The 55,118-nt window shown below is 73.1% G+C and carries 55 protein-coding genes and 1 tRNA gene (2 of these 56 running past the window's edge); 27 read left to right on the top strand and 29 right to left on the bottom strand.

Annotated elements, in window-relative coordinates; translation table 11 throughout:
- From VQH23_RS25250 to VQH23_RS25220, 7 genes are all read right to left on the bottom strand, one after another.
- Window positions 1-224, bottom strand: partial view of a sigma-54 dependent transcriptional regulator gene (locus VQH23_RS25250; RefSeq protein ID WP_338663431.1) — the beginning only. It extends 1,156 nt beyond the left edge of the window; the window shows 224 of its 1,380 coding nt (coding positions 1-224); the start codon lies at window positions 222-224; the stop codon falls past the left edge of the window.
- Window positions 221-535 carry a flagellar motor switch protein FliN gene (gene fliN, locus VQH23_RS25245; RefSeq protein WP_338663430.1) on the bottom strand — a complete coding sequence of 105 codons (315 nt, stop codon included), beginning with the start codon at window positions 533-535 and terminating at the stop codon, window positions 221-223. The genes VQH23_RS25250 and fliN overlap by 4 nt, the downstream gene beginning before the upstream one ends.
- Entirely contained in the window at window positions 532-1,161 is a 630-nt protein-coding gene (locus VQH23_RS25240) for a hypothetical protein (RefSeq protein ID WP_338663428.1), read from the bottom strand. Before VQH23_RS25240 ends, fliN begins: the two co-directional genes overlap by 4 nt.
- The gene (gene fliG, locus VQH23_RS25235) at window positions 1,154-2,146 is read right to left on the bottom strand and encodes a flagellar motor switch protein FliG (protein ID WP_338663426.1); all 993 of its coding nucleotides are present in this window, start codon (window positions 2,144-2,146) and stop codon (window positions 1,154-1,156) included. Before fliG ends, VQH23_RS25240 begins: the two co-directional genes overlap by 8 nt.
- Window positions 2,143-3,774, bottom strand: coding sequence for a flagellar basal-body MS-ring/collar protein FliF (fliF, locus tag VQH23_RS25230; protein ID WP_338663424.1), 1,632 nt, complete (start codon window positions 3,772-3,774; stop codon window positions 2,143-2,145). Before fliF ends, fliG begins: the two co-directional genes overlap by 4 nt.
- A gap of 127 nt (window positions 3,775-3,901) precedes the next feature.
- On the bottom strand, window positions 3,902-4,588 hold the full coding sequence (locus VQH23_RS25225; protein ID WP_338663423.1) for a flagellar hook assembly protein FlgD: 687 nt from the start codon (window positions 4,586-4,588) through the stop codon (window positions 3,902-3,904).
- A 13-nt stretch (window positions 4,589-4,601) separates the two neighbouring features.
- Window positions 4,602-6,113: a flagellar hook-length control protein FliK gene (locus VQH23_RS25220; protein ID WP_338663422.1), complete on the bottom strand. Its 1,512-nt coding sequence runs from the start codon at window positions 6,111-6,113 to the stop codon at window positions 4,602-4,604.
- 253 nt (window positions 6,114-6,366) lie between these two features.
- Here VQH23_RS25220 and flgE point away from each other — a divergent pair, with 253 nt between their 5' ends.
- From flgE to VQH23_RS25185, 7 genes are all read left to right on the top strand, one after another.
- Window positions 6,367-7,665: a flagellar hook protein FlgE gene (flgE, locus tag VQH23_RS25215; protein ID WP_338663421.1), complete on the top strand. Its 1,299-nt coding sequence runs from the start codon at window positions 6,367-6,369 to the stop codon at window positions 7,663-7,665.
- A gap of 57 nt (window positions 7,666-7,722) precedes the next feature.
- Window positions 7,723-9,246: a FlgK family flagellar hook-associated protein gene (locus tag VQH23_RS25210; protein ID WP_338663420.1), complete on the top strand. Its 1,524-nt coding sequence runs from the start codon at window positions 7,723-7,725 to the stop codon at window positions 9,244-9,246.
- Window positions 9,246-10,319 carry a flagellin gene (locus tag VQH23_RS25205; RefSeq protein ID WP_338663418.1) on the top strand — a complete coding sequence of 358 codons (1,074 nt, stop codon included), beginning with the start codon at window positions 9,246-9,248 and terminating at the stop codon, window positions 10,317-10,319. Before VQH23_RS25210 ends, VQH23_RS25205 begins: the two co-directional genes overlap by 1 nt.
- Window positions 10,320-10,441: 122 nt before the next feature.
- Window positions 10,442-11,272: a flagellin gene (locus tag VQH23_RS25200; RefSeq protein ID WP_338663417.1), complete on the top strand. Its 831-nt coding sequence runs from the start codon at window positions 10,442-10,444 to the stop codon at window positions 11,270-11,272.
- 143 nt (window positions 11,273-11,415) lie between these two features.
- Window positions 11,416-11,853: a flagellar biosynthesis repressor FlbT gene (locus VQH23_RS25195; RefSeq protein WP_338663415.1), complete on the top strand. Its 438-nt coding sequence runs from the start codon at window positions 11,416-11,418 to the stop codon at window positions 11,851-11,853.
- Window positions 11,850-12,206 carry a flagellar biosynthesis regulator FlaF gene (locus tag VQH23_RS25190; RefSeq protein ID WP_338663413.1) on the top strand — a complete coding sequence of 119 codons (357 nt, stop codon included), beginning with the start codon at window positions 11,850-11,852 and terminating at the stop codon, window positions 12,204-12,206. The genes VQH23_RS25195 and VQH23_RS25190 overlap by 4 nt, the downstream gene beginning before the upstream one ends.
- A gap of 1 nt (window position 12,207) precedes the next feature.
- Window positions 12,208-13,002 (top strand): DUF1217 domain-containing protein, encoded by a 795-nt coding sequence (locus VQH23_RS25185; RefSeq protein WP_338663411.1) that lies wholly within the window; start codon window positions 12,208-12,210, stop codon window positions 13,000-13,002.
- Here the strand turns inward: VQH23_RS25185 and VQH23_RS25180 are convergent, their stop codons facing one another.
- Window positions 13,003-13,977: a hypothetical protein gene (locus VQH23_RS25180; protein WP_338663410.1), complete on the bottom strand. Its 975-nt coding sequence runs from the start codon at window positions 13,975-13,977 to the stop codon at window positions 13,003-13,005. It lies immediately after the preceding gene.
- Between the two features lie 49 nt (window positions 13,978-14,026).
- The gene (locus VQH23_RS25175) at window positions 14,027-14,545 is read right to left on the bottom strand and encodes an adenine phosphoribosyltransferase (RefSeq protein ID WP_338666160.1); all 519 of its coding nucleotides are present in this window, start codon (window positions 14,543-14,545) and stop codon (window positions 14,027-14,029) included.
- Window positions 14,546-14,740: 195 nt separating this feature from the next.
- On the opposite strand from VQH23_RS25175, the gene VQH23_RS25170 reads away from it, so the two are divergent.
- Window positions 14,741-14,926 (top strand): DUF2842 domain-containing protein, encoded by a 186-nt coding sequence (locus VQH23_RS25170; protein WP_338663409.1) that lies wholly within the window; start codon window positions 14,741-14,743, stop codon window positions 14,924-14,926.
- A 34-nt stretch (window positions 14,927-14,960) separates the two neighbouring features.
- Here VQH23_RS25170 and VQH23_RS25165 read toward each other — a convergent pair whose 3' ends face one another.
- Complete coding sequence (locus tag VQH23_RS25165; RefSeq protein ID WP_338663408.1) at window positions 14,961-15,716, bottom strand: TorF family putative porin; 756 nt, start codon at window positions 15,714-15,716, stop codon at window positions 14,961-14,963.
- 211 nt (window positions 15,717-15,927) lie between these two features.
- Window positions 15,928-16,004 (bottom strand) — tRNA-Pro (locus VQH23_RS25160).
- A gap of 188 nt (window positions 16,005-16,192) precedes the next feature.
- Between VQH23_RS25160 and VQH23_RS25155 the strand changes: the two genes are divergently transcribed.
- The 3 genes from VQH23_RS25155 (at window position 16,193) to VQH23_RS25145 (ending at window position 19,122) form a co-directional block, all read left to right on the top strand.
- On the top strand, window positions 16,193-17,500 hold the full coding sequence (locus VQH23_RS25155; RefSeq protein WP_338663407.1) for a LysM peptidoglycan-binding domain-containing protein: 1,308 nt from the start codon (window positions 16,193-16,195) through the stop codon (window positions 17,498-17,500).
- A 72-nt stretch (window positions 17,501-17,572) separates the two neighbouring features.
- The gene (locus VQH23_RS25150; protein WP_338663406.1) at window positions 17,573-18,259 is read left to right on the top strand and encodes a phosphatidylserine decarboxylase; all 687 of its coding nucleotides are present in this window, start codon (window positions 17,573-17,575) and stop codon (window positions 18,257-18,259) included.
- An 8-nt stretch (window positions 18,260-18,267) separates the two neighbouring features.
- Window positions 18,268-19,122: a phosphatidylcholine/phosphatidylserine synthase gene (locus VQH23_RS25145; RefSeq protein ID WP_338663405.1), complete on the top strand. Its 855-nt coding sequence runs from the start codon at window positions 18,268-18,270 to the stop codon at window positions 19,120-19,122.
- Between the two features lie 6 nt (window positions 19,123-19,128).
- Here VQH23_RS25145 and VQH23_RS25140 read toward each other — a convergent pair whose 3' ends face one another.
- From VQH23_RS25140 to VQH23_RS25130, 3 genes are all read right to left on the bottom strand, one after another.
- Window positions 19,129-20,808: a methyl-accepting chemotaxis protein gene (locus tag VQH23_RS25140; RefSeq protein ID WP_338663404.1), complete on the bottom strand. Its 1,680-nt coding sequence runs from the start codon at window positions 20,806-20,808 to the stop codon at window positions 19,129-19,131.
- A gap of 78 nt (window positions 20,809-20,886) precedes the next feature.
- Window positions 20,887-22,137 (bottom strand): CaiB/BaiF CoA-transferase family protein, encoded by a 1,251-nt coding sequence (locus tag VQH23_RS25135; protein ID WP_338663403.1) that lies wholly within the window; start codon window positions 22,135-22,137, stop codon window positions 20,887-20,889.
- Between the two features lie 97 nt (window positions 22,138-22,234).
- On the bottom strand, window positions 22,235-22,612 hold the full coding sequence (locus VQH23_RS25130; RefSeq protein WP_338663402.1) for a helix-turn-helix domain-containing protein: 378 nt from the start codon (window positions 22,610-22,612) through the stop codon (window positions 22,235-22,237).
- 101 nt (window positions 22,613-22,713) lie between these two features.
- Here VQH23_RS25130 and VQH23_RS25125 point away from each other — a divergent pair, with 101 nt between their 5' ends.
- The gene (locus VQH23_RS25125) at window positions 22,714-23,787 is read left to right on the top strand and encodes an SDR family oxidoreductase (protein WP_338663401.1); all 1,074 of its coding nucleotides are present in this window, start codon (window positions 22,714-22,716) and stop codon (window positions 23,785-23,787) included.
- A 16-nt stretch (window positions 23,788-23,803) separates the two neighbouring features.
- Entirely contained in the window at window positions 23,804-24,817 is a 1,014-nt protein-coding gene (locus VQH23_RS25120; RefSeq protein ID WP_338663400.1) for a hypothetical protein, read from the top strand.
- Between the two features lie 21 nt (window positions 24,818-24,838).
- Here the strand turns inward: VQH23_RS25120 and VQH23_RS25115 are convergent, their stop codons facing one another.
- Window positions 24,839-26,311, bottom strand: coding sequence for a heme peroxidase family protein (locus VQH23_RS25115; protein WP_338663399.1), 1,473 nt, complete (start codon window positions 26,309-26,311; stop codon window positions 24,839-24,841).
- Between the two features lie 125 nt (window positions 26,312-26,436).
- On the bottom strand, window positions 26,437-27,597 hold the full coding sequence (locus VQH23_RS25110) for a mandelate racemase/muconate lactonizing enzyme family protein (protein WP_338663398.1): 1,161 nt from the start codon (window positions 27,595-27,597) through the stop codon (window positions 26,437-26,439).
- Between the two features lie 87 nt (window positions 27,598-27,684).
- On the opposite strand from VQH23_RS25110, the gene VQH23_RS25105 reads away from it, so the two are divergent.
- From VQH23_RS25105 to VQH23_RS25095, 3 genes are all read left to right on the top strand, one after another.
- Window positions 27,685-28,602 carry a LysR family transcriptional regulator gene (locus tag VQH23_RS25105; RefSeq protein WP_338663397.1) on the top strand — a complete coding sequence of 306 codons (918 nt, stop codon included), beginning with the start codon at window positions 27,685-27,687 and terminating at the stop codon, window positions 28,600-28,602.
- A 69-nt stretch (window positions 28,603-28,671) separates the two neighbouring features.
- On the top strand, window positions 28,672-29,640 hold the full coding sequence (locus tag VQH23_RS25100; protein ID WP_338663396.1) for a tripartite tricarboxylate transporter substrate binding protein: 969 nt from the start codon (window positions 28,672-28,674) through the stop codon (window positions 29,638-29,640).
- A gap of 15 nt (window positions 29,641-29,655) precedes the next feature.
- Entirely contained in the window at window positions 29,656-30,045 is a 390-nt protein-coding gene (locus tag VQH23_RS25095; RefSeq protein WP_338663395.1) for a RidA family protein, read from the top strand.
- Here the strand turns inward: VQH23_RS25095 and cueR are convergent.
- A complete protein-coding gene (cueR, locus tag VQH23_RS25090; RefSeq protein WP_338663394.1) occupies window positions 30,042-30,434 on the bottom strand; it encodes a Cu(I)-responsive transcriptional regulator in 393 nt (130 codons plus the stop codon). The two genes, VQH23_RS25095 and cueR, sit on opposite strands and share 4 nt — an antisense overlap.
- Window positions 30,431-32,845, bottom strand: coding sequence for a heavy metal translocating P-type ATPase (locus VQH23_RS25085; protein ID WP_338663393.1), 2,415 nt, complete (start codon window positions 32,843-32,845; stop codon window positions 30,431-30,433). The genes cueR and VQH23_RS25085 overlap by 4 nt, the downstream gene beginning before the upstream one ends.
- Before the next feature lie 95 nt (window positions 32,846-32,940).
- Between VQH23_RS25085 and VQH23_RS25080 the strand changes: the two genes are divergently transcribed.
- Window positions 32,941-34,020 carry an alpha-hydroxy acid oxidase gene (locus VQH23_RS25080; RefSeq protein ID WP_338663392.1) on the top strand — a complete coding sequence of 360 codons (1,080 nt, stop codon included), beginning with the start codon at window positions 32,941-32,943 and terminating at the stop codon, window positions 34,018-34,020.
- Here VQH23_RS25080 and VQH23_RS25075 read toward each other — a convergent pair.
- Complete coding sequence (locus VQH23_RS25075) at window positions 34,017-34,628, bottom strand: winged helix-turn-helix transcriptional regulator (protein ID WP_338663391.1); 612 nt, start codon at window positions 34,626-34,628, stop codon at window positions 34,017-34,019. The genes VQH23_RS25080 and VQH23_RS25075 overlap by 4 nt on opposite strands.
- A 137-nt stretch (window positions 34,629-34,765) precedes the next feature.
- Between VQH23_RS25075 and VQH23_RS25070 the strand changes: the two genes are divergently transcribed.
- Genes VQH23_RS25070 through VQH23_RS25060 form a run of 3 tightly spaced genes read left to right on the top strand, consistent with a single transcriptional unit; the run spans window position 34,766 to window position 36,097 of the window.
- Window positions 34,766-35,194, top strand: a complete 429-nt coding sequence (locus VQH23_RS25070) for a VOC family protein (RefSeq protein WP_338663390.1) — start codon at window positions 34,766-34,768, stop codon at window positions 35,192-35,194.
- Complete coding sequence (locus VQH23_RS25065) at window positions 35,194-35,670, top strand: VOC family protein (protein WP_338663389.1); 477 nt, start codon at window positions 35,194-35,196, stop codon at window positions 35,668-35,670. The genes VQH23_RS25070 and VQH23_RS25065 overlap by 1 nt, the downstream gene beginning before the upstream one ends.
- A gap of 4 nt (window positions 35,671-35,674) precedes the next feature.
- Window positions 35,675-36,097: a YciI family protein gene (locus VQH23_RS25060; RefSeq protein WP_338663388.1), complete on the top strand. Its 423-nt coding sequence runs from the start codon at window positions 35,675-35,677 to the stop codon at window positions 36,095-36,097.
- Between the two features lie 106 nt (window positions 36,098-36,203).
- On the opposite strand, the gene VQH23_RS25055 is transcribed toward VQH23_RS25060, so the two are convergent.
- From VQH23_RS25055 to VQH23_RS25040, 4 genes are all read right to left on the bottom strand, one after another.
- A complete protein-coding gene (locus VQH23_RS25055) occupies window positions 36,204-37,466 on the bottom strand; it encodes a hypothetical protein (RefSeq protein ID WP_338663387.1) in 1,263 nt (420 codons plus the stop codon).
- 183 nt (window positions 37,467-37,649) lie between these two features.
- A complete protein-coding gene (locus VQH23_RS25050; protein ID WP_338663386.1) occupies window positions 37,650-39,260 on the bottom strand; it encodes a cisplatin damage response ATP-dependent DNA ligase in 1,611 nt (536 codons plus the stop codon).
- The gene (locus tag VQH23_RS25045; RefSeq protein WP_338663385.1) at window positions 39,257-40,351 is read right to left on the bottom strand and encodes a ligase-associated DNA damage response exonuclease; all 1,095 of its coding nucleotides are present in this window, start codon (window positions 40,349-40,351) and stop codon (window positions 39,257-39,259) included. The genes VQH23_RS25050 and VQH23_RS25045 overlap by 4 nt, the downstream gene beginning before the upstream one ends.
- Before the next feature lie 54 nt (window positions 40,352-40,405).
- Window positions 40,406-41,185, bottom strand: coding sequence for a transglycosylase SLT domain-containing protein (locus VQH23_RS25040; RefSeq protein ID WP_338663384.1), 780 nt, complete (start codon window positions 41,183-41,185; stop codon window positions 40,406-40,408).
- A gap of 844 nt (window positions 41,186-42,029) precedes the next feature.
- Here VQH23_RS25040 and VQH23_RS25035 point away from each other — a divergent pair.
- Window positions 42,030-42,755, top strand: a complete 726-nt coding sequence (locus tag VQH23_RS25035; protein ID WP_338666159.1) for a GntR family transcriptional regulator — start codon at window positions 42,030-42,032, stop codon at window positions 42,753-42,755.
- A gap of 16 nt (window positions 42,756-42,771) precedes the next feature.
- Here the strand turns inward: VQH23_RS25035 and queG are convergent, their stop codons facing one another.
- Genes queG through queA form a run of 4 tightly spaced genes read right to left on the bottom strand, consistent with a single transcriptional unit; the run spans window position 42,772 to window position 46,539 of the window.
- Window positions 42,772-43,836: a tRNA epoxyqueuosine(34) reductase QueG gene (queG, locus tag VQH23_RS25030; RefSeq protein WP_338663383.1), complete on the bottom strand. Its 1,065-nt coding sequence runs from the start codon at window positions 43,834-43,836 to the stop codon at window positions 42,772-42,774.
- Window positions 43,833-44,294: a preQ(1) synthase gene (queF, locus tag VQH23_RS25025; protein WP_338663382.1), complete on the bottom strand. Its 462-nt coding sequence runs from the start codon at window positions 44,292-44,294 to the stop codon at window positions 43,833-43,835. Before queF ends, queG begins: the two co-directional genes overlap by 4 nt.
- Window positions 44,291-45,445, bottom strand: coding sequence for a tRNA guanosine(34) transglycosylase Tgt (tgt, locus tag VQH23_RS25020; protein ID WP_338663381.1), 1,155 nt, complete (start codon window positions 45,443-45,445; stop codon window positions 44,291-44,293). Before tgt ends, queF begins: the two co-directional genes overlap by 4 nt.
- Window positions 45,442-46,539, bottom strand: a complete 1,098-nt coding sequence (queA, locus tag VQH23_RS25015) for a tRNA preQ1(34) S-adenosylmethionine ribosyltransferase-isomerase QueA (protein ID WP_338666158.1) — start codon at window positions 46,537-46,539, stop codon at window positions 45,442-45,444. Before queA ends, tgt begins: the two co-directional genes overlap by 4 nt.
- Before the next feature lie 196 nt (window positions 46,540-46,735).
- On the opposite strand from queA, the gene VQH23_RS25010 reads away from it, so the two are divergent.
- From VQH23_RS25010 to VQH23_RS24995, 4 genes are all read left to right on the top strand, one after another.
- On the top strand, window positions 46,736-48,016 hold the full coding sequence (locus VQH23_RS25010; protein WP_338663380.1) for a hypothetical protein: 1,281 nt from the start codon (window positions 46,736-46,738) through the stop codon (window positions 48,014-48,016).
- 79 nt (window positions 48,017-48,095) lie between these two features.
- On the top strand, window positions 48,096-49,292 hold the full coding sequence (locus VQH23_RS25005) for a Zn-dependent hydrolase (RefSeq protein ID WP_338663379.1): 1,197 nt from the start codon (window positions 48,096-48,098) through the stop codon (window positions 49,290-49,292).
- A gap of 74 nt (window positions 49,293-49,366) precedes the next feature.
- Window positions 49,367-50,155, top strand: coding sequence for an SDR family oxidoreductase (locus tag VQH23_RS25000; protein WP_338663378.1), 789 nt, complete (start codon window positions 49,367-49,369; stop codon window positions 50,153-50,155).
- Between the two features lie 37 nt (window positions 50,156-50,192).
- A complete protein-coding gene (locus tag VQH23_RS24995) occupies window positions 50,193-50,990 on the top strand; it encodes an alpha/beta hydrolase (RefSeq protein WP_338663377.1) in 798 nt (265 codons plus the stop codon).
- 22 nt (window positions 50,991-51,012) lie between these two features.
- On the opposite strand, the gene VQH23_RS24990 is transcribed toward VQH23_RS24995, so the two are convergent.
- Both VQH23_RS24990 and VQH23_RS24985 read right to left on the bottom strand, forming a co-directional pair.
- Complete coding sequence (locus tag VQH23_RS24990; protein WP_338663376.1) at window positions 51,013-51,984, bottom strand: tripartite tricarboxylate transporter substrate binding protein; 972 nt, start codon at window positions 51,982-51,984, stop codon at window positions 51,013-51,015.
- A gap of 95 nt (window positions 51,985-52,079) precedes the next feature.
- Window positions 52,080-53,297 (bottom strand): hypothetical protein, encoded by a 1,218-nt coding sequence (locus VQH23_RS24985; protein WP_338663375.1) that lies wholly within the window; start codon window positions 53,295-53,297, stop codon window positions 52,080-52,082.
- Between the two features lie 107 nt (window positions 53,298-53,404).
- Between VQH23_RS24985 and VQH23_RS24980 the strand changes: the two genes are divergently transcribed.
- A complete protein-coding gene (locus VQH23_RS24980; protein WP_338663374.1) occupies window positions 53,405-53,977 on the top strand; it encodes a DUF2585 family protein in 573 nt (190 codons plus the stop codon).
- A gap of 137 nt (window positions 53,978-54,114) precedes the next feature.
- Window positions 54,115-55,118, top strand: partial view of a PhoX family phosphatase gene (locus VQH23_RS24975; protein WP_338663373.1) — the 5' portion only. It continues 946 nt past the right edge of the window; only the first 1,004 of its 1,950 coding nucleotides appear in the window; the start codon lies at window positions 54,115-54,117; the stop codon falls past the right edge of the window.

Raw genomic sequence — 55,118 nt, 5'->3', positions numbered from 1 at the left:
GCCACCACGGGGCAGGCGATCCGCTCCGCCTCCAGGGAGGTGACGAGCCAAGCCACGTCGTGCAGCACGTCGCAGAGAATGAGGTCGAATCCCTCGCCCCGCGCCAGGGTGATGCCGGATGTCACACCGTCCGCCTGCCGCAGCCGCGCCCCGCGCGAGGTGGCGATGCGCGCCGCCTGGCCCAGCTCCGCCTCCAGGCTGCCGATGATGAGGAGGCGGGTCATCCCGCGCGGTCCGCCTTCACGATCTCCGTCATCGTCACGCCCAGGCGGTTGTCCTCCACCATCACCACCTCGCCGCGCGCGACGAGGCGGTTGTTGACGTAGATGTCCACCGCCTCGCCGAGCTTGCGGTCCAGCTCCACCACCGCGCCGCGGCCGAGTTTCAGCAACTGGCTCACCTGCAGCGTCGCCCGGCCCAGCACGGCGCTGACCTGCACGGGGATGTCGTAGACCGCGTCCAGCCCCTGCACGCCGGGGATGTGGCGGGATTCGGAAGCCTCGTCGGCGCTCACGGGCTCGAAGCCGTTGCTCATGCGTTGTCCTCCATCGGAAGGTGCAGGGCGCCCAGCGCGTCGCGGATCGCGGCGCGACGGCGGGAGAGGTCGAGGTCCAGCCCGCCATGGCGCCAGACGATCCGCGCATCGCCCTCGGGCAGCGCGGGGTCGGCCTCGATCGGCAGGCCGATGCCGCCGAAGCGCGCGCGGGCGTGGTCCAGCAGGGCAGGGGGCACGCGCAGGGTGGCGCCGGGCGGCGCTTCCTCTACCGGGCCCAGGGCGCGGATCAGCGGCTCCAGCAGGGCCGGGGCCTCGCGCGCCGCGGCGCCGGGTAGGGCGGCGTCCACCGCCCCCACCAGCATCTCGGCCAGGGCGGCGGCGTTCTCGTCCGCCGCGTCGCGCGCCGCCTCGCGCGCGCCCTCCAGCTGCAGCAGGGCGATGCGGACCGCCTCCTCCGCCATCGCCTCACGGGAGGCCTCGCCGGCGGCGCGCCCGCGCGCCTCCCCCTCGCGCAGCCCGGCGGCGTGGCCCTCGCGCCGCGCGGCCTCCAGCAGCTCCTCGATCGAGGGGCCGGAGGGCGGCGGGGGCGCCGGCCGGTTCGGGGCGTCCAGATCGGGCAGGGAGAGACCGCGAAGGCCCATGGGCATGGGGAACATCTCAGGCAATCATCTGCTCCTGCCCGTCCTCCAGCTGGATCTGGCCCGTGGCGGCCAAGTCCTTCGCGGTCGCCACCATCATCGCCTGCGCCTCGTCCACGTCGCGCAGCCGCACGGCGCCCAGCGCGGCGATGTCGTCCTTCAGCATCTTCGCCGCGCGCTCCGAGAGATTGCCGAAGAATAGGTCCTTCAACGGCTCGCTCGCGCCCTTCAACGCCAGGGCCAGCTTGTCCTTGTCCACGCTCCGCAGCAGCATCTGCACGCCCTGGCCGTCCAGCCGGCTCAGGTCGTCGAAGGTGAACATCAGCGCGCGGATGCGTTCCGCGCTCTCGTGGTTGCGCTCCTCCAGCGCGGCCATGATGCGGCCCTCGGCGGTGCGGTCCAGGTTGTTGAAGATCTCGGCCATCATCTCGTGGCTGTCCTGGCGGCTGGCGCGGGCCAGGTTGCTCATGAACTCCATCTTCAGGGTGCGCTCCACGCCCTCCAGCGCCTCCTTCTGCACGGTCTCCATGCGCAGCATCCGCATCACCACCTCCATGGCGAAACCCTCCGGCAGCAGCGCCAGCACGCGCGCCGCATGGTCCGGCCGCACCTTGGAGAGCACGACGGCGACGGTCTGCGGGTACTCGTTCTTCAGGTAGTTCGCGAGGACGGCCTCCGAGACGTTGCCGAGCTTGTCCCACATGGTCCGCCCGGCCGGTCCGCGGATCTCCTCCATGATCTGCGCCACGCGGTCGGGCGGCAGGGTCTTCAGCAGCATCCGCTCCGTCGTCTCGAAGGAGCCGATGAGCTTGCCGGTGGCGCCGAGGCTGTCGCTGAACTCCTTGCACAGCTCCTCCACCACTGCCGCGTCGACGGCGCCGAGCGTGGACATCGCCGCGGAGACGTCGCGGATCTCGTCCTCGTGCAGCCGGGCGAAGAGCCGCCGCGCCTGGTCCTCGCCGAGGGTGAGGAGAAGGACGGCAGCCTTCTGCGGGCCTGTCAGCATCGTCATCGCGCCTCCTCCGGGGCCAGCCAGCCGCGCACCACTGCCAGCCCTTCGTCCGGGTGGGCCTCCATCAGCGCGTTCACCTGCGCGACGGAGGAGGCGCGGAGCTGGCCGTGCACGTTCTCCAGGCTCACCATCTCGTCGCCCTCGGGCCCGGCCAGGGCGCCCGCCGCACCGGGCACGCCCGCCAGGGCTGCCGCCATTCCGTTGCCCGGCAGCGCGGCGCCGTCCGGCCCGATGCCGGCCAGGGCGGGCTGCGGCACCAGCGTGGCCGTCAGCCGCTTCGTCATCGGCCGCACCACCAGCAGGATCGCCACCAGCGCAACCAGCGCGTAAAGTCCGGATTCGGCGAGCCGCGCGGCGGTGGCCGGCCCAAGGCCCAGCCCGAGCACGCCGGGATCGGCCGGGCTGTCCCCGCCCTCAGGCGCCGCGAAGCGCATGGAGACCACCTCCACCCGGTCGCCGCGCCGCTCGTCGAAGCCGATCGCGCTGCGAACCAGCGTCGCGATCCGCGCCAGTTCCTCCGCGCCCCGTTCCCGGAAGGCGGGGGGCGTCCCCTCCCACACCCCGTCCACCAGAACGGCGACGGAGAGGCGCTTCGTCACGGGGTGCTCCCGCACGGTGTTCCGCACGGTCTTGCCGATCTCGTAGTTCGTCGTCTCCTCGTTCTTGCTCTCCTGGCTGGCGTTCCCGCCGCCCGCATCCGCCCCCGGCAGCTGGTTGGCAACGGAGACGTTCCCGCCCTCCGCGCCGCGGGACTGCTCCTGGCTGCTCTGCACGCTGCGGGGCACCTGGTTCTCGGGGTCGAAGCGCTCCTCGGTGGTCTGCACGCGGTCGAAGTCCATCTCGACCGTCGCCTCCGCCCGCACCCGGCCGGCGCCGAGGCTGCGCTCCAGCATCTCCTCCAGGCCGCGCGCGATCCGCAGCCCCTCGGCGCGCCGCACCTCCTCCTGCGTGGCCGCCGCCGCCGGGCCGGACAGCGCCTGGCCGCCGCGCGCCAGCAGCTCGCCCCGGCTGTCCACGATGGAGACGCTGCGCGGCAGCAGCCCCGGCACGGCGGTGGCGACGAGGTGCAGCACGGCCTGCACCCCGTCCCGGTCCAGCCGCTGCACGCCCTGCATGGTCAGCACCACGCTCGCCTGTGCCTCGGTCCCCTGGCGGGAGAAGGCCTCCCGCCGCGGTAGCACCAGGTGGACCCGCGCGGCGCGCACGCCGGCCAGGCCGCGGATGGTCCGGGAGAGCTCGCCCTCCATCGCGCGCAGCCGGTTCACGTCCTGTTGGAAAGGGGTGGTGGTCAGGCTCTCGCCGCGGTCGAAGATCTCCCACCCCACATTGCCGCCGGAGGGCAGGCCCTCCCGCGCCAGGGAAAGGCGCAATCTTGGCACCATCTCCTCCGGCACGAGGATGGAGCTGCCGCCCGATCCCAGCCGGAAGGCCACCTTCTGCCGCTCCAGCGAGGCCACCACGGCTCCCGCGTCGCGCGGGTCCAGCTCCGCGTAGAGAAGGGCCATGCCGGGCTGCCCGGCGCGGGTGCCGAGCCAGGCGAGCAGCCCGAGCACGGCGAGAGCGGTGGCTGCCATGGCGCCCAGCCGGGCGGGGCCGAGGGCGCGGAGCTGGGCCAGGAAGGCGGCCATTCAGCGCGCGCCCCCCGCCGCGGACAGTCCAGGCCGCTTCTGCCTCTGCATGGAGCCAACCCCCTCGCACCGGCCTCTTGCCGGCCCGGCAATCCTTGCCGGGTGGGGGTTAACGGGCGGTTACGCGTCAGCCCCCGCCGGCGATGGAGCGCACGGCGTCGAAGCCGTAGCTCGCCGCGCCCATCCGAAGCCGCAGCGCGCCGTTCACCCGCTCCGCCGCCGTGGCCGTACCAACCACGGTGAAGGAGGTGGTGGCGGGGCCGCCATTCGTGTCCGCGCCGGTCACCGCCACCTTGTAGGCCCCGTCCGGCAGCTGCTTGCCGTTGGCGTCCTTCCCGTCCCAGCTCCAGTCCTGCCCCGCCGCGCCGAGCCGCACCTGCGCCTCGCGCAGCACCTTGCCGCTGCCGTCCAGGATCGCCACCCGCGCCGTGCGCGCGGCCCCTGCGGCGGGCAGCCGCACCGTGGCGCGGCCATCCTGCAAGGGCAGCTGATCGCCCTGCACCTCCACCCGCTGCCCGAGCATCGGCGAGGCGGCGGTGAGCTGCGCGGCCTGCTGGAGCGCGACCATCGACTCCAGGTTCCCGTTCATCGCGATCTGCTGCTCCACCGAGGCGAACTGCACGAGCTGCGCCGTCATCTCGTTGGTGTCGAGCGGATCGGTGGGGGACTGGTTCTTCAGCTGCGTCGTCAGCAGCGTGAGGAAGTTGTTGAAGCTGCCCGCCAGCTGCGTGCGGGCGGTGGTGGAGGCGCCGGCGGCCGCGGTGCCGGCGTTTGCGGTGTTGGTGGTCGGTGTCGTCGCGGTGGTGGTGGCCATGTCCCGTCTCCCGTCAGATCGCGATGTCGAGCAGGCCGAGGAGGGCGCGGCGCCCCGGGCCCGCCTCCTCCGCCGCGTTGCGTTCGGCCGCCCAACCCCCGCCGGGGCGGCGGCCCTCTTCCCGCCCGCCACCCCCACCGCAGAAGCCGCCCCCGGACCCCGCGCCGGAATCGGAAAGAAGGGAGAAGCTCAGGCTGCGCCCGCCCTCGCCGATCCCGGCGCCGCCGAGGGCACGATCCAGCGCCGCCCCGTCGCGGGCCAGCAGGGCGAGGGTCTCCGGCCGCTCCGCCGCCACCTGGACGTGCGCGGCGTCGCCTGCCCGCTCCACCACCACCTCCACGCGGCCGAGCTCCACCGGGTCCAGGCTGATGGCGATCCGCCCGTCCGCGCCGCCCAGGGCGACCGCGATGGCGACGGGCGCCACCTGCTCGATGGGGGCGGTGCGCGGCACCAGGCGCGGGGCCTCGGCCGATGCAGCGGGCGGGATGATGGCCATCGGCGGCGGCGCGGGAAGCAGGCCCGGAAGGGCGGGGGCGGCTTGCGCGGCCGGGGAGGCAGAGGAGGCCAAGGCGGGGTCCGCCAGCCCTTTCTGCGCCGGATCATCCGTGAAGATCTCCGGGGGCGGCGCGCCGGAAGCCGCGGCGTCCTCCAGGGCCACCGCCGCCGATGCTGCCGTTGCGAGGGTGTCCCGCCGGGGCTCCTCCGGGCGCGTATCCGCCCCTGAGGCGGTTTCGTTCCGCACGGTCCCGGCAGGGCCGGGCCTCTGCGCCTCCGGTGCTGCGGCGGCACCGGGACCGTGGGGAGCCGCCGCCGCGGCCGGCGGCCCGGCCCGCCCTGCACCGGCGGCCTCCCGGAAATCGAGGTGCTCCTCCGCCGCAACGGCAACCGGCGGCGGTGCCGGCCCGGCCGCGCCCGGAGCGAGGGAATGCACGGGGAGGGCAGGGGGCGCGACAGCCCCCTCCGGTGCCGGCCCGGCATCGGAAGCCGTCGCTTCCCCGTCTTCCGGCCCGGCCGCGTCCCCCTCGCCACCCGGCGGGCCTTCCCGGACAGGATCGGCCGGAAGGGCGGGCTCGGGCGCTGCCGCTTCCTCGCCCTGCCGGGCGGTCGGCCCGGGCGCCGCCCCGGCCCCCGCGTCCGGCGGCACCGCTCCCGGCCCGCCGACTTGAGAGAGGGCGCTTGGAGAGAGGCCGGTCTGAGAGCGGCCGGCCTGCGTCGCCTCCGCCTCCGCCGTGCCCGACAGCGCCGCATCGCTCCTGAACAGGGAGGCGACGGTGCCCGTCGCCGGTGCGGAAGGCTCAGGCGTGACCGCGCCCGCGGCCTGCGATCCGGCTGCCTGCGCCAGCGCGGCCCCGGCCTGCGCACCAGGCGCCCCCGCCGCGCCCGTGGCATCGTGCAGTGCCTGCGCGAAGCCGCCCTCCGGCACCCCGGCCGCGGCATGTCTCGTCACGGCACCTCCCGGGATCGCACCTCTCGGCGCGACGATGCGCGGCGATGCGCCTGCCGGCGGGCTCTCCAGCACGTCCATCACGGTTTCCGCTCCCTGGCCGCCGCGGATCGGGCCGGCCCCGGGCGGGGAAGCCGCAAGCCGCCTGCCAGCCCGCGCCGCGCGCGGCACGGCAAACCCGGCCCGGAAGGCGGCAGGGCTTGCCGCCCTTCGGCAGGCCCCGCCGCCGGGAACCCGCCACGGGGCTGGCACGGGCGTTGCGCCGGGAATGCCGGGCGCCAGGAAAAGCCGGGGCCCGACATCCTACCCCACCGACCATCGCACGGAGCCCGGCATGTCGCTCTACGCCTCGATGAACACGGCCATCAGCGGGCTGACCGCCCAGTCGCGCGCGCTCGGCAATGTCGCAGACAACGTGGCGAACAGCCAAACCACCGGCTTCAAGCGCACGGACACGAACTTCGTCTCCTACGTCACCCGCTCCACCGCGGGGGTGAACCAGCCCGGTTCCGTCGCCGCGCGGCCGGACTACACCGTCTCCGTGCAGGGCACGGTGCAGTCCTCGGACAACCCGCTGGCCATGGCGATCGCGGGGCAGGGCATGTTCGCGGTGTCGAGCGCGACGGGCACGGAGAACGGCGCGACCACCTTCGACGCGCGCACCTACTACACCCGCGCCGGCGACTTCGGCATGAACACGGACGGCTACCTGGTGAACGGCCAGGGCTACTACCTGCAGGGCTGGGCCACGGGCGCGAACGGCGCGCCGGACCGGTCCAACATCGGGCCGCTGCGGGTGGATCAGTCCGTCTACAACCCCGTGGCGACGAGCAACGTGAACCTCTCCGCCAACCTGCCCGCGGATTCCACCACCACCCCGGCGAATGCCAGCATCCAGATCTACGATAGCCTCGGCCGCCTGCACGCGGTGGACATGACCTGGACGAACACGGGCACCAACACTTGGCAGCTCTCCATGAACATCCCGGATGACGGCTCGGGCGTGACCACGCGCACCATCGACGTGAACTTCGGCACCGCCGCCAGCCCCACCACCGCCGCCGGCACGATCGGGTCCTTCGGCACGGGCACGGGGCTGACGGGCAGCGCGGCGGTGCCGGGCGATCCGGCGACCGTGACCTTCTCCGCCGATTTCGGCCAGGGCGCTCAGACCATCCAGCTCAACCTCGGCAGTTTCGGCCAGCCCTCCGGCATGACGCAGTACGCGGGCACGGAGTACACGCTGCGCTACCTCCGGCAGGACGGCGTGCCACAGGGCAGCTTCTCCTCCGTCTCGCTCAGCGACAACGGCGACCTGACCGTGAACTACGACAACGGCGAGAGCCGCAACATCGGCCGCGTGCCCGTCGTGACCTTCGCCGACCCGGACAGGCTGCAGAAGGTGGACGGCCAGGCCTATCTCCGCACGACCGAGAGCGGCGAGGCGCGGGTGAACGACGCGGCCTCGAACGGCGGCGGCAAGATCGTCACCTCCTCGCTGGAGAGCTCCAACGTGGACATCGCCTCGGAGTTCTCGAAACTCATCCTCGCGCAGCGCGCCTACGCCGCGAACACGAAGATCGTCACCGCCTCGGACGAGCTGCTCCAGGACACGATCAACATGCGCCGCTGAGCGCGGTAGCGGCCCCGCGCCGCCCGGCGCTGACCCCGTAACGGAGCAACGGAGCGGATGAGTCTCGACCTCGCCCTGTCCATCGCGCGCAGCGGCCTGTCCCACGTCAACCGGCAGCTCGCCCAATCGGCCGCCAACGTCGCGAACGCCGCCACCCCCGGCTACACCCGCAAGGAGGTGCGGGGCGAGGCGCTGGTCGCCGGCACGCTCTCCTCCGGCGTCCGCAGCGCGGAGGCGACGCGGGCAGTGGATGCGGCGCTGGTGAACAGGATGAACGCGGCGCGCGCCGCCACCGAGGCCGCGGGTGCCCGCGCCACCCTGCTCAAGAGCGTGGAGATGGCGCACGGCGCCACGGGCGAATCCGTCGCGGACCTCACCGCCGCCCTCGGCGACGCCTTCACGGCGCTGCGCGGGAACCCCTCCGACACGCTGCTCCAGTCCCGGACTGTGGGCGCCGCGCGGAACCTGGTGGAGCGCTACGCCGCCGTCTCCTCCGCGATCCAGGAGGCGCGCCAGGGCGCGCAGGACGCGATGGTGGGGGACGTGAAGGCGCTGAACGACGCGCTGCGGAAGATCTCCGACCTCACAGCCCAGATCATTCCCCTGCGCGCGCAGGGGAGGAGCACGGCGGAGCTGGAGGATGGGCGCGACGCGGCCGTCGCCGCCCTCTCCTCCATGATGCAGGTGAAGGCCGTTCCCGGGGCGGATGGCGGCGTCACCCTCATCACCGCCGGCGGGCTGAACCTGCCCCTCCACTCGGAAGGCGGCCCCTTCTCCCTCGCCGATGCCACGCTCGGGCCGGAGACCTATCACGGCAGCGGCGGCACGCTTCCGGGCGTGATGCTCGGCACCACCGACGTCACGGCCCGGCTGGGTGGCGGCACCCTGGCCGCCCACGCCGCCCTGCGCGACACCGAGCTGCCCCTTGCCCAGGCGGAGCTGGACGTCTCCGCCGCAACCCTCGCCGCGCGCTTCGACGCGCAGGGCCTCGCCCTCTTCACCGGCGATGCCGGCGCCGTGCCCGACCCCTCCGCCGCCTACGCCACCGGCGGCTGGATCGGCTTTGCCGGCACGATCCGCGTGAACCCGGCCGTGACGGCAAGCCCCGACAGATTGCGCGACGGCACCCACGCCGTGGCGGCCGGCGCGGGCGGCGCAACGGCCTTCACCCCGAACCCCGCTTCCGGCCCCGCGGCGTTCACCACCCTCATCGACCGGGTCCTGAACAACACCTTCGGCACCCAGGTCTCCAACGGGGTCCCGCAGCCCGGCTTCGCCACCACCGGCCTCGGCCCGGGCGGCAACCTCGCCTCCTCCCTCCGCTCCAACCGAAGCCTCGGCGGCTACGCCTCCTCTCTCGTCTCCGCCCAGACCGCGGCCCGCGCGGAGGCGGAGGAGGCCGCAGAGGGATCGGGCGACCTGCTCGCCGCGCTGGAGAGCCGCTTCTCCGCGGAGTCCGGCGTGGACATGGACAAGGAACTGGCCGCGATGATCGCGCTGCAGACGGCCTACTCGGCCAATGCCCGCCTCGTCTCCACCGTGCAGACGATGTACGACACCCTCTTCCAGGCGGTGCGGTGATGGCGATCGCGGGGATCGCCTCCGGCGCGCTGGCGCGGCTGGTGCAGCAATCCTCCGTCATCAAGGCGCAGCTCACCACCCTGGCCGCGCAGTCGGCGGACGGGCGGCGCGGCACCTGGTACGGGGACTTCGCGGGGGAGGCCGCGCGCGCCATCAGCCTGCGCGGCGAGATCGGCCGGCGCGAGACCCACATCGCCGGCATCGACCGCGCGCTCGGCACCACCGCCGCGGCGCAGGACGCGCTGGCCCAGCTCTCCTCCCTCGCGCAGGGCTTCCTGACCGAGGCCGGCAAGATCACCACCGCCGACAGCACCCGCATCGCCTCGCTCGCGAGCGGCGCGCGGGACGCGGTGTACCAAGTGGCCGCGCTGCTGAACGAGAAGCAGGGAAGCAGCTACCTGTTCGGCGGTGCCGACACGGCGAACCCGCCCATCCCGAGCCCCGCCGGCATCATGGGCACGCCCATGGCCACGGACATCGCGGCGGCCGTCCTCTCCCTGGCACCGGGGAACGGCGCCGCCGTGCTCGCCGGCACGCTGGCGGCGGCGACGGGCACCGCCCCGGGCCAGACGCCCTTCTCCGACTACGCGCTGGACCCGGCGAGGGGCGGCGGGGAGCCCCGCCCCACCACCCTGACGGGGGATGGCGAATCGATCGGCACCGGCCTCTTCGCCAGCCGCAACGCCGCCGCCTCCGGCACGGGCAGCGAGACCGGCAGCTGGTCCCGCGACCTGCTGCGCGGCCTGATGACCCTCGCCAACCTCACCCCGGGCCAGACCGCCGCCGGCCCCGACTTCGACGCGGTGATGACGGGCGTGAAGGCGGGCCTGAAATCCGCCATGACGGGGCTGGGCGAGGAGGCGGGCGCGCTCGGCCTCTCCGAATCGCGCCTGAAGGCGGCGAGGACGCGCCACGAGGACATGGGGCTCGCCCTCAACTCCCAGCTCTCCGACGTGGAGGAGGTCGACCTCGCCGCCACGCTGACCGCGCTGCAGGACACGCAGACGCGCCTCCAGGCCTCCTGGCAGGCGCTCTCGATGCTCTCCGGCCTCTCGCTCACCAAGTTCCTGTGATGAGGGCCGGATTCAAGGGCCGTTAACCGGCCCGGCCCAGGATGGGCCCATACCGCAAGAGGCGGAACGCAACGCGCGCGGGCCGGAGAGGCGGCCTTCGCCGGACAGGAAAGGGGCAAGAGATGGCCCTGAACTCGGTCAACACGAATATCGGCGCGTCCGTCGCGCTGCAGACGCTGAACAAGACCAACGACGCGCTGAACGCGACGCAGAAGCGCATCTCCACGGGCTACCGCGTCTCCGACGCGAAGGACGACGGCGCGGCCTTCGCCGTCGCCCAGGCCGTGCGCGCGGACATCGCGGGCATCACCTCCGCCAACGAACAGATGGGGGGCGTCCAGGGCGTGCTGGACACCACGCTCTCGGGCCTGAACAAGGTTTCCGAGACCATGGGGGACATCAAGGGCGTCCTGGTGAAGCTGGCGGACGGCACCCTCTCGGACAGCCAGCGCTCGCAGTACCAGTCGCAGTACGAATCGCTCCGCACGCAGGTGCAGAACTACGTCTCGGACGCCACCTACAACGGCCGTACCCTGCTCAGCACCTCCACCGGCGCGGGCGGCGGCGACATCGCGACCGTCCGGAACGAGAAGGGGACGACCTACACGCTGGCGGCGGTGGACGGCGAGGACCTCACCGTCGACGCCGCGCCCACCGACGCGGCCTCGGCGGCCTCGATGCTCGCCTCGGGCGGCGACTTCACGACGAAGATGACGGCGGTGAACAGCGCGCTGAACACCTTCGGCAACAACAGCAACTACCTCGGCGAGCAGATCGACTACAACAAGCAGAAGATGGACTCCCTGCAGACAGGCCTGGGGGCGCTGGTCGATGCCGACCTGGCGAAGGAGAGCGCGACCCTCCAGGCGCTTCAGATCAAGCAGCAGCTCGGCACGCAGTCGCTCAGCATCGCCAACCAGGCGCCGCAGAGCCTGATGAGCCTCTTCCGCTGAAGGGCAGGGCGCCGTGAAAGAACCGCGGCGTCCCGTTCCGTCCCCATTCATCGTGCCGGGCGGCAGGGTGCCGCCCGGCGGCGATGCGGCGGCCGCGAGAGGCCCGCGCCGCGCATCGCATGCCACGAAGGAACGCGAAGACCGTGTCCACGCTGGTTCTCGAACTCCGCCAGGGCGACCTGATGGTCGTCAACGGCGCCCCCATTCGATTCCGCAACCGCGCGCGCATCGAGCTGACGGCGAAGGCCCGCTTCCTCTTCGGCAAGCAGATCCTGCCGCCGGAGGCCGCCGACACCCCGGCGCGCCGCATCTACTTCGCCCTGCAGACCGCCTATATCGGCAACGAGGAGGAGAGGGAGCGCGGGCTGGAGGCCGCGCGCCAGCTCATCGCCGAGTTCCAGGCGGCCACCACCTCCAACCTCGCCTCCGCCATGCTCGACCGCGCGCTGACGGCCGCCGAGGAGGATGACTGCTACACCGCGCTGAAGCTCGCCCGCCGCGTGATGCGGCATGAGGAGGCGGTGCTCGGCATCGCCCCGCCCTCGAACACCCGCCTTGTGCCGGAGGAGGTGACCGCATGATGCAGCATCCCAACCCAGCCCTCGCCTACCGCGCGACACGGGCCGCCCTGCCCATCCGCGCCCAGGAGGCGGACGTGTTCCGCCGCGTGAACGGCTCCCTGCGCGCCGCGCAGGGTGGGGGGGCGGAGGCGGGCCTGCGCGCCATCCGCGCGCTGGCGGACAATCGCCGCCTCTGGCTCGCGGTGGAGGGGGTGCTGATCGATCCCACCAACGCCCTGCCGGCCCCGTTGCGTGCCTCCATTGTTTCCGTCGGCCGCACCGTGCTGCGGGAGATGGAGAAGGAGGATCCCGACCTCGCCTTCCTCATCGAGGTGAACGAGAACATGGCCGCCGGCCTGGCGATGAACAACTAGCGTGTCCGGCTCTCTCGCCCTCGCCATCCTCGGCGGCGGCACCGCCGGCGGCAGCACCGCCGATCCCGCTTCGGCACTGCTGGCGCTGCGCCGCGCGAGCGCGAAGGGGGCTGAGGCGAAGGGTGTGACGCAGGTGGCGGGCGAAGCCGACGTGAAGCTGGCGATCGCCCGCTTCACGGAGGGCATCGCCAAGGCCAAGACGGTGGAGGCGGCGCTGCGGGATCCGCGCGTCACCGCGGTTCTCCTTCCCGCCCTGGGCCTTCCCGACGCGGTGGACAGCCCCGGCCTCGCCCTGCGCGCGCTGATGTCGGACCCGGCGGACTCTCGTTCCGTGGCGTCGAGGCTGGCCGCCACGGATGCGCGCTGGCGGACGGCGGCCGCCACGCTCAACCTTGCCACCAAGGGCCTGGACGGGCTGCGCGACGCCGCCGTGCGGACGAAGCTGACGGACGCCTACACCTCCTACCAGTGGCGCGTGTCGCAGGACGACGCGGCGAGCGGCGTCGCCGACGCCTTGTACTTCCAGCAGCGCGTGGCCGCCGGGAAGGAGCTGACCGCCTACGAGGTGCTGGGCGACGCGGTGCTGCGCCGGGTCGTCACCGGCGCGCTCGGCCTGCCGCAGACGATCGCCATCCAGGAGGTGGACACCCAGGCCCGGGCGATCACCTCTCGCCTGGACCTCTCGACGCTCACGGACCCGAAGCAGGCGACGAGGCTGGCGGAGCGATACGTCATGTCCGCCAATTCCGGCACCGCGGGGGGCGGCGCGTCAGGCCTGCTGGCGCTGCTCGCCTGATCAGCCCGCGCGCCAGCCCAGGCGCCGCTCCAGCCAGGCCCGGTAGGCGAGGGTGACGTCCGCGGGCGGCGTCAGCAGCGCGAAGGCGGCCGCGGCGGCGGTGCCGGTCAGCGGCTGCCCGTCGGCCGGCTGCGCCCGCTCCTCCTCCTGCCAGCGGGCCGCCGAGCGGCGCCAGGCCGCCACCGCGTCCGCCGGCGTCAGGGGCGGCATAACAAGAGCGGCGCGCATCTGCAGCCCCGCCGCGGCGGCCAGCACTGCCCGCGCCTCCGGTCCCCGTGCGGGCAGGGGCGGCACCTCGCTCGCCTCGCCCTCGCCGGTCGAGAGCAGGTGCCACGGCACCGCCCCAATCGCCGCGGCCCGGGCCACCGGATCGGCGCCGGTGACGATCAGCGCGTCGGCCTCGCCCGCCGCGAAGGCGGCCTCGGCGGCGCCCGCCACCGGCCGTGCCGCGATGCCCAGCATATCCAGCGCGGCCAGCGCCGCGGCCTCCGGCGCGTCGGGGGAGAGGATGGCGACGCGCAACGGCGCCGCGCCGCGTCCGGACAGGGGGCCGCGCCCGGCCAGCACGGCGCCTTGCCAGCTTGCCAGCAGCGGCAGCCATGCACCGGGCTCGAACCGCGCCCGGCTCGCGCCCGCCAGCCGCGCGTGGCAGGCCAGGCCCGGCAGGGCGAGGAGCCGCGGGCCTTCCGCCCCGTCCAGCGTCGCGAAGCGGTTCGCCGCCGTCACCCCGTCCGGCCCGCCGACGAAGAGGAGGCGAAGCGCCCCCGGCCGCGGCAGCCCGCGCCCCAGCGCGGCGGCGGCGCGGCCGGCCCAGCGGGCGCAGCCCCCGTCCTCCGGCCCGGGCACGAGGATGGCGGGGGCCTGCTCCGCCTGTGCCCCGGCGGTGCGCGGCGGCCCGGCCAGCCCGAGCAGCGCCAGGCCCGCCGCGCGCCGTCCGAGCGGAAAGGGGCGGGGAGGGGTGGGCCGGGCGCTCATGGGGGCGGAGGCTGGCCCGCGCCTGGGGCGGGATTGTGGCAGCAGCGCGTCAGTCCTCGTAGGCGATCAGCGATTCGAAGGCGGTGCCGCCGAGACGGGCGCGGCCATTGAGGGCAGTGAGTTCGATCAGGGCCGCCGCGGCCGGCACCTCCGCCCCTGCCTGGCGGAGCAGGGCGATGCAGGCGGCCAGCGTGCCGCCCGTGGCCAGCAGGTCGTCCAGGATCACCACGCGATCACCCGGCTTCACCGCGTCCGCCTGCATCTCGATCCGGTCCGTGCCGTACTCCAGCGCGTAGTTCAGCCCGATGATGGCGCCCGGCAGCTTGCCGCGCTTGCGCAGCATGACAAAGCCCAGGCCCAGCTCCAGCGCCAGCGGCGCCGCGACCAGGAAGCCGCGGCTCTCGATCCCCGCCAGCACGGTGGGGCGGTGCGGGCGCACGATCTCGGCGAGCTGGCGCATCGCCTCCTTCCAGGCCGGGCCGTGCCGCAGCAGGGTGGAGATGTCGTAGAAGAGGATGCCGGGCTTGGGGAAATCCGGGATGCCCCGGATGTGCTGCCGCAGGTCGATCCCAGCTGCGGGCGCCATGGAAGGGGTGGCTTCGGCGGGGCTGTCGGTCATCGCGCGGGGCTCCGTCTCGGGATGGGCCTGCGTCATAGGCCGGCGCGGGGCCGTGGATCAAACCTGGCTGGCAAACCTGGCTGGCAAACCCGGGCGCGGCGGAGAGGGCTTGGCGCGCGGGCCGGATTGCGGCAGGGAACCCGCATGTCGCGCGTCCCCGTGGCCGTCATCGGCGGAATCCTGGGCTTCCTGCTCTATATCGGGGCGGCGGTGGCGCTGGCCGACCTCGTGCCGCGCCACTGGGCCGCCCAGCTGCTCTACTTCACGGTGGCCGGGGTCTTCTGGGCCTGGCCGGCCAGCCGCCTCATGATCTGGGCGGCGCGGAAGTAGCCGCGCGCCGCCCGTTCCCCTCAGTCCATCTCCCTCAGAAGGTGCGGCTGAGGAAGACCATCGCGCGCGCCTCGCAGATCTTCTGGCTGCCGAAGCACTCGCTCCTGCTCAGATTCGTGTCGTAGTAGCCGGCCGTGAGCACGAAGTCCGAGAACTTGTAGGACAGCGTCACGTTCCAGTTCGCGAAATCGGGCGATCCCCAGCGCGTGTTGTTCTGGATCCACTGGTAGCCCGCGCGGCCCGCGAGCGTGAAATTGTAGGGCAGGCCGATTTCCACGCCGCCCTCGACGTAGAAGCTGTCGCCGCTCTCCAGCTGGTAGTTCGGCGACCAGTTGAAGGCGCCCAGAACCTTCACCGGCACCGGCAGGTTCGGGATCTCGTAGCTCGCCTTCGCCGCCAGCTCGAAGTACTGCAGGTCGTAGGCGCCCGGGGCGTTGTCGTAGCCGGGGTAGGTGTAGGCGATGCCGCCGATGTCGAGGCTGACGCCGGCGAAGGTGGTCCGCCAGCCCGCCAGCGCGTCGATTTCCTGCCGGGCATTGGTGCCGAGGAAGGTGACGTTGGAGGCGAAGGCGCCGACATAGAGGCCGGTGGTGTGCTGGATGTCGATCGTGCCCTGCACCGCCGGGCGGTTCCGGGTCTGGCTGACGCCGCGGAACAGGTAGTCGGACGAGACGGTCGGCGTGACGCCGACGGTCAGCCCGGCGCTCTCGATCTCGAAGGCGCCGGCGGTGCCGGCGGCGAAGGTCAGGCCCAGCGCGAGTGTCGCCGCGGCTGCGATCCTGGTCGTCATGATCTCATATCCCCCTCACGCGATGGCGTGGCGCCGGGGTCTATTGCGAGGGGCGTGCCAACCGATATGTGAGATCGCGTAAAAGCGCCCACCTGTCACGCCGGCGTCATGCATCTGTGGCCGTTTCGCCACGCGGTCCGGCGAGGCCAGGTCCGGCACCGAACGGAAAAGCCCCGCATGGCGGGGCCATGCGGGGCTTCGGAGCCGTCATTGGTCGGAGCGAGAGGATTCGAACCTCCGGCCCCTGCGTCCCGAACACAGTGCTCTACCAGGCTGAGCTACGCTCCGTCATGACGGCGTCCGGGCGGCGGCGTATAGCGCCCCCCTGTGGGGACGGCAAGGCCACCCCGGCCGCTCTTTTCGCCGGCGTCCCCCGGGGCGGGCCGGGCCGTGCGCGGCCGGCCCTTGCGGGACCGCGCCCGGCGCACCATGCGCGCCCTTGTGATGCAGGCCCTGGCGGACGTAGTTACGTCCTCATGACAGACGCATCGCGGCTGCGAGTCGCCGGCGGCTCGGCGATCCTGGCCGGTGCCCTGGCGGCCGCGGCCTTCTACGGGCTGCGGGACCGCCCGGCGCCGCTGCCCCGTCCTGCTGGCCCGGCCACCTCCGCACCGCCCCTGGCGGAGGCGCCGCAGCGCGATGCCCCGCCGCAAGGCCGTCCCGCCACCCCCGCACCGGAGGGGCGCCAGCCCACGGCCCGCCAGGTCCCGGCCGGCGCGGAGGCCCGCACCGCCGAGCCGCCGCGCTTCGACGTGGTGCGGATGGGCGCCCGGGGCACCGTGGTGGTCGCCGGCCGCGCCGCTCCGGGGGCCGAGGTGATCCTTCTGGAGGGCGGCCGCGAGATCGGCCGGTCCCGCGCCGACCCGCGCGGCGAGTGGGTGATCCTGCCCGCCGAGCCGCTGGGCGCCGGCGCGCGGGAGCTGTCCTTGCGCGCGCGGCTGTCCGGGGGCGAGGAGGTGGCGGGGCCGGACACGGTGCTCGTCGTCGGACCCGCCGCCGAGCCGCAGCTCGCCCAGGCCCCGCCCCGGGAGGCCACGGCCGCGCCGGAGCGCGGGACCGTCGCGCCGCCGCGCGATGCCCGGGCTTCCGCCGCCACGTCCCGGGAGGCCGGGACGCAGGCCGCCGGCGCGGCCCACCAGGAGCGGGCCGGAACCGCACCGGCCCAGGACCGGCCAGGGGTGGCCAGGGCCGGCACGGAAGGCGCGGGCGGCCGGATGGCCGAGGCCGCCCCAGGGGCAGAGCAGCCCCTCGTCCTCCTCCTGCCTCCCACGGCGGAAGCGGCACCCCGCCCGCTCGCCGCTCCCTCCAGGGATGCTTCGGGCGCCGTGCTGGGACTGGACGTGGTGGATTACGATGACAGCAACACCATGCGCTTCGCCGGCACCGCCCCGCCCGGCGCGAGGCTGCGCGTCTACGCCGACGACCGGCACCTCGGCGACGCCAGCGCCGATCCCACCGGCCGCTGGAGCCTGACCCCGGCGGAAGCGCCCCCTGTGGGCCGCCACACGCTGCGGGTGGACCAGCTCGGCGCCGGGGCGGCCGAGGCGGGTGGCCCGGTGGCCGGGCGCATCGAGGTGGCGTTCCAGCGGGAATCCCTGCCGGCCGGGCTGGTGCGGGATGGGCGGGTGGTGGTGCAGCCCGGGCACAATCTCTGGCGCATCGCGCGCGATGCCTATGGGCGCGGCATCCGCTACACCGTCATCTTCCGGGCGAACCAGGCACGCATCCGGAACCCCGCCCGCATCTACCCCGGCCAGGTCTTCGCCGTGCCGGAAGCGCGTTGAGGGAATCGGTGACGGGTTGTCCGGCTGGGTTCGAACAACCATAACCGGACCTTCATTTTTCCGCGGATCGCCATGTCTCTCGGGCACAGCCTGCGCCTCGTCCTCTCCCCCCCGCACCCGGCGGGCCGGCCCTTCCTGATCGGCGGCGCCGCGGTGGCGGTTCTGGGCGGCGCCATCCTCGGGAGCTGGCTCTTCTGGCTGGGCGCGGCCTTCACCGCCTTCTGCCTCTACTTCTTCCGCGACCCCGAGCGCGTGACGCCCGCCCGCCCCGGCCTCTTCATCGCGCCGGCGGACGGCCACATCGTTTCCGTGGAGCCCGCCGTGCCACCGGAGGAGCTGGGCCTCGGCCCCGCGCCGCGCTGGCGCGTGGCGATCTTCCTCTCCGTGCTGGACGTGCACGTGAACCGCGTGCCGATCGACGGCACCGTCACCCGCGTGGCCTATCGCCACGGCGCCTTCGTCAACGCGTCGCTGGACAAGGCGAGCACGGACAACGAGCGCAACGCCCTGGCCATCCGCATGGAGGACGGGCGCGACATCGCCGTGGTGCAGATCGCCGGCCTCATCGCCCGCCGCATCCTCTGCGACGTGCGGGAGGGCAGCCGCGTGCGCGCCGGCGACCGCTTCGGCATCATCCGCTTCGGCAGCCGCACCGATCTCTATCTGCCGGAGGGCGTCCGCCCGCTCGTGGAGGTCGGCCAGACCACCATCGGCGGCGAGACGGTCCTCGCCGACCTCTCCCGCCCGACCGGCGCCTGAGGCGCGGCATGGCCGAGATCCGCCGCTTCCGCCTCGCGCGCCAGCGCCGGCCGCGCCTGCCCGGGCTCTCCTTCAACCGGCTGCTGCCGAACATCCTCACCATGCTCGGCCTCTGCGCGGGCATGACGGCAATCCGCTTCGCCATGGATGGACGGTGGGAGCCGGCGGTGACCCTCATCGTCGTCGCCACCTTCATCGACGGGCTGGACGGCCGCCTAGCCCGCCTCCTCCAGGCCACCTCCCGCTTCGGGGCGGAGTTCGACAGCCTCTCGGACTTCCTCTGCTTCGGCGTCGCGCCCGCCTTCATCCTCTATCTCTGGACGCTCCATGAGGCGCGCGGCTTCGGCTTCATCCCCTGCCTCCTCTTCGCGGCCTGCATGGCGCTGCGCCTGGCCCGCTTCAACGCGGCCATTGACGCCCCCGTGGCGCCCGGATCCGTCCCGCGCCCGGCGGGTTTCTTCACCGGCGTGCCCGCGCCGGCGGGCGCCGGGCTGGCCCTTTTCCCGATCTTCGCCTCCCTCGCCTTCGAGGGCTGGGGGCTGAGCGGGACGGCGCACGCCCTTCGCCACCCCGTCTTCGCGGCCGTCGTGCTGGTGCTGGTCGCGGGGCTGCTCGTCAGCACCCTGCCCACCTGGTCGTTCAAGAACTTCAAGGTGCCGAGCCGCGTGGTGCTGCCCCTGCTGCTCGGTGCCGCCTCCTACGCCGCGCTGCTGGTGGCGGAGCCCTGGGCGGCGCTGGCCGCGGCGGGCATTCTCTACGGCATCATGATCCCGCTCTCGCTGCGCTCCTACCACCGCCTGCGGGCGGAGGCGGCTCGGCGGATGGCCGAGGCAGGGGCGGAGGCCGAAGCCCCCGCCACCTGAGCGGCCTCAGGCCGCCCGGATCTGCGCGAGGAACGTGTCCACCCGCTGCCGCAGCATTTCGGCCTGGCCGGAGAGCCCGGCGGAGGCGGAGCGGAGCTGGGACGCCGCGGCCCCCGTCCGCTCGGCCCCTTCCGTGACCCCCGCGGTGTGGCGGGACACGTCCTGCGTGCCCGCCGCCGCCTCCGCCACGGCGCGCCCGATCTCCCGGGTGGCCGCGCTCTGCTGCTCGGCCGCCGCCGCCACCTGGGTAGTGATGCCGTTCATCTCTTCGATCGTCCGCACGATGCCGCCGATCGCCTGAACCGCCCGCTCCGTCTCGCCCTGCATCGCCGCGATCTGGCTGCCGATCTGCTCGGTGGCCTTGGCGGTCTGGGCCGCCAGGGTCTTCACCTCGCTCGCCACCACCGCGAAGCCGCGCCCGGCCTCGCCCGCGCGGGCGGCCTCGATCGTCGCGTTCAGCGCCAGCAGGTTCGTCTGGCCGGCGATGTCGCTGATCAGCCGCACCACGTCGCCGATGCTGCGCGCCGCCTCGGAGAGGCCCTGCACGGCGCCGTCCGTGGCCCGCGCATCCCCGGCGGCGCGCCGCGCCACCTCGGCGGAGCTCGTCACCTGGCGGGAGATCTCGGCGATCGAGGCCGCCAGCTCCTCGGCGGAGGCCGCCACGGTCTGCACGTTCGCGCTCGCCTCCTCGGCCGCGGCGGCGACGGAGGTGGCGCGCTCCACCCCGTCCCGGGCCGTGCCGGCCATCTCGCCGGCCGTCGCGTCCAGCTCCGTCGCGGCGGAGGCGACGCCCCGCAGCACCTCCGCGGCCTCGGCCTCGAAGCCCCGCAGCAGCGCGTCCACCCGCTCCCCGCGCGCGGCCTTTGCCCCGGCCTCCGCCGCGCCCTCGGCCGAGAGGCGGTCCGCCTCGCGCAGCCCGTCGCGGCAGGTGGCCACGGCGCGCGCCATGTCGCCGATCTCGTCGCGGCGGGAAGCTTCCGGCAGCTTGAACCCGTAGTCGCGCCGCGCCAGCCGCAGCATGCTGGCCGAGAGGCCCCGGATCCCGCCGCCGACGTTGCGGGCGAGCCAGACGACGCAGAGCAGGCTCGCCAGCACGGCCGCCAGGATCGTGCAGGTGATCAGCCATTGCGCCTGTCGGAACGTTGCCTCCGACGTTTCCGAGGCCCCGGCAGCGCCGGCCTTGTTGAGGGCGGTGGCCTTGTCCAGCGCCTCTAGCGCCTTGCGCCAGAGGCGGACGGATTCGCCGTTGAACGCGGTCATGACGGCCGCCGCGCCCGGCGGGGCGGCCATCAGCCCCGCGACGTAATCCGAGTACACCCGGTAATCCGCCCGGAAGCTCGCGAGCAGCGCGCGCTCCTCCGCGGAGGAGACCAGCGGCTCGTAACGGCGCAGCGCCGCCTCCAGCTCGGGCCGGGCGCGCTCGTACTCGGCCTGCGAGGCGCGGCGGTCGGCCGGGTCGGTGGTCCCCATGGTGCGCGCGGCCCGCGTGCGCTCCCGCGAGTAGAGCAGCTTCACGTCGCCCAGCGCCTCCACCGAGGGCAGCCAGTTGTCGCGGAGGTCCCGTACGTTGCCCTGGACGCGGTGGAGCTGGAGGAGCGAGAGCCCGCCCAGCGTCACGACGAGGGCGAGCATCAGCCCAAAGGCGGCGATCAGCTTCCCACGGATGGAAAGGGAGCGGAGCGACATGGCGGCGCGGTTCCTCCTGCGGCCTGGAAAGCCGCCACTCTCGCCGCCACCGCTGAAGATTCCGTTGAGGCCGCGGAACTAGCCGCGCGGCGTCTCCACCAGGATGCCCTTCTCCTTCAGTGCCGCGATCTCTTCCTCCGAGTAGCCGGCCGCCGCCAGCACGGCGTCCCCGTGCTCGTTGAAGCGCGGCGGCACCGCGCGCGCGCCGCCCGGCGTGCGGGAGAGCTTGATCGGCGTGTTCAGCGCGCGGAACTCGCCGATCTCCGCCACCATGTTGCGCGCGGCCGTGTGCGGCGCCGCCACCGCCTCGTCCACGAACAGCACGGGGCCGGCGGGCAGGCCGGCCTTCAGCATGCGGTCGCACAGCGCGTGCCCGTCCTCGGTGGCCAGCCGCGCCTCCAGGATGGTGTTGAGATCGCCGCGGTTCACCACGCGGTCGCCATTGCTCGCGAAGCGCGGGTCCTTCGCCAGCTCGTCCAGGCCGAGGAAGGCGCAGAACTTCCGCCAGGCCGGCTCGTTCCCGCAGGCCACGAAGATTTCGCAGGTCGCGGTGCGGAACTTGGAGTAGGGCGAGATGTTCGGGTGCGGGTTCCCCGTGGCCGCCGGGCGCTTCCCGTTCAGGAAGTGGTTGGCCGCCTGCGGGTGCAGCAGCGCCATGCCGCAATCGTGCAGCGTCATGTCCACGTACTGCCCGTGGCCGGAGCGCTCCCGCTCCTGCAACGCCATCAGGATTCCGATGGTGGAGTAGAGCCCGGTGGCGAGGTCCACCACCGGCGTGCCCATCCGCAGCGGCCCGCTGCCCGGCTCCCCGTTGATGGACATCAGCCCGACCATGGCCTGCACGATGGCGTCGTAGCCGGGCAGCCCGCCCAGCGGTCCCTCCGCCCCGAAGCCGGAGACGCGGCAGTGCACCAGCCGCGGGAACTTCTGGGAAAGGGTGTCGTAGCCGATCCCCCACTTCTCCATGCTGCCGGGCTTATAGTTCTCGATCAGCACGTCCGCGCCATCCAGCAGGCGCAGCAGCACCTCGCGCCCCTCGGGCTTGGAGAGGTCGAGGGCGATGCTCCGCTTGTTGCGGTTCACGCCGAGGAAGTAGCTGGCGATGCCGTCCTGGAAGGGCGGGCCCCAGGCGCGCACCTCGTCGCCCTGGGGCGGCTCGATCTTGATCACCTCCGCCCCGTGGTCGGAGAGGATCATGGTGCAGTAGGGCCCGCCGAGGACGCGGGTGAGGTCGACCACGCGGATGCCCGCCAGCGCGCCCGCGCTGACGCCCGGCCGTGTGTCCGCGGGGGCGGGGCCGTTCTCCGTGATGGGCAGGGCATCGGTCATGGTTCGTCCTCCGTGGCCCCGTTCTGCCCCCATGGGCCGCCCGGCTCAAGCCGGGGCCGCGTCTCCGTCATGGGCGATCCCCCGCCTTTCCGGCCTTTCAGCGCCGGGCCGTGGGGCGGTCCCCGAGCTGGTCCAGCGCGTCCGGGTTGTCCCGCCCCCAGGCGTAGAGCAGCTCCACCGGTTCGACGAAGCGCTGCCCGAGCGCGGTCAGCCGGTACTCCACGGCGGGCGGCACCGTGCCCTGGACGTGACGGGTGAGAAGGCCGCTGCCCTCCATCTCCCGCAAGGTCTGGGTCAGCATCTTCTTGGAAATCCCGGGCAGGCTGCGCTGGAGCACGCCCGTCCGCGCCGCGCCCCCGTGCCGGGCGTGCAGCGTGTGCAGGACCATGCTCGTCCACTTCGTCGTGAACAGCGCCAGCACGCGGCGGGGCGCGCAGTCCTCCCGCCACTCGTCTTCCGGACTGCCAGGGCGCATGGGGTGGTTACCTCCGGGTTCCTATGTCCCGATTTGGTGCCGTCTGGACGCCCTGCCAAGCACCGCCCAGTTCCCGCCCCTGAACCAAAGTGGAGACTGAGATGAAGGGCACGGCACTCGTGGTCGGGGCGAGCGGGATCGTCGGCAGCGCCACGGCCGCGCTCCTGCTGGAGGAAGGCTGGACGGTGCACGGCCTGGCGCGGCGCCCGGGCCGGCAGGCCGGCGGGACCTCCGGCATCCTGCCTGTCGCGGCCGACCTCCAGGACGCGAAGGCGACCGCGGCGGCCCTGGCGGGGCTGCGCCCGGACGCGGTCTTCATCACCACCTGGCTGCGCCAGGACAGCGAGGCGGAGAACATCCGCGTCAACGCCGCGATGGTGCGGAATCTGCTGGACGGGCTGCGCCCCGCCGGCGGCGCCGGCCACGTCGCCCTCGTCACCGGCCTGAAGCACTACCTCGGCCCGTTCGAGGCCTACGGGAAGGGCACGCTGCCCCAGACCCCGTTCCGCGAGGAGCAGGGCCGGCTGGACGTGGAGAACTTCTACTACGCCCAGGAGGACGAGGTCTTCGCCGCCGCGGCGCGCGACGGCTTCACCTGGAGCGTCCACCGGCCGCACACGGTGATCGGCAAGGCCGTGGGCAACGCGATGAACATGGGGACCACCCTGGCCGTCTACGCCACGCTCTGCCGCGAGACGGGGCGGCCCTTCCGCTTCCCCGGTTCCGCCGCCCAGTGGCACGGGCTGACGGACATGACCGACGCCCGCCTCCTCGCCCGCCAGCTCCTCTGGGCCGCGACGACGCCCGCCGCGCAGAACGAGGCCTTCAACGTCGTGAACGGCGACGTCTTCCGCTGGAGCTGGATGTGGAGCCGCATCGCCGAGTGGTTCGGGCTGGAGCCCGCGCCCTTCGACGGCACCGTGCGCCCGCTGGAGCAGCAGATGGCGGGCGACGCCGAGACCTGGCGCCGCATCGCGGAGCGCGAAGGGTTGGCCGAGCCCGATCTCGCCCGCCTGGCCTCGCCCTGGCACACCGACGCCGATCTGGGCCGGCCGATCGAGGTGGTGACGGATATGAGCAAGAGCCGCCGCCTCGGCTTCACGGCCTACCAGCCGACGGATGACGCGTTCTTCGACCTCTTCGCGCAGCTCCGCGCCGACCGCCTCATTCCCTGAAGCCGGGAGACCCCCCATGGCCACCGACTTCTCGCGCAGCGACAACCTCCACCGCCCGCCCTTGCGGGAGCACTTCCGGTCGACGACGCGGCCGCTGATCGTGACGCCGACCTTCGTCAGCCGGGTGGACAGCACGCCCCCCGGCGAGCGCCCGCGCGACGAGGGCTCCGGCAAGGGGCGCGACGGGAAGGAGGTGTCGCGCCCCGACCGCCATCCGGACGCGCTCGCCATCGAGCCGAACCCCAACCTCGCCTTCGAGCACTGGGACGAGTACTGGCGGAAGGTCCACGGGCCGAAATTCGCCTATGACGAGCCGGGCAGCACCTCCGAGCTCGTACTGCGCTACGATCAGCTGCACCGCATCGCCTCCGGCCCGTCCTCCTTCTTCCGCCCGCCCTACCGCGCAATGACGGAGGTGGACGGGCGCCTCGTCTCCGATCCCGAGGCGCGCGTGCCGGCCTTCGGCCGCCCGCGCTGGGACGGGCTGGCCTACATCGTCTATGGCGAGGAAGCGGATATCCAGAGCACGCTCGGGCAGGAGAAGTTTGCGAAGCGCATCATCGCCGATGAGAAGGTGGCGTTCCGCATGGTCACCCGCGAGATCGCGCGCGAGCACATCCTGATCCCCAGCGCGCGGCACCGCGACCCGATCAGCCTCGTCCGCATCCATGTCCGCCGGCCGGAGCTGAGCCGGGAGGGGTTTCAGCAACGGCTGGTGGGAGAGCACGCCGAGCTCGTGCTCTCCCGGCCCGCAACGCATGAGTTCGTGTGCCGCTACGCCCAGCTCCACAACATCGGCTCCACGCAGAAGGACCCGGAGGGCAGCAAGATCGACGCGGTGTCGATCCTCGCCTTCGCATCGGTGAACGACGTGGAGGACTACCTCGTCAGCGCCGACCACGCCGCCATCGATGAATCGGAAGCACGCCTCGCCGGCGAGGGATCGGAATTCTGGACCGCCGCGAACTACAGCGTCATCAACCGGTTGCTGCCGGAGCTCGCGACGGAACGGCCAAGCCCCGCGGCTTGAGGAAGGAGCCCCGGGGCCGCCCTAGGGGCGGGCCCGGGTGCCGGGCATCCCGGCCATGTGGAGAAGCTCCTGCATCTCGAAGACGCCGTGGCTGGCGTATTCGGGCCGCCACTTCGGGTGCTGGCGCAGGTAGGATTTCCGGTCCCCCTGCAGCAGCCCGATGAAGACCTCCGCGACGATGCGGCCGCCGACAGGCCCGAGCCGCTTGCCGGCCTCACGCGTTTTTGCCTCCTGCAGGATGTAGAACCAGAGGGGCGTCCGCTCGGCCATCTTCAGCGCCTGGACCGCAGGGGCGAAGTCCCCCTTCGCCAGCGGCTCCTCGCCCATGGCGCGGGCCACGTCCTGGCCGCAGGGCAGGCTGAAGGTGAGGTGCCGCAGAAGGTTCCGCCCGGCGAGGGTTGCGGGCGGCTCCTCGGCCGTCGGGTTGCCGGGTGCGTCGAACGGCAGGGTGAAGAGCGGGGTGGAGATCGTCGTGTCGATGAGCTTGTTCCGCTTCACCGAGCCGTCGCCGAAATCGAAGAAGATGTTCCAGTTAACGAAGCGGTTCGGCTCGCGGAGGCCGCCGCGCAGGTCCGTCACCACCTGCCCGTCCACCACCTGCCCGAAGCGCGCGTCGAAGATCGCGGCCTGGAGGTCGGGGTTGGGCTTGTAGCCCGGGCGGATCTGGCTGTGGCCGAAGCGGTAGGCGGCCACGGAGAACTCGGCGGGTATGAAGGGCTCCTCGCGCCAGTTGTAGTACCGCCGGCCGTTCTCCAGGATGTCCTCGACCAGATCGTCGCCTACGGTGGCCGGCAGGTACTGGTTGAGGATGATCCACTGGTAATGCCAGCGGACGCGCCGCTGCGCTTCGGCGAAGCGCTCGCCGGTGCCGGGAAAGCGCGGCCGGATATCGGCCTCCACGGCGTTGTGGAACTTCAGGAAGGCGAGGTGCATCTGGGAGAGGATGACGTTCTCGTCGTTGCGCGGATCCCCGATGATCGCGGCGCCCTGGGAGTTGCGCGGGAGGTCGTCCTTCGCGTCCGGGGCGGGGCCGAGCTTCTCGATCAGGAAGCGGGCCTTGTTGCCCTTGTCGTAGAGATGGGGGCTGGCCCCGATGCCGGCGCCGTAGGCGCTGTCCAGCTCGAAGCAGGGCGTGCGGAAGTTCGAGACGGATTCCGGGTCCTGCTGCCGCTCGAAGCTCGAGGTCGGGTCGAAGGTGATGTCGTGGTCGAGAAACTGGCCGAGGAAGGTGAAGCCCACCGTCATCATCGGGTTGAGCGTGTTGTCGGCGTTCCCCGGCGCGGAGGCGAGCGCGTCGGCGGGCGGGATGAGCGGATCCTTCGGATCCATCGGCCCGTCCTTGGCGCCGAGCTTCAGGAGGTTCTTGCGCAACTCCTCGCTCGGGCTCGCGAAGGGCGCGAGATCGGGGAAGAGGCGGCCGAAGCGCCCGGACCCGTGATAAACGGAGCGGGGAGGGACGAAGTCGCGCAGGTACAGCTCGCCGTGGTGCGTCACGTCGTTCCTCCCGATGATTCGTTATCGGAACGTTGCACTTTCTTCCGGGAACCGACAACCAGATTCGGCCTGCCCGCCGGATCCACCGCGCGATGGGGTGGGGCGCCGCACGGCGCCCCACCCGCTCACTCCGCCAGGTCGCGCATCACCCTGATCAGGTCCGACTTGCCCTCGAACCCGATGCCGGGAAGGTCGGGCATGGTGATGTGCCCGTCCTCCACCCGCACCCCGTCCGGGAAGCCGCCATAGGGCTGGAACAGGTCGGGGTAGCTCTCGTTCCCGCCCAGCCCGAGGCCGGCCGCGATGTTCAGCGACATCTGGTGCCCGCCGTGGGGGATGCAGCGGCTGGGCGACCAGCCCGCGGTATTCAGCACCTCCAGCGTGCGCTGGTACTCGCAGAGGCCGTAGGAGAGGGCGCAGTCGAATTGCAGCCAGTCCCGGTCCGGCCGCATCCCGCCGTAGCGGATCAGGTTGCGCGCGTCCTGGTGGCTGAACAGGTTCTCGCCGGTGGCCATGGCCGCCGGGTAGAACTCGGCGAGCTGGGCCTGCAGGTTGTAGTCCAGCGGATCGCCCGCCTCCTCGTACCAGAAGAGCGGGTAGTCCCGCAGCGTCTTGGCGTAGGCGATCGCGTCCTCGAGGTTCAGGCGGCCATTGGCATCCACCGCCAGCTGCGCCTTCCCGTCCAGCTCCTTCAGCACGCCCTCGATGCGCGGCCGGTCCTCCTCAATGCCGTTGCCGATCTTCATCTTCACCACGTTGTAGCCGCGGTCGAGGTAGCTCCGCATCTCCGCCCGCAGCTGCTCGATCCCCTTGCCCGGATAGTAGTAGCCGCCCGCGGCATAGACGAAGACGCGCGGGTCCGCCTGCCGCCCGTGACGCTCCGCCAGCAGCCGGAACAGCGGCTTCCCCGCGATCTTCGCCACCGCGTCCCACACCGCCATGTCGATGGTGCCGACGGCGACGGAGCGCTCCCCGTGCCCGCCCGGCTTCTCGTTCTTCATCAGCGCCGCCCAGATCCGGTCCGGGTCCAGGTTGTCGCCCGCGTCGTTCAGCAGGCTCTCCGGCTTCGCCTCCAGCAGCCGCGGCGCGAAGCGCTCCCGGATCAGCCCGCCCTGGCCGTAGCGGCCGTTGGAGTTGAAGCCGTAGCCCACCACCGGCCGCCCGTCTCGGATCACATCGGTGACCACGGCGACGAGGGAGAGCGTCATCTTGCTGAAGTCGATATAGGCATTGGCGATGGAGGAGGCGATCGGTGCCGTCACCTCCCGCAGATCCACGATGCGCATGGCATTCCCCTTCTTGCGGGGCGGAAGATGCCGTTTGCCGGGCGGCAGGGCCAATGCCGATCGCGCCTCGCGTGATAAGGGTTCGGCATGACGCTGGACCTCTCCCAGATCGAGGACTTCCGGGCGCTGGCGGAAACCGGGAACTTCTCCCGCGCCGCCGCCCTGCGGAACGTGACCCAGCCCGCCTTCAGCCGCCGCATCCGCTCCCTGGAGGACTGGGCGGGCACCCCGCTCTTCGACCGCGACGCCCACCCGATCGCCCTGACCCCGGCGGGGGAGGCGCTAAGCCCGCTGCTGGCGGAGGCGCTGCGCTGTGTGGCGGAGGGCCGGGACGCCGCCCGCGCCGCGGCCGAAGGCGCGCGCGCGTCGCTCCGCTTCGCGGCCACCCACGTCCTCTCCTTCACCTTCTTCCCGGCCTGGCTGCGCGCGCTGGAGGACGGCGCGCCGCCCGGCGCCGTCTCCCTCGTCTCCGACAGCCTCCAGGCCTGCGAGGCGCTGATGCTGGCGGGCCAGGCGCAGTTCCTGCTCTGCCACCACCATGCCGCCGCGCCCTCCCGCCTCGATCCCGGCCGCTTCCCCTCCCACCGCGTCGGCACGGACCGGCTGGTGCCCGTGGCCGCGCCGGGCGGGCCGTCGATCGTGCCCGGGACAGGGGAGGGGAGGGAGGCGCTGCCCTTCCTCGCCTACAGCCGCGAATCCGGTCTCGGGCGCATTCTGGCGGCGGCGCTGCCGGAAGCGGTGGCGGCAAGGCTGACCCCAGCCTTCACCGCCCACCACGCCGCCACGCTGCGGAGCATGGCGCGCAACGGCCGCGGCATCGCCTGGCTGCCGGAAAGCCTGGTGGCGGAGGACCTCGCGGCGGGCACCCTGCACCGCGCCGGCCCGGCCGCGCTGGAGGTGGCGCTGGAGATCCGCGTGATCCGCCCCCTGGCGCTCGGCGCCGCCGCGGAAACCTTCTGGGCCCTCGCCACGCGCCCGGAGAAACCGCGCACACCCCTGGCATAGGCGTTGCTAACCTTCGCCGCGACCGGGTGCGGGCTCCCCTCCCGCCGGGCGACCGCCAGAGGACTTCCCATGCAACGCCGCGCCTTCCTCGCCATGCCTGCCCTCCTGGCCGCGCTGCCGTCGCGGGCAGCCCTGGCGCAGGACTGGAAGCCCGCCGCCCCCGTGCGCTTCGTCGTGCCTTTCCCGCCGGGCTCCAGCATCGACCTGGTCGGCCGCCTCGTCGCGGACGGCGCCGGCCCCCTGCTGGGCCAGAACGTGGTGGTGGAGAACCGGCCGGGCGCCGGCACGCTGGTGGCCGTGCAGGCCGTGAAGGCCATGCCGCCGGACGGACAGGCGGCGCTGGTGGTTGCCAACAGTTTCACGGTGAACCCGAACCTGCACAGGCCGAAGCCCTACGACCCGCTGGCGGACTTCACCCCGCTCGCGCTGCTGGTGGAGATGCCGCACGTCGTGGTCTGCCACCCCGCGCTCGCCCCCGACTTCCAGGCCTTCCTGGCGAAGGCGAGGCAGGGCGGGACGGGCCTCTCCTTCGGCAGCAACGGCCAGGGCACCAGCCAGCACATGGGGATGGAGCACCTGAAGCTCCTGGCCGGGCTGAACGCGCAGCACGTCCCCTACCGCGGCACGCCGCAGATGATGACGGACCTTCTCGCCGGCCGCGTGGACTACACCTTCGCCAACATGCCGGACGTGCTGCAGGTGATCCGGGAGAGGCAGGTGACGCCGCTCGCCGTCGTGTCCAGGGGGCGGCACCGCCTGCTGCCCGAGGTGCCGACGCTCGCCGAGCTGGGCTTCCCGCAGGTGATCTCGGATTCCTGGTACGGCGTGGTCATGCCCGCGGGCGCGCGGCCCGAGGTGGCGGCGGGGCTGAGCAAGGCCTGGCTGGAATCCCTCAACCGCCCCGCCACGCGCGCGAAGATGGAGGAGCTGGGCCTCGATATCCTCGGCGGCGGCCCCGCCGAGCTCGTCGCCCGCATCGGCCGCGACACGGGGGTCTATGCGGAGGTGATCCGCGCCGCCAACCTGCAGCCCGGCTGATCAGAGGAACGCGCCATGACCCCGCTCGAGCACATCCAGCCCGCCGACCAGTTCAAGGTGGCCGCGCCCCTCTCCCCGGCGGTGAAGTGCGGCAATCTCCTCTACATCTCCGGCATTCCCGCCTACGACGAGAAGGGACGGCTCGCCGTCGGCGACTTTCCCGCGCAGATGACGCAGGTGATGAAGAGCATCACCGGCCTCCTGAAGGAGGCGGGCGGCGACTGGTCCCGCGTGGTGAAGGTGAACGTGCTGCTGACGCGGCGCGAGGATTTCGAGGAGATGAATCGCATCTACGCCGCGCATTTCCCGGACGGGAAGTACCCCGCGCGCACCACCGCCATCGTCTACTCCCTGCCGCGCCCGAACTTCCTGCTGGAGATCGAGGCCGTCGCCGTCCTCGGCTAGGGCCCGCCCGCCAGCTCCTCCAGGATCGGGCAATCCGGCCGCGCATCGCCGTGGCAGTGCGCGGCCAGGTGGCGCAGCGTGGAGGCCATGGCGGAGAGGTCCCGCGCCTTGGCCTCCAGCGCCTCCACATGCGCCAGCGCCAGCCGCTTCACCTCCGCGCTCGCCCGCGCCTTGTCCCGCCACAGCGCCAGCAGCCCCGCGATCTCCGCCAGCGAGAAGCCGAGGTCCCGCGCCCGCCGGATGAAGCGCAGCGCGTGGACATCCGCCTCCCCGTAATCGCGGTAGTTGGAGTCCCTGCGCGCCGCGGCGGGCAGCAGCCCCACCGCCTCGTAATGCCGGATCATCTTCGCCGAGACGCCGGAGGCCTCGGCCGCTTCCCCGATCCTCACCGCGCGAATCCCCGCAGCCGCAGCGCATTTCCGACGACGAAGACGCTGGATAGCCCCATGGCCGCCGCCGCCAGCACGGGGGAGAGCAGCCCGGCCATTGCCACGGGGATCAGCACGGCGTTGTAGGCGAAGGCCCAGAACAGGTTCTGCCGGATGTTCCGCAGCGTGGCGCGGCTGAGGCCGATGGCGGTCGCGACCCCGCGCGGATCGCCGGACATCAGCACGACATCCGCGCTCTCGATCGCCACGTCTGTCCCCGTGCCGATGGCGATGCCCACATCCGCCGCGGCAAGAGCGGGCGCGTCGTTGATGCCGTCGCCCACGAAGGCCAGCGCGCCGCGGCCCTTCAGCCGCCGCACCGCCTCCACCTTGCCATCCGGCAGCACCTCCGCCTCCACCTCCCCGATGCCCAGCGGGCGGGCGATAGCCTCCGCGGTGCGCCGGTTGTCGCCGCTCACCATCGCCAGGCGCAGGCCCATCGCCCGCAGCGCCGACATCGCGGTTGGGGAGGTGGCGCGCACGGGATCGGCCACCGCCAGGATCGCTGCCAGCCGCCCTTCCACCGCCGCATAGACCGGGCTGCGCCCCGCCCCGCCCAGCCGCGCCGCCTCGGCCGCGAAGGGCGACACGTCCAGGCCGAGCGAGGCCATGAACCGGTCCGCGCCGACCTCCACGCGCTGCCCCTCCACCTCCGCGCGCAACCCCATGCCCGGCACGGCGCGCATGTTGCTGGCCACCGGCACGCGAAGCCCGCGCTCCGCCGCCGCCGCGCGGATCGCGGCAGCCACCGGGTGCTCGCTGCCGGACTCCGCCGCGGCGATCAGCGGCAGCAGCGTCGCCTCGTCGAAGCCGGGCGCGGGCAGGAAATCCGTCAGCGCCGGGCGTCCCTCCGTCAACGTCCCCGTCTTGTCCATCGCCACGACGGAGACGCCCTGCAGAGCCTGCAGCGCCGCGCCGCGCCGGAACAGCACGCCCAGCTCCGCCCCGCGCCCCGTGCCCACCATCACGGCCACCGGCGTCGCCAGCCCCATGGCGCAGGGGCAGGCGATGATCAGCACCGCCACCGCCGCGACCAGCGCCTGCGCCACGCCCCCGCCCAGCAGCAGCCACCCCAGGAAGGTCAGCGCCGCCACGCCGATCACGGCGGGCACGAACCACAGCGTCACCCGGTCCGCCAGCGCCTGGATCGGCAGCTTGCCGCCCTGTGCCTCCTCCACCAGCCGCGTGATCCGCGCCAGCACCGTGCCCGATCCCACCGCCGTCGCCCGCAGGCGCAACGCGCCCGCCCCGTTCACCGTGCCGCCCACCACCGCGTCGCCGACGCCCCTGCGGACGGGCGCGGATTCGCCCGTGACCATGGATTCGTCGATGTGGGACTCGCCCTCCAGCACCACCGCGTCGGTCGGCACGCGCTCGCCGGGGCGCAGGCGCATCACGTCGCCCGCGCGCAGCCCGGCGGCGGGCACCTCCACCTCCTCGCCGCCGCGGTCCACCCGCGCGACGGGGGGCTGGAGGTCCAGCAGCCGCCTGATCGCCGCCGAGGCCCGCCCGCGCGACCGCGCCTCCAGCCATCGCCCGAGCAGGACGAGGGCGACGATGACGGCCGAAGCCTCGAAGTAGACGTGCCGGCTTTCCTCCGGCACCAGCCCGGGCGCCAGCACCACCACCGCCGAATAGGCCAGGGCCGCGAGGGTGCCGAGGGCGACAAGGCTGTTCATCTCCGGCGCGCCACGGAACAGCGCGGGCCAGCCTGTCCGCTGGAAGCGGAGACCCGGCCCGAAAACCACGGCGCTCGCCAGGACCAGCTGCGCCAGGTTCCACGCCGTGCCGCTAACCGCGTGGTGGAGCGCCGGCACCAGATGGCCGCCCATCTCCACCATGAAGAGCGGCGCGGCCAGAGCAACCGCGATCGCCGCATCCCGCCGCAGCCCCGCCTCCTCCTCCGCTCCGGGCGGGGCAGCGGGACCGGCGCTCTCCTCCGGCACGGCCTCCGCCACCGGCGCATAGCCCGCCGCGCGGATGGCCGATTCCAGCGCCGCCCGGTCCACCGTGCCCGGCGCGTGCCGCACTGTGGCCCTGTGCGTCGCGAAGTTGACGGAGGCCGCGTTCACGCCCGGCAGCGCGGCCAGATGCCGCTCCACCCGCCGCGCGCAGCCGGCGCAGGTCATGCCCGCCACGCCGATCTCGGTGGCCCCCTCAGGCGAGGCGTAGCCCGCCGCCTCCACCGCCGCCCGCAGCGCCCCGGCCTCGATCGCCTCCCCCTCCACCGTGGCGCGGTGGGTGGCCAGGTTCACGCTCGCGCCCGTCACGCCCGGTACGGCGGCCAGGGCGCGCTCCACCCGGCCGACGCAGCCCGCGCAGTGCATGCCCTCGACGGGCAGGGTGATCCGGGTGGTCTCGGCAACGGCCATGGAGAGGGCTCCTTCGCCACCCCAGATGAGGCTTCCCATCATGGGAAGGTCAAGGGGTGGTTCCCGCGCCCGGCCATCCGCCCTAATCCCGCTCCATGGCCTTCGAACCCATCCCCGACGGCATCGTCTGCGTGCCCGACTACGAGGCGCCCGCGCGGGAACGCATGGGGGAGAACGCCTGGGCCTATGTCGGCGGCGGGGCGGGGGAGGAGACCACCCTGGCGGAGAACCGCGCCGCCTTCGCCCGCCTGCGCCTGAATACCCGCGTCCTGGCCCCCATGCGCGGCGCCCACACCCGGCTGGAACTGCTGGGCCAGGCGCTGGACCACCCCATCCTGATCTCCCCCACCGCCTTCCACCGCCTGCTGCACCCGGAGGGCGAGGCCGCGACGGCGGTGGCGGCCGCGGCCACGGGCAGCCTGATGGTGGTCAGCGCGCAGGCCAGCCTGCCGCTGGAATCTATTGCGGCCGGCGTCCGGCCGGCCCCCTGGTTCCAGCTCTACATCCAGCCGGACCGTGCCTTCACCCTCGCCCTGGTGCGCCGGGCGGAGGCGGCGGGCTACGCCGCGCTGGTCGTCACGGTCGATGCCCCCGTCAGCCTGCGGAACCGCGAGCAGCGCGCCGGCTTCCGCCTGCCCCCGGGCGTGGAGGCCGTGAACCTGCGCGGCGCGGCCGCCCCGCCGCCCGCACGATCCGGCAGCGAGATCTTCGCCGCCGTGGAGCACGCCGCCACCTGGGACGACGTCGCCGCCCTGCGCGCCGCCACCCGCCTGCCGATCCTTCTCAAGGGCGTCCTGACGCCCGATGACGCGGAGCGCGCCATCGAGGCCGGCGCGGCCGGCATCATCGTCTCCAACCACGGCGGCCGCGTGCTGGACACCTTGCCCGCCACGATCGAGGTCCTGCCCGCCGTGGCCCGCGCGGTGGCCGGGCGCGTGCCTGTGCTGCTGGACGGCGGCGTCCGCCGCGGCACCGACGTGCTGAAGGCCCTGGCTCTGGGCGCCAGAGCCGTGCTGGTCGGCCGTGCCCCGCTGCACGGGCTGGCCGTGGCGGGTGCCATGGGCGCGGCGCACGTGATGAAGCTGCTGCGTGCCGAACTGGAGGTGGCGATGGTCCACACCGGCTGCGCCACCCTGGACTCCATCGGCCCCGACGTGATCTGGCGCGGCCCCTAGCCCGCCTTGGGCGGCAGCGGGAACAGCCCGGCGAAGCGCCGCACCACCTCGCGATCCCCCTCCACCCGCAGCGCCCCCGCCGCCTCCAGCGCCTCGATCGGCTGCCCGCCATAGATCAGCCCCGCCAGCACCGGCGGTGCCCCCTCCAGCACGGCATCAACCCCGTCCGGCACGCCGTGTTCGATCCCGATCCGTCCTTCCGACAGCGCGGCCACGAAGCTCTCCCGCCCCAGCCGGAACCCGATCCGCGCCGCCATCCCCTCCGCCCGCGCCGGGTCCAGCATGGCCCCCAGCGAGAGCATCAGCGAGGCTGCGCTGAAGGGCAGGGTGGGATCGTGCAGCGGCGACCGCGCCGCCCAGCGCCCAAGCGCCTGGAAAATCGGCTCGCTCTCCAGCCCCCAGGCCGTCAGCTCATAAACCCCCACGGAGGCAGGCGGCGGCAGGCGGCGCCGGACCAGCACCCCCGCGGCCTCCAGCCCCTCCAGCCTCTGCGTCAGCACGTTGGCGCTGATCCCCGGCAGGTCGGCGCGCAGGTCGGTGAAGCGCTTCGGCCCGAACATCAGCTCCCGCATCACCAGCAGGGCCCACCGCTCCCCGATCAGGTCCATCGCGTGGGCGGTGGCGCAGGCATCCTCGTACCGCCGTCGCCGTTCCGCAGGGTGAGTTAGTTTTTCTGACTTCATGGTTGCATTAGATAACTGAACGCGGCAGCCTGTTCAAGCAACGCCAAGGAAGGGGGACGCCCATGGCCCGCATGATCTTCGTGAACCTGCCCGTGACCGACCTGCAGCGCTCCGTCGCCTTCTACGAATCGATCGGCGCGAAGGTGAACCCGGACTTCACCGACGAGACCGCCGCCTGCATGGTCTTCTCCGAGACCATCTTCGTCATGCTGCTCACCCACCCCAAGTTCGCCGGCTTCACCCCGCACCCGATCGCCGATGCCCGGGCGGCGAGCGAGGTCCTCCTATGCATCTCCTGCGAGAGCCGGGAGGAGGTGGACGCCATGGTGGCGGCCGCCGCGTCCGCCGGCGGCGTGGCCGACCCCTCGGCGAAGCAGGATTACGGCTTCATGTACGGCCGCAGCTTCGAGGACCCGGACGGCCACATCTGGGAGCCGATGTTCATGGACATGCAGGGCTACATCGCCGCCACCGGCAAGGCGGCTGCCTGATGTCGGGCATCGCCACATGCCTCTGGTTCGACGGTCAGGCGGAGGAGGCGATCGCCTTCTACGTCGCCGCCTTCCGCCGCGCCGGGCGCCCGGCGGAGCCCGGCCGCGTGCTGCGCGGGGCTCCGCAGGAGGTCGAGAGGGTGCTCCTCGTGACCGCCGTGCTGGACGGGCACGAGGTGCAGGGGCTGAACGGCGGCCCGGAGCACCGCCTCTCCCCGGCCATCTCCCTCTCCGTCGCCTGCAAGGATCAGGCGGAGGTGGACGCCCTCTGGGAGGCGCTGGGCGAGGGCGGCTCGCCCGTGGCCTGCGGCTGGCTGACCGACCGCTTCGGCGTCAGCTGGCAGATTTTCCCGAAGGTGCTGCCGGAAATGCTGACGAGCCCGGACCGCAAGGCCGCCGCCCGCGCCATGCAGGCAATGATGAAGATGGTGAAGATCGAGGTCGCGCCGCTGGAAGCGGCCTTCGCGGAAGGTTGAGACGATGCGCGTGATGGTCCTGGTGAAGGCGACGGCCGACAGCGAGGCGGGGCGCATGCCCTCCACCGAGTTGATGGAGGCGATGGGCCGCTTCAACGAGGAACTGGCCGCGGCCGGCCTGCTGCTGGCGGGGGAGGGGCTGAAGCCCTCCTCCCAGGGCAGGCGCGTGGCCTTCGACGGCCCGGCCCGCACCGTCAGCGACGGGCCCTTCGCCGCCACGGGCGAGCTCGTCGCCGGTTTCTGGCTCTGGCAGGTGAAGGACATGGAGGAGGCAGTGGAGTGGGCGCGCCGCTGCCCCAACCCCATGCCCGGCCCCAGCGAGATCGAGATCCGCCCGCTCTACGAGATGGCGGATTTCGGCGAGGCGATGACGCCGGAGCTCGCCGCCGGGGAGGAGCGGCTGCGGGGCGACCTGGCGGACCGGTAGGCCGGCGCCCGAAAGGCCCGCCCCCGCCGCCAGCGGGCCGGCGCGGGGCCGTGCCCAGGGCGATGTCCGGAGCCCCCGAGGCCGCTCCCCGGACCTTCCGCCGGTCCTACCAGCGCCGGCCGGGAACCGGGCGGTAGCGCTCGTAGGGCGCGTACCCCTGGGGGCCGAGATGCACGCGGTCATCGACCCTCGCGCAGTCCTCGAAGGCCGGCAGGGCCTCGTGCAGCGCCGCGGCATCCTTGCAGATGAAATAGAGCGGCCGCGGGTTCGCCAGGAACTGGAATATCCCGTCCTGGTAGGTGTAGCGGAACTCGGCACCGCGGATGTGCTGGATCGCCACCATGGAGCCGGGGAAGAGCGCGCACATATGAGCGTTGCCGCCCTGGGTCGTGATGAAGTGGTAGGCGCTGGCGAAGACCTTCAGCTTCAGCAGGTTGTAGGAGTCGCGGGACTTCTCGAGCATGTCGCCGAAGATCAGGACCTCCGGGTGGCGCTGCGCGATCTGGACGTCGTTGTACTCCAGCAGCCCCTGCCGATCCTCCGAGTAGCCGCGGCTCCCATGGCTGGCCCGGGCGGCCTCGAAGAACACGATCTGGTACTTGTGCTTGAGGCTGGAGAAGATGCGTTCCAGCGTCTCCTCGCGGAGGTAGTTGTGGGGAACCCCGCCCCACTCCACCGTGTACTTGTTGTGGACGACGAGAATGGGCTTCCCGAAGCGGAAATCTGTCGCGTACCGGCCGCGGTAGTCCGGCGCCCATTCCAGCCCGGACCGATGGGCGTAGAGCCCGCTGGGGTAGAGGAAGTGGTCCGGCGCGTTGCTTGGCCGCACCATGCCCCGCTTCCGCTTCTCCGTGACGATCTGGTTGGGCTCCAGGAAGAAGTAGAAGGGCTCCATGCCGGCATAGGTGTCGATCCGGCGCCCGGCCATCTCCCCGTTCCGCTGCAGCCAGTGGACATAGGGGATGAAGCTGTTCACCTCCTCCCCGAACTCGCCGTCGAAGCGCAGCACCTCGGGCAGGGCCTCCAGCCGCTGCGAGACCCGGACGTACTCCTCCAGCCGGTGCTGCACGTCCTTCCCGGCACCCAGGAAGCGGCCGACGAAGCGCAGGCGTCCGTCATCCCCGCCCTCCGGCTCGAAACTCGCGCTCCGCTCGCCCTTGTGGTCGAGGAAGAGAAGCGTTCCGCCGTCCATCGCCCACCGGCGCACCGCCCGGTTGTTCACGCCGCCAATGGAGCCATCTGCCCGCAGCGTCAGCCGCGCGCCCCTCAGCCAGCTGTCGCCGGTTTCGGTCAGGCCGAACCAGCGGCCGGCAGGGCCTGCCTCGTTCGAAGGGGAAGGCGACGTCAAGTCGCCCGCGTCATCGAGCATGTGCCATTCCCCGACATAAGGGTCCCGGTACCAGGGGCGGCACGCGCGGGACCCACATGTTGCAGCGCATTAATGGGGGCAGATGAAGGGCGATCGACGCCAAAGTAAATAGCCTATGCGTGTGGCCGCGGCGGATCCTTTGCCGGCGTGGCGGAGCCGGTTCGGCTGGACAGCCGCCGGGCCCTACTCCTTCCGGTTCTCCACCATGGCCAGCAGCGTTTCCAGCGCGTCCGCCTCCTCCGCCGGCTTGTCCTGCCGCAACCGGGCGATCCGGGGAAAGCGCATCGCGACGCCGGAGCGGTGACGGGTGGAGAGCTGGGCGGCGTCGAAGATCACCTCCAGCACGAAGCTCTTCTCCACCTCCCGCACCGGGCCGAAGCGCCCGGTGGTGTGGTTGCGCACCCACCGGTCCAGGAAGACCAGCTCCTGGTCCGTGAAGCCGGAATAAGCCTTGCCCACCGGCACCAGCTCCCGCGTGCCGTCCTCGTTCGTGCGCCACAGGCCGAAGGTGTAGTCGCTGTAGAAGCTGCTGCGCTTCCCGTGGCCGCGCTGGGCGTACATCAGCACGGCGTCCACCGTCAGCGGCGCGCGCTTCCACTTCCACCACAGCCCCTTCACCCGGCCGGGCACGTAGGCGCTGTCCGCCCGCTTGATCATCAGCCCCTCGATCGAGGCCTCCCGCGCCGTGTCGCGCAGGGCGGAAAGCTCATCCAGCCCCGCGAAGCGGATCTGCTCCGACACATCCATCCGCACCGGCGCGTGCCGCGCCACCCAGGCCTCCAGCCGCGCGCGGCGCTGATCAAGGGGCAGGGATCGCAGGTCCTCCTCCCCGTCCAGCAGCAGGTCGTAGAGCCGCACGGCCACGGGATGGTCCCGCATCAGCTTCGGCCCGATCACCTTCCGGTTCAGCCGCTGCTGCAGGTCGGAGAAGGGCGCGACGACACCGTCCCGGATCACCAGCAGCTCGCCATCCAGCACGGCGTGGAAATCCATGGCCTCGGCGATCTCGGGGAAGCCGTTGGAGATGTCCTCCCCCGTGCGGGACCAGATGCGCCGGCCGCCCGGCCCGGCGGTCAGCTGCACGCGGATGCCGTCCCACTTCCACTCCGCCCGCCAGTCGCCCGGGTTCGCCTCCACCGCCGCGATGTCCGCCGGCGCCTCCAGCGGATGGGCGAGCATCAGCGGGCGGAAGACGGGCGCGCCGGCCGCATCGGGCCGCGGCCCCTGGCCCTCCAGCCAGCGGAAGAGCGGGATGTAGGGCGGCGCGACGCCGTGCCAGACCTCCTCGATCTCGCCCACATCCTGCCCGGCCCACTCCGCCAGCGCCGTCTTCGCCAGCCGGGCGGAGGCGCCGACCCGCAGCCCGCCCGTGACGAGCTTAATCAGCGCCAGCCGCCCGCCCGCGTCCAGCGTGTCCAGCCAGCCCTCCAGCAGCGCCGGCACCTCGGCGCGGGAGGCCAGTTCCAGCCCCTCCACCACCTCCGACAGCGAGGGCGGCGGCGTGTTCACCCCCTCCCGCTCCGGCCAGATCAGCGCCACTGTCTCCGCCAGGTCGCCGACATAGTCGTGGGAGAGGGCGAGGAGCACCGGGTCCACCCGGCTCTCCACGAGGTTCCGCACCAGCATCGGCTTGGCCGCGGTGAAGGCCAGCTCCCCCGTCAGCGCGGCCAGGCCCACGCCGCGGTCCGGATCCGGCTGCTCCGCGAACCAGCGGCGGATCAGGGCGATCTTGGCGTTGCGGCCGGGGGTGAAGACCAGCCGCTCCAGCAGGTCCGCGAAGGCCTGGACGCTCACGGCGCCGCTCCCTGCCGCGCCGCGTCCGCCTCTTCCTCGGTCGGCGGCGCCTCGGGGGCGCCCTCATCCTCCTCGTCGCCGCGCCCCACCAGGTGCAGCGCCCGGCCGCGCACGCCGCGCAGCCCCAGCGCGTGGACCAGGGCGTCGTCGCGGCCATGCGTCACCCAGACCTCGGGTGCCCGAACTTCATTGATCGTCTCCAGCAACTCGTCCCAGTCCGCGTGGTCGGAGACGATCAGGGGCAGTTCCACCCCGCGCAGCTTCGCCCGCTGCCGCACCGTCATCCAGCCGGAGGCGGCGCAGGTCACGGGATCGGCCAGCCGCCGCGCCCAGGGCGTCGCCTCCGCGGAGGGCGGCGCCAGCACGATCTCTCCCGCCAGGATCGGCGGGTGCCCGCGCTTCAGCCCCTTCGGCACCGGCCGCAGGTCTCCGAGCGGCACGCCGAGCGATTCGTAGAGGGTGCAGAGCTTCTCCGACGCCCCGTGCAGGTAGACCGGCCGGTCCCACCCAGCCTCCCGCAGCAGGGCGATGATCCGCTGCGTCTTGCCCAGCGCGTAGGCGCCGACGACGTGCGCCCGCTCTGGGAACAGGGCCACGCTGTCCAGCAGGCGGCGGATCTCGTGCTCGTCCGGCGGGTGGCGGAACACCGGCAGGGCGAAGGTCGCCTCGGTGACGAAGACGTCGCACTCCACCGGCAGGAAGGGCGCGCAGGTCGGGTCCCGCCGCCGCTTGTAGTCGCCGGAGACGACGATCCGGCTGCCCTGCCACTCCAGCACCACCTGGGCGGAGCCGAGCACGTGGCCCGCCGGAACCAGCGTGATCCGCACCCCGTTCCGGGAGACGGACCCGCCGTAGGGCAGTTCCTGCTGCTCGTTCCCGGCGCGGTCCTCCCCGAAGCGGGCGCGCATGATGGCCAGCGTGTCCGGCGTGGCCAGCACCGCCCCGTGTCCCGGGCGGGCGTGGTCGGCATGGCCGTGGCTGACCACCGCCCGCTCCACGGGACGGGAGGGATCCACGTAGAAACCCCCCGGCTCGCAGAGGAGGCCGAGGGGCGTGACCTTCATCCAGGTCTCGGGATGGGGAGCGGGCATGGAGGAGGGAACGTTGTCTCTCCTCCCGGGCTTCAACCCACCCCGTTCAGCCCATCAGTCGGCGGCCTCGGCCACCTCGAGCAGGGCCTCGCCGTTCCGCCGCTCCCGCGCGATGTTCGCGCCGCCGCAGCGCGTGTCGCTCAGCACGCTGCTCTCGGGGTTGGAGACCTTCAGCTTCGCCATGACGCGGCAGGCCAGCCGGTCACCCGAGGCGCCGCCGCCGTTCCAGCGCCGGATAGCGTCCCCCCAGTTCCCGGACTTGTCGTAGTGCTGGCGCAGGTAGCCCGCGCCCCAATCCGCGGAGCGCCAGGGATCCAGCGGCCAGTCGGACCCGCGGGCATGCACCCGGGCGTTCACCTGCACGCAGCCCGCCATCACGTACTGGCCGGGGCGGGCGGAATTGTAGATGCGGCGGGCCTCGGCCATTCCGTCCGGGAAGTAGGACCGGCCACCGATGTTCATCGCGTGGGCGTGCAGCCCGGATTCGGCCAGGGCCACGGCCACCATCAGCCCCTCGGGGATGTTGTGCGCGCGCTCCGCCTGACGAACGGCGTCCAGGCAGGCCGCCCGGGGGCTGTCGATTTCGCGGCGCTCGACGGTGGCCGGGGCGGCGGCGGCCGGCCGCGCGCGGCGCGTGCTGGCCAGGATGATCCCGGGCGCCAGACGGCGGGCAGGTGCTCCGGCCGTCGTGGCTGCACCTTGGGCCGGGGTGTCCTGGGCCTCGGCCAGGGCAGGGGTCTCGGCGGCATCCCCGGCGGCCAGCCCGGCACCATCGGCCGTGGCGCAGCCGGCGGCGAGGGAGCCGAGTCCGACGACGAGGGTTGAGGCGAGCACGACCCTGGCGGCGCCGCTACGGCGTCGTCGTGGGATCGGGCTCCCGGCTTGAGTCGGAGGGGCGCTCCGCGGCATCGCGCACGGGAACGCCGCGTTCAGCTGCCGACCGGGGGAGGTCGACACAGGGGGCGCGGACGTCATGCGACATCCGCTACCAGCAAGGCACAGGTCAATGCAACCCAAAATGCCGCGGGGTCGCTCGCCGCCGTATAAACGCGAGGATGAAACGATGGTTTCCGCCTTCCTCGCGCCACAATCCCCCATGGATGTTTCTTCATTCATTCGTGACTAAGTATTCGGCACGCGAACTCTACTTGCGGGGGCCTCGGGCAGGGCCGGCGAGGACTTACGAATTCAGTATTGTCGGGCAACGCCGCCCGCGGCCCGCCGGAAATGAAACGGATCTGGCCCGGGCCGGAGGGCCGGCGCCAGGCTCCCGGAGCGGCCTCGAATGCGAGGCGCAGGGCATAAAGATGCAGAGGAGCGGAGCGGAGGGCTGGGAGGAATTTCGGCCGGAACGGCAGGCGCCAGGGCGGCGGGGTGAGGATGACGGCGCTGCACGCCCGCTGCCCGGTGCCTCGCACCCGATGCAGCGACGCGGCGGCGCAGCGCCGTCTCCTTCGTTTCCTTCCCCAAACCCGGCCCGTCTTTGACGGCGGCGCGCATCGTGTCGCACGGTCTTGTATAAGACACAAGACGCTTTCGTCCGCTAAGGCGCTCCACAACGGAATTTTAATCCCCACCGAATTCGCGGAGCAGCCGACCGCCGCCGCTCTCGCATCGCTGCATCGCGGGATGGTAAGGTGCCGCGGCCCATGCAGCCCGGAAGCGTCCCGTGAACGAGATGCGTCGCCCCGACGCCCGTCCCCTCTACGTCCAGGTGGAGGCGATCCTGAACGACCGGATCGTCTCCGGCACCTGGAAGTCCGGCCAGGCCATCCCGGCCGAGCCCGACCTCGCCGCCGAGCTCGGCGTCTCCGCCGGCACCCTCCGCCGCGCCCTGGCCGGGCTGGAGCGGCGCCACCTGATTGAGCGCCGGCAGGGCCGCGGCACCTATGTCGCCCAGCAGACCAGCCAGCAGGCGCTGGGCCAGTTCTTCCGCGTGCGGAACCTGGCCGGGCGCCCGGTGGAGCCGGAGACCGTCATCACCGGCGTCACCACCGGCCCGGCCTCCGAGGAGGAGGCGCGGCGCCTCCGCCTCGCCCCCGGGGAGGCGGTGCACCGCATCGAGCGCAGCCGCGTCTTCGAGGGCGAGCCGCGCATCGCGGAGCGCATCAGCCTCCCCGCCGCGCTCTTCCCGGAGCTCACCCTGCCGCTCGCGCCGAAGCAGCTGGGAACGGAGATCTACGTCCACTACCGCAATGCCCACGGCATCATCGTGGTGCAGGCGGAGGAGAACCTCTCCGCCACCGCCGCGATGGAGGCGGATCAGGCCGTGCTGGGCTGCCCCGTCGGCACGCCGCTTCTCCTGATCGAGCGCGTGACCTTCGACGCCGCCGGACGCCCGGTGGAGCTGCGCGTCTCCCGCCTCGACACCCGCGCGCACCGCTACGCGGTGGAGATCGCCTGACGCTTCGGGCGGCGGTTCACGCCTCCGAACGGGATCCTTCCGCGATCCCCCCCAGCCGCCCGGCCGCCCAGCGCGCGCTCTCCGCCACCACCGGGTCCTCGTCGTCCATCAACGCCAATGCCACGGGGCGCAGCGCGGGGTCGCCCGAATTGCCGATCGCGTTCAGCACGTTCCGCACGAAGCGTCCGCGCCCGATCCGCTTCACGGGCGAGCCGGAGAAGCGGGCGCGGAAGGCGGCATCGTCCAGCGTCGCCAGTTCCGCGAGCTTCGGCGCGACGAGGTCCTCCCGCGCCACCAGCCCGGTCACGGAAGTGGGCGTGGCGAAGCGGTTCCACGGGCACACCGCCAGGCAGTCGTCGCAGCCGTAGATGCGATTGCCCATCCTCGCCCGGAACTCCTCCGGGATCGGCCCGCGATGCTCGATCGTCAGGTAGGAGACGCAGCGGCGCGGATCGAGCCGGTAGGGCGCAGGAAAGGCGTCGGTCGGGCAGGCCACCTGGCAGCGCGTGCAACTGCCGCAGCGATCCGCGTGCGCCTCCTCCGGCTCCAGCGCCAGGGTGGTGTAGATCTCCCCCAGGAACAGCCAGGACCCGTGCGTGCGGGAGACGAGGTTGGTGTGCTTGCCCTGCCAGCCCAGCCCGGCCTGCTGCGCCAGCGGCTTCTCCGAAACCGGCGCGGTGTCCACGAACACCTTCACCTCGCTTCCCGCGAAGCGCGCCACCATCCAGCGCGCCAGCGCCTTCAGCCTGGACTTCACAAGGTCATGGTAGTCCCGGTGGCGGGCATAGACGCTGATCACGCCACGATCCGGCATTCCCAGGTAGGAGAGCGGATCGTCCTCCGGCCCGTAATTCAGGCCGAGGCAGATGACGGAGAGCGCGTCCGGCCACAGCGTCTGGGGATGCGCGCGCTGGTCGGCGCGGCCCTCCATCCAGCCCATCTCGCCGTGCATCCCCTCGGCCAGGAAGTCCATCAGGCGCTGCCGCACCTCTGGCCCCAGCTCCGCCCGCGCGAAGCCCACCGCATCGAAGCCCAGCCGCAGGGCTTCGTCCCGAATGGCGCTGCGCGCGTCGTCACTCATCCCCGGCCACGATAGGGCGGCACGCCCTGGTCGGGGATCCAGGCGCCGGCCGGCGGAGCACCGGTCTGCCAGAACACGTCGATCGGGATGCCGCCGCGCGGGTACCAGTAGCCGCCGATCCGCAGCCACACCGGCCCCAGCAGATCCACCAACCGCTTGGCGATGTCCACCGTGCAGGCCTCGTGGAAGGCGCCGTGGTTGCGGAAGCTGGTGAGATAGAGCTTCAGGCTCTTGCTCTCCACCAGCCATTCGCCGGGAATGTAGTCGATCACGAGGTGCGCGAAGTCCGGCTGCGCCGTGATGGGGCAGAGGCTGGTGAACTCCGGCGCCGTGAAGCGGGCGACGTAGTGCGTGCCGGAATGCGGGTTCGGCACCCGCTCCAGCACCGCCTCCTCCGGGCTATTGGGCTGGGCGGTGGCCTGGCCGAGCATGGTGAGGCCGGAAACGTCGTGGTTCATGAGGTGGTCTCCTCCGGAGAGGGCGGCTCGGCCGGGGCAGGCGGCTCCCAGCGCGCCGCGATGGCGGCGGCCTCGGCTTCGAAGCGCCCCTCCAGGATGGCGGCGCGCAGCCGCGCGGTCAGGGTCTGGTAGTAGCGGATGTTGTGCCAGGTCAGCAGCATCGGCCCGAGCATCTCCTCCGCCCGGATCAGGTGCTGGATATAGGCACGAGAATGCCGCGTGCAGGCCGGGCAATCGCATTCCGGGTCCAAGGAGGACGCATCGTCGGCGTAGCGCGCGTTCCGCATGTTCATCACGCCGCGGCTGGTATAGGCCCGCCCCGTGCGCCCGGACCGCGTGGGGATCACGCAGTCGAACATGTCCACGCCCCGCCGCACCGCCCCGATGATGTCGGAGGGCGTGCCGACCCCCATCAGGTAGCGCGGCTTGTCCGCCGGCAGCATCGGCACGGAGAAGTCCAGGGTGCGGAACATCTCCGCCTGCCCCTCGCCGACCGCGAGGCCGCCGATCGCGTAGCCCTCGAACCCGATCTCCGTCAGCGCCCGCGCGCTCTCCGCGCGCAGGTCCTCGAAGACGCTGCCCTGCTGGATGCCGAACAGCCCGTAGCCGTCCCGCGCCACGAAGGCCTCGCGCGACCGCGCAGCCCACTTCATGGAGAGCCGCATGCTCTTCGCGGCCTCCTCCGGCGTGGCGGGGAAGGGGGTGCACTCGTCGAAGCACATGGTCACGTCGGCATCCAGCAGGTGCTGGATCTCGATGCTCCGCTCCGGCGTCAGCCGGTGCTTGCTGCCGTCGATGTGGCTCTGGAAGGTCACGCCGTCGGCGTCCATCTTCCGCAGCCCGGCCAGCGACATCACCTGGAAGCCGCCGGAATCCGTCAGGATCGGCCCGTCCCAGTCCATCAGCCGGTGCAGCCCGCCCAGCCGCCCCACGCGCTCCGCCCCCGGCCGCAGCATCAGGTGGTAGGTATTGCCCAGCACCATCCGCGCGCCGGTGGAGCGCACGGCGTCCGCCGTCATCGCCTTCACCGTGCCGGCGGTGCCCACGGGCATGAAGACGGGGGTCTGCACCTCGCCATGCGCCGTGCGCAGCGTGCCGGCGCGCGCGCTGCCGTCCGTCGCGGCGAGAGAGAAGGAGAGGGGGCCGTTCATCGCCCGGGCTCCTCGTCGTCGCGGTCGATCAGGCAGGCATCGCCGTAGCTGTAGAAGCGGTAGCCCTCCCGAACCGCGTGCGCGTAGGCCGCCCTCATCCTCTCCGTGCCCCCGAAGGCGCAGACGAGCATGAAGAGCGTGCTCCTCGGCAGGTGGAAGTTCGTCAGCAGCAGATCCGCGCCGCGGAAGCGGTGGCCGGGCAGCAGGAAGATGTCGGTCAGCCCGCGGAAGGGCCGCGTCACGCCGTCCTCGCCCGTCGCCGCCTCCAGCAGCCGGAGCGCCGTGGTGCCGATCGCCACCACGCGGCCGCCGCGAGCGCGGGTCTTGTTGATGGCGCCCGCCGCCTCCTCCGTCACCTCGCCCCACTCGGCGTGCAGGCTCTGCCCCCGCGGGTCCTCGCCCCGCAGCGGCAGGAAGGTGCCCGCGCCCACATGCAGGGTCAGCGTCGCCCGCCCCACCCCGCGCGCCTCCAGCGCCGCCAGCAACTCCGGCGTGAAGTGCAGGCTCGCCGTGGGTGCCGCCACCGCGCCGGGGGTACGGGCGAAGATGGGCTGGTAGTCCTCCCGGTCCTCCGGGCGGGGTCCCTCGGGACGGGCGATATAGGGCGGCAGGGGGATCTCCCCCGCCCGCTCCAGCGCCGCCGCCAGGACAGCCGGGTCCGGCCCGAAATCCAGCCGCACGGCGCCCTCCACCGGCGCCTCCACCACGCGCGGAGCCAGCTCCGGCGCCCCTTCCACCACCAGCACGTCGCCCGCCCGCAGCTTGCGCGCGTTCCGCACCAGCGCGTGCCAGGTGCCGTCCGCCTCGGCGCGGTTGAGCATGATCTCCACCCGCGCCTCGCCCCCATCCCGGGTTCGGCGGGCGCGGAGCCGCGCGGGGATCACCCGCGTGTCGTTCACCACCATCAGGTCGCCCGGACGCAGCACCCCCGGCAGATCCCGCACGCCGCCATCCTCGGGCGCGGCATCGCCGGGCGCACCTTTCTTGGGCGCGCCGGGCGCGACGCGCAGCAGCCGCGCAGAGTCGCGCGGACGGGCGGGCGACTGGGCAATCAGCGCCTCGGGCAGGTCGAAGGCGAAGTCGGCGGTGTGCAGGGGGCGGGGCAGGGCGGGAACTGTCGGTTGGGGGTGGCCGGGCGCTCGGCGAGGAAGCGGGGGCGGGTAGCCCTTCCGGCGGGCGGGGGCAAGCGCGGCCGCTCACGAGAAGATCAGAATCGTTAACCAGGTCTGACGTTGCTGGCGGACAGGCGATGTCTCAGAAAAGAGATCGTTAGCGAATGGTGAACGATTCGTGCGCGCCAACCCTCTCCTCCGCCCCGACGCCGCAGACCCTGCCGACCTGCACGCCCTGGACCTCGCGCTCTGGCGGTCGGCCTGGGAGAACCCGGCCCCGGACACCCTTCTGCCCTCGCCCGCCGACGCCCCGACCGCGTCCGTCGAGAAGGAGCGGGCGCCCACCCCCGCGATCGCGGACCCGATCCCGGCATCGATCCTGGCCCCGAACCCGGCCCCGGCAGGGCCTCGGCCCATCGCCGCCGGTCGGACCGACCCCGCCGACGATGCCTCCGCCGCCGCCCCGGCACGCACGGACAGCCCCGCGGTGAGCACCGAGCCGACGGACACCGCCCCGGCCGACGCCACGCCGACGGACCGCACCCCGGCCGACATCACCCCCGCGAACGCCATCCCCGCGAACACCATCCCGGCCGTGCCCCTCCCGGCCGAACCCCCAGCTGCCGCGGCCCCCGCGGAAGCGCCCGCGCCCATCCCTGCCGCACCTCCGCCAAAGCCCGCCACCCCCGTGCCGCTCCTCCTCATCGGCGGCGCCGGGGATGACGCGTTCCTCGGCGGCGCCGCGAACGACACCCTCATCGGCGGCGGCGGCCACAACCACCTCGCCGGCGGCGCGGGGCGGGATTCCATCGCCGCCGGCGCGGGGAACGACACCATCCTCGGCGGCGAGGGCGACGACACCCTCTCGGCCGGGGACGGGGACAACCTCGTCGAGGGCGGCCCCGGCACCGACCTCATCACCACCGGGCGCGGCAACGACACGATCCTCGGCGGGGACGGCCTCGACCTCATCTCCTCCGGCGCGGGCGACGACCGGGTGCAAGGGGGCGGCGGCGACGACCTGATCCTTCTCGATGGGGGCGACGACACGGCCGATGGCGGCGCGGGGGAGGACCTGATCCTCGGCGGCGCCGGGCGGGACAGTCTGCTCGGCGGCAGCGGCGACGACATCCTGAACGGCGGCCAGGGAATGGACATCCTGATCGGCGGCGCCGGTGACGACCTGCTGATCCACGCCTTCGCCGATCGCGGCACCGCGCCCGACATCCTGATCGGCGGCGAGGGCCGCGATACGCTGCGACTGGACTTCGACTCCGGCTTCTGGGGCGACCCCGCCAACCGCGAGGCCGCCGCCTCCCTGGCGCGCTGGATCGCCGCCCGCCCTGGCGAGGACGCGGCCTACACGGATCTCCACCTCGGCCTCTCCGTCTCCGGCATCGAGAGGATGGAGCTGGCGGTGGACGGCCTCGCCCCGCCCGCCTCCGACTGGCTGGCCTGAACCCTGCCGCGCGCCGGTTCTGCCGGCGGCCGATCCGCCCTAAACCTGTCCACGCAACGCGAAAGGACTGGAACTGGGCATGAAGGTGGACACGGATCGCTTCCTGGCGGACCTGAAGCGGCTGCGCGAGTTCGGCGCGTTCCGCACCGGCGTCCACCGCCCCACCTACTCCCCCCAGGACATGGAGGCCCGCCACTGGTTCCTCTCCCGCCTGCGGGAGGAGGGGCTGGAGGCCGAGATGGACGGCATCGGCAACATCCTCGGCCGCAGTCCGAAGCCAGGGCCCCACCTGCTGGCCGGCAGCCACCTGGAGAGCCAGAACGAGGCGGGCTGGCTCGACGGCGCGCTGGGCTGCGTGGCCGCGCTGCACCTCGCCGCCAGCGGCCTGCCCGTGGACGTGGCCGTCTTCGCCGACGAGGAAGGCCATTACGGCAGCTTCATCGGCAGCCGCTCCTTCACCGGCCTGCTGGAGGAGGCGGAGATCGACCGCCTGGCCAACAAGTACCACGACAAGCCCCTGCGCGACGCGCTGCGCGAGGCCGGGCTGGAGGGCCGCCCGCGCATCCAGGCCGACCCCGCCCGCTACCGAGGCTTCCTGGAGATGCACATCGAGCAGGGCCGGCAGCTGGAGAAGCGCGGCCTCGGCATCGGCGTCGTCACCGGCATCGTCGCCATCTGGCAGTGGCGCATCGTGATCGAGGGCCAGCAGAACCACGCCGGCACCACCACCATGGACGAGCGGCGCGACGCCGGCATGGCCGCCGTGCGCCTCCTCGCCATGATCGACGAGGAGTTCCCCCGCCACTGCGCGGAGCGCACGGTCTGGACCGCGGGCCGCATCGCCCTCTCCCCCGGCGCCCCCTCCATCATCCCCGGCCGCGCCGAGATCCTGTTCCAGTACCGGGACGTGGACATCGACGTGCTGCGCCGGCTGGAAACCGTCCTCCGCCGCTGCGTCGCCGAGAGCAACCGGCGCGAGCGCACCGAGGCGACGCTGGAAGCCCTGTCCCTCTCCACCCCCGCCGTCTGTGACCCCGCCTTCCAGGACGCGCTGGAGGCAGCCGCCGAGGCGCTGGCGCCCGGCAGGTCGCTCCGCATGCCCTCCGGCGCCGGGCACGACGCGCAGTACCTGGCCCGCATCATGCCAGCCGCCATGCTCTTCGTGCCCTCCATCAACGGCATCAGCCACCACTGGACGGAGGACACGAAGGACGAGGACCTGGCTCTCGGGATGCGCGTGCTGGCGGAAGGCGCGCGGCGCATCCTGGCGGGGTAAGCCGCCCCGGCCCGATTGACACCCCACCCACCCCGCGGAAGGCTGCGCGCGCGACAACGAGGGAGGATGCGGCGATGGACCTCGCCCTGAGGGGCCGCAGGGCCGTGGTCACCGGCGGCTCGCTCGGCATCGGCCGCGCCATCGCGGGGGAGCTGGCCGGGGAAGGGGTGTCCGTCGCCATCCTCGCCCGGGACGCCGCCCGGCTGGAAGCGGCCGCCCGCGATATCGCCGCCGAGACCGGCGCCCGCGTGATCCCCATCCCCGCCGACCTCTCCACCGCCGCCGCGGTGGAGCAGGCCGCCGAACAGGCCGTGGCCGCGCTGGGCGGGGTGGACATCCTCGTCAACAACGCCGGCGCCACCCCCATGGGCCGGATCGGCGACACGGCGGACGCCACCTGGGCCAAGTCCATCGAGTTGAAGCTGATGGGCTACGCCCGCCTCGCCCGCGCCCTCACGCCGGGGATGCGGGAGCGGCGCTGGGGCCGCGTGGTGAACATCATCGGCCGCTCCGGCCACCAGCCCCGGGCCAACTACATCGTCGGCAGCTCGGTCAACGCCTCGCTGCTCGCCTTCACCCACGCGCTGGCGCAGGAATGCGCACCGGACAACGTCCTCGTCACCGGCGTGAACCCCGGCCCCATCCGCACGCCGCGCTGGGACAGCCTCACCGCCCAGGGCGCCGCCGATACGGGCCGCAGCGCCGAGGCCGAGAACAACGCGGCGATCGAGGGCGTCGCGCTCCGCCGCCTCGGCACGCCGGAGGAGGTGGCGGGCCTCGTCGCCTTTCTCTGCTCCGACCGCGCCGCCTACATCACCGGCACGATGATCGACGTCGACGGCGGCGGCACGCGCTGCATCTGACCGGCGTCGTCACGCGCCGCCCAGGAGAGGACCCGCCTTGCCCACGCTTGAGACCGCCCCCGGCATCACCGTCCACTACACGGTGGACGACTTCACCGATCCCTGGGTTCCCGGCCCGACGGTCCTCTTCCTCCACGGCCTCGCCGAGAGCGGGGAGGCGTTCCGCCCCTTCGTCCCGCCGCTCGCCCGCCGCGCGCGCGTGGTGCGGCTGGACCTGCGGGGCTATGGCCGCTCTCCCGCCCTTCCGGCGGACCATCCCTGGCGCTTCGACAGCCTCGTGGGCGACGTCGCCGCCCTGATCCGGCACCTGGGCGTGGAACGGGTCCACCTCGTCGGCGGCAAGATCGGCGGCACCATCGCCCTCGCCGTCGCGGCCCGCCACCCGGAGCTGGTGGACCGCCTCGCCGTGCTCGGCGGCCCCGCCTCCCTCACCAACATGGCCGGCCGCACCCCGGCCTGGCGCGCCCAGATCGCGTCGGAGGGCGTCCGCCCCTGGGTGCGCGGAAGCAATGCCGGCCGCATGGGCACGCGCATGGTCCCCGCCCAGTTGCAGTGGTGGGAGGACCTGATGTCGCGGACCGCCGCCTCCACCCTGGAGGGCTTCCTGCAGATGGTGCCCACCGTGGACGTGACGGCCGAGGTGGACCGCATCCGGGCCCCGGCCCTGATCGTCACCACGACGGGCAGCGGCCTGGGCTCCGTGGACGAGGTCCGCGCCTGGCAGGAGCGCATCCCCGGCTCCCGCCTCGTCGTGCTGCAGAACGATTCCTACCACGTCGCCGCCTCGGACCCGGACGAGACGGCCCTGCTCGTGCGGGACTTCCTCTTCGGCTGACGCCCCGGCGGCCCGGGCCCGTCTATCCCGCCCGGGCCCCGGAGGCCTCGACCACCCGCGACCAGAGGTCGCGCTCCCGCGCGATGAAAGTCCCGAAGGCCTCGCCCGTCATCCCCGCGGGCTCCGCCCCTGCCGTCGAGAGCTTGGCCCGCAGGCCGGGATCGCCCAGCGCCTCGGAGACCAGCCCCCCGATCCGCGCCCGCAAAGGCGCCGCCAGGCCGGAGGGGCCGGCCAGCCCGAACCAGGCCTCCACCTTGAAATCCGGGAGCCCCGACTCCGCCAGGGTCGGCACCTCCGGCAGCGCCGCAGAGCGCTGCGGCCCGGCCACGGCCAGGGCGCGCACCCGCCCGTCCCGCACCTGCGGCAACACCGCCGGCAGATTGTCGAACAGCATCCCGATCTGCCCGGCCACCAGATCCGTCATTGCCGGCGCCGCGCCGCGATAGGGCACGTGCACGATGTCCACCCCCGCCGTGCTGCGGAACAGCTCCCCGGCCAGGTGGTTGGTGCTGCCGTTCCCGGAGGACCCGAAGGCGACCTTCCCCGGCTGCGCCTTCGCCAGCGCGACCAGCCCCGCCACGTCGCGCACGGGCAGCTCCGGCCCGGTCATCAGCACGATCTGCACCGTCGCCACCAGCGCCAGCGGCACCAGGTCGCGGGCGGCGACGTAAGGCATGCTGGGAAACAGGGCGTTGTTGATGGTCAGCGGCCCCGGCGCGGTCAGGAGCAGCGTCGTGCCGTCCGGCGCCGCCTTGGCCACCGCATCCGCCCCCACATTGCCGCCGGCGCCGGAGCGGTTCTCCACGATCCAGGGCTGCCCGGTCCGCTCCCGCATGGTCTCGCAGAGGAGCCGCGCGACGATGTCGTTCGATCCGCCCGGCGGGAAGGGAACGATCACCCGCACGGGCCGGTCCGGCCAGGCCGGCTGCGCCATGGCACCCCGCGCGGCTCCCGCGGCCAGCGCGAGCGCAACCAGACCACGCCTGTCGATCATCGGCCGCGTCCTCCCGTTCTTCGTTCGGGCGAGCCTGCGGTCTGCGGTGGCAGGGCACAAGACTCTCCCCGCCCGCCCCAACTCCCTCGATCCGGTCAGACCCGCCTGGCCGAGAGCCCTGCCGCCAGCGCCCCGGCAAAGGCCAGAGCCGCCAGCCACCAGGGTTCCCAGGCCCCCGTCGCCAGGCCGGTCACGGCGGCGGCGGCCAGCATCCCGGCCCCGGCCGGCCCGGCGCCCCAGCCCAGCGCGAGCACCGCCAGGGCGGCGAGGCCGAGGCCTATCCAGCCCAGTTCCAGAAAGACCTGCGCGGCGGCGTTGCCGGGCCGCGCGGGGACCCGCCTGCCGGCAGGGACAGCATCGGCCGGAAGGCCGAGCCGCGCTGCGGCCTCCGGTGGCACCCCGGCATCGGGCAGGCTGCCGGCGGCCTCCACGCCCCGGCCGACCAGCGGCGCGCGCCCGGCCCGCTCCAGCGCCAGGTCCAGGGCGAGGAGGCGCTGCAACCCGGCGGCGGATGCGCCGCGCGCGAGGTCCGGCATCGCCCGCGGCAGCAGCACGGGCGCGGCGAGCAGGGCAGCGGCCAGGACCAGTGCGAGAAGGGAGGAGGCGAAGCGCCCGCCGGCCCCGGCGAGCAGCGCGGCCCCGGCCCCCGCCAGGGCGGCCAGGCGCGCTGTCTCGTCCGGCAGCAGCGCCGCGCCCCCGGCCGCGGAGGCGAGCAGGAGCCAGCGCAGGGGTGCTGCCAGCCGCAGCCGCAGCGCCAGGGGCGGCAGGAGGGCGAGGAAGGCCGCCGCCGGGCCGGGGGCGGCGGCCGGGCCGAGATGGGCCAGGACCAGCCCGGCGCCCAGCCCGAGCACGGCGCAGGCCGCCAGGGCCCGCCGGATGCCCGGCCGCTCCTCCGCCACCGCCGCGGCTCCGACGCCGCCGAGCAGGGTGGCCAGGGCGAGGAGTCCCGCTCCCGCCAGCGCCCGCGCCGGGTCGGGTGCCCAAAGGGCGGAGACCGCGGCCCAGGCCGCGAGCGCCAGCGGCACAAGCGCAACGGGGCCGGGCAGGGGCCAGGCGCCTCCCTCCCAGCGGCGGCCAAGCAGGGTGAGCAGCAGGGCGAGGCCGAGCAGCGGCGCCAGGGCGACCGGCACCAGCACCGCCACCGCTGGCCCGGCGAGCGCGGCGAGGAGGAGCGGCCCCGTCGCCGCCCGCCACCAGGGCCCGGGTGAGCCGCGGTAGAGGGCACCCGGGCCGGGGCCGTCGTCGAACTCGCTCGCGCGCAGGTCGCGCAGCGCGGGGGGCTGGCCGATGAAGGAGGAGGCGCGCGGCGCCATGCGGGCCTCGGAGGGAAGGCGGGGTGGATCGTCGCAGCGCTTCTAGCGTCGCCGCCCGCCGGGCCCAAGCCCGTGCGTTCCGCGCCCGGCCGTGGCATGGCGCGGGGATGCGCCTCTCCCCCCGGTCCCGCACCGCCCTCCTCCTGGTCGCCGTCGCCGGGGTCATGGCCGCCACCCTGCTGGCCATGGGCCGGATCCCGATCTGCGCCTGCGGCACCGTGAAGCTCTGGCACGGCGCGGTGAACAGCGCGGAGAACTCCCAGCACCTCGCCGACTGGTACTCGCTCTCGCACGTCATCCACGGGCTGCTCTTCTACGCGGCCCTCCGCTGGCTGGCGCCGCGCGCGGGGCTCGGCGCGCGCGCCGCCATGGCCGCGCTGCTGGAGGCGGCCTGGGAGATCGCGGAGAACACCCCGATGGTGATCGACCGCTACCGCGAGGCGACGGCGGCGCTCGGCTACACCGGCGACAGCGTGGTCAACTCCCTCGCCGATCTCGGCTTCATGCTGCTGGGCTTCCTGATCGCGGCGCGGCTGCCGTGGTGGCTCTCCCTCCTGCTCGGGATCGGGATGGAGCTGCTGGCCCTGGCGGTGATCCGGGACAACCTGACCCTGAACGTGCTGATGCTCCTCTACCCGCTCGACGCTGTCCGCCGCTGGCAGTCCGCGCTGCCAAGCTGACCGAGGGGCTGAGACCTAGGCGGACGACCGGGGCCGCTCACGTTTCGTGTCGCGGAAACGCCACCGATCTGTCATCCCGTCCCGCCGGAAGCCCGTCTAGAGGGCGCCGCATCGACAAAGGAAAGACGACGGTGCCGGTGAGCGTGGATGAGCCCGCCCTGACGCAGCAGGCCATGGAGGACCTCGGCAGCAATCCCGCGCCGGAGGACCCCATCGCTTCCGTGATCGGCCGCCGCATGGCGCGCCGGACGGCCCTGCGCGGGCTGTTCGGTGCCGCCGTGGCCGGCGTGCTGCCCGCCGCGCTGCCCGGGCGGGCGCGGGCGCAGGGCCAGGGAGACGGCGCCTCCACCTTCGGCTTCCGCGGCCTGCCCCATTCCAACGGCCCCGATTCCGTGGTGCCGGAGGGATACGAGACCCAGACGGTCCTGCGCTGGGGCGATCCCGTCCTGCCCGGCGCCCCGGATTTCGATCCCGCGAACCAGACGCCCGAGGCGCAGGCCCTGCAGTTCGGCTACAACAACGACTACCTGGACTTCTTCCCGCTTCCCAAGGGCACGAAGGGCGGGGAGCACGGGCTGCTCGTGGTGAACCACGAGTACACCAACCCAGAGCTGATGTTCCCCGGCCTCGGCGATGCCCGCGCCGCCCGCGGCCGCGCCAGCGCCGCCCAGGTCCGCACCCAGATGATGGCGCACGGCGCCAGCGTGGTGGAGATCCGCCGGCAGGACGGGCGCTGGGCGCCGGTGCCGGGCGGCGCGATGAATCGCCGCCTTACCGCTGAGACCCCGATGCGCGTCGGCGGCCCCGCCGCGGGGCATGAGCGGCTGCGCACGAAGGCGGACCCGACCGGCACGCGCGTGCTGGGCACGCTGAACAACTGCGCCGGCGGCAACACGCCCTGGGGCACGGTCCTGATCGCCGAGGAGAACTTCAACTACTACTTCGGCGGCCCCGCCGTGGGCCAGGGTGACCAGGCGGCCGCCCACAAGCGGTACGGGCTGGCGCCGGAGCCGCTCTTCCCCTGGTTCCGGCACGAGAGCCGCTTCGACGTGGGCGAGGAGCCGAACGAGCCCAACCGCTTCGGCTGGGTGGTGGAGTTCGACCCCTACGACCCGCAATCCGTGCCGGTGAAGCGCACCGC

Source organism: Pararoseomonas sp. SCSIO 73927 (genome assembly GCF_037040815.1).
Taxonomy (GTDB): Bacteria; Pseudomonadota; Alphaproteobacteria; order Acetobacterales; family Acetobacteraceae; genus Roseomonas.
Note: the sequence above shows the minus strand (reverse complement) of the source record. Positions and strands in the feature narration are given on the sequence as shown.

Coding starts and splice junctions, on each gene's coding strand:
- fliN (WP_338663430.1), bottom strand. CDS start 535: ATGAGCAACGGCTTCGAGCCCGTGAGCGCCGACGAGGCTTCCGAATCC.
- fliG (WP_338663426.1), bottom strand. CDS start 2,146: ATGACGATGCTGACAGGCCCGCAGAAGGCTGCCGTCCTTCTCCTCACC.
- fliF (WP_338663424.1), bottom strand. CDS start 3,774: ATGGCCGCCTTCCTGGCCCAGCTCCGCGCCCTCGGCCCCGCCCGGCTG.
- VQH23_RS25225 (WP_338663423.1), bottom strand. CDS start 4,588: ATGGCCACCACCACCGCGACGACACCGACCACCAACACCGCAAACGCC.
- VQH23_RS25220 (WP_338663422.1), bottom strand. CDS start 6,113: ATGGACGTGCTGGAGAGCCCGCCGGCAGGCGCATCGCCGCGCATCGTC.
- flgE (WP_338663421.1), top strand. CDS start 6,367: ATGTCGCTCTACGCCTCGATGAACACGGCCATCAGCGGGCTGACCGCC.
- VQH23_RS25210 (WP_338663420.1), top strand. CDS start 7,723: ATGAGTCTCGACCTCGCCCTGTCCATCGCGCGCAGCGGCCTGTCCCAC.
- VQH23_RS25205 (WP_338663418.1), top strand. CDS start 9,246: ATGGCGATCGCGGGGATCGCCTCCGGCGCGCTGGCGCGGCTGGTGCAG.
- VQH23_RS25200 (WP_338663417.1), top strand. CDS start 10,442: ATGGCCCTGAACTCGGTCAACACGAATATCGGCGCGTCCGTCGCGCTG.
- VQH23_RS25190 (WP_338663413.1), top strand. CDS start 11,850: ATGATGCAGCATCCCAACCCAGCCCTCGCCTACCGCGCGACACGGGCC.
- VQH23_RS25180 (WP_338663410.1), bottom strand. CDS start 13,977: ATGAGCGCCCGGCCCACCCCTCCCCGCCCCTTTCCGCTCGGACGGCGC.
- VQH23_RS25170 (WP_338663409.1), top strand. CDS start 14,741: ATGTCGCGCGTCCCCGTGGCCGTCATCGGCGGAATCCTGGGCTTCCTG.
- VQH23_RS25165 (WP_338663408.1), bottom strand. CDS start 15,716: ATGACGACCAGGATCGCAGCCGCGGCGACACTCGCGCTGGGCCTGACC.
- VQH23_RS25155 (WP_338663407.1), top strand. CDS start 16,193: ATGACAGACGCATCGCGGCTGCGAGTCGCCGGCGGCTCGGCGATCCTG.
- VQH23_RS25150 (WP_338663406.1), top strand. CDS start 17,573: ATGTCTCTCGGGCACAGCCTGCGCCTCGTCCTCTCCCCCCCGCACCCG.
- VQH23_RS25145 (WP_338663405.1), top strand. CDS start 18,268: ATGGCCGAGATCCGCCGCTTCCGCCTCGCGCGCCAGCGCCGGCCGCGC.
- VQH23_RS25140 (WP_338663404.1), bottom strand. CDS start 20,808: ATGTCGCTCCGCTCCCTTTCCATCCGTGGGAAGCTGATCGCCGCCTTT.
- VQH23_RS25135 (WP_338663403.1), bottom strand. CDS start 22,137: ATGACCGATGCCCTGCCCATCACGGAGAACGGCCCCGCCCCCGCGGAC.
- VQH23_RS25130 (WP_338663402.1), bottom strand. CDS start 22,612: ATGCGCCCTGGCAGTCCGGAAGACGAGTGGCGGGAGGACTGCGCGCCC.
- VQH23_RS25125 (WP_338663401.1), top strand. CDS start 22,714: ATGAAGGGCACGGCACTCGTGGTCGGGGCGAGCGGGATCGTCGGCAGC.
- VQH23_RS25120 (WP_338663400.1), top strand. CDS start 23,804: ATGGCCACCGACTTCTCGCGCAGCGACAACCTCCACCGCCCGCCCTTG.
- VQH23_RS25110 (WP_338663398.1), bottom strand. CDS start 27,597: ATGCGCATCGTGGATCTGCGGGAGGTGACGGCACCGATCGCCTCCTCC.
- VQH23_RS25105 (WP_338663397.1), top strand. CDS start 27,685: ATGACGCTGGACCTCTCCCAGATCGAGGACTTCCGGGCGCTGGCGGAA.
- VQH23_RS25100 (WP_338663396.1), top strand. CDS start 28,672: ATGCAACGCCGCGCCTTCCTCGCCATGCCTGCCCTCCTGGCCGCGCTG.
- VQH23_RS25095 (WP_338663395.1), top strand. CDS start 29,656: ATGACCCCGCTCGAGCACATCCAGCCCGCCGACCAGTTCAAGGTGGCC.
- VQH23_RS25085 (WP_338663393.1), bottom strand. CDS start 32,845: ATGGCCGTTGCCGAGACCACCCGGATCACCCTGCCCGTCGAGGGCATG.
- VQH23_RS25080 (WP_338663392.1), top strand. CDS start 32,941: ATGGCCTTCGAACCCATCCCCGACGGCATCGTCTGCGTGCCCGACTAC.
- VQH23_RS25075 (WP_338663391.1), bottom strand. CDS start 34,628: ATGGACCTGATCGGGGAGCGGTGGGCCCTGCTGGTGATGCGGGAGCTG.
- VQH23_RS25070 (WP_338663390.1), top strand. CDS start 34,766: ATGGCCCGCATGATCTTCGTGAACCTGCCCGTGACCGACCTGCAGCGC.
- VQH23_RS25065 (WP_338663389.1), top strand. CDS start 35,194: ATGTCGGGCATCGCCACATGCCTCTGGTTCGACGGTCAGGCGGAGGAG.
- VQH23_RS25060 (WP_338663388.1), top strand. CDS start 35,675: ATGCGCGTGATGGTCCTGGTGAAGGCGACGGCCGACAGCGAGGCGGGG.
- VQH23_RS25055 (WP_338663387.1), bottom strand. CDS start 37,466: ATGCTCGATGACGCGGGCGACTTGACGTCGCCTTCCCCTTCGAACGAG.
- VQH23_RS25045 (WP_338663385.1), bottom strand. CDS start 40,351: ATGCCCGCTCCCCATCCCGAGACCTGGATGAAGGTCACGCCCCTCGGC.
- VQH23_RS25035 (WP_338666159.1), top strand. CDS start 42,030: ATGCGTCGCCCCGACGCCCGTCCCCTCTACGTCCAGGTGGAGGCGATC.
- queG (WP_338663383.1), bottom strand. CDS start 43,836: ATGAGTGACGACGCGCGCAGCGCCATTCGGGACGAAGCCCTGCGGCTG.
- queF (WP_338663382.1), bottom strand. CDS start 44,294: ATGAACCACGACGTTTCCGGCCTCACCATGCTCGGCCAGGCCACCGCC.
- tgt (WP_338663381.1), bottom strand. CDS start 45,445: ATGAACGGCCCCCTCTCCTTCTCTCTCGCCGCGACGGACGGCAGCGCG.
- VQH23_RS25005 (WP_338663379.1), top strand. CDS start 48,096: ATGAAGGTGGACACGGATCGCTTCCTGGCGGACCTGAAGCGGCTGCGC.
- VQH23_RS25000 (WP_338663378.1), top strand. CDS start 49,367: ATGGACCTCGCCCTGAGGGGCCGCAGGGCCGTGGTCACCGGCGGCTCG.
- VQH23_RS24990 (WP_338663376.1), bottom strand. CDS start 51,984: ATGATCGACAGGCGTGGTCTGGTTGCGCTCGCGCTGGCCGCGGGAGCC.
- VQH23_RS24985 (WP_338663375.1), bottom strand. CDS start 53,297: ATGGCGCCGCGCGCCTCCTCCTTCATCGGCCAGCCCCCCGCGCTGCGC.
- VQH23_RS24980 (WP_338663374.1), top strand. CDS start 53,405: ATGCGCCTCTCCCCCCGGTCCCGCACCGCCCTCCTCCTGGTCGCCGTC.